We start from the raw sequence: 57,671 nt of genomic DNA on the forward strand, positions 1-57,671 counted from the left end.
CCATGCCGAGATAGTCGTTGGAGCACCAGACCGTGACTTCCTTTTGGCCATCGGCCGTATGGCGCGTCGCGCGCGGGAAATTGCCGCGGTGACGTTCGAGATCGGCAAAAACGCGGTAACGGCCCTCAGCATGAAGCCCGTCCAGCTCGTTTTTGAAAAACGCTTCGAAATCCATCATATGCTCCAGTATCACGCGGACGTTCTTGATGACCGGACGTCCGCGCGTCAATGCTTACCCTTTGCTTTAACATCAACTGCGGCAAAAGGCCCAGATTTTTGAATGATTCCAGATAAAAAATATGCGAGCCGAGATCAATGGAATTGATGCGGCAGAATGCAGCGAAGTTTGCCAACCATGCGAAAGGTGACGACGGCCGCATCGCAAAAAAATCAGCACATCGGATGGACAACCCTTTCTTCCGACATAGTTTTCGGTCTAGCGTGACGAAAAAATAGAAGGGACGGCCTTTGCCCGTTGGGCAACAACCTCGGAGAGAAAAGATGAAGAAAGCTGTCATACTCGCATTGATCGGCCTGTCGATCGCAAGCTGCACACCGACACAGCAGGGCGCCGGCATCGGCGCTGCATCCGGTGCCGTGATCGGCGGCGTCGTCACCGGCGATGTCCGTGGTGCGGCAGTCGGCGCCGCCATCGGCGGCGTGTCCGGCGCCCTGATCGGCAGTGTCGCCGAACAGCCCGGCCAGTGCTACTATCGCGACCGTTACGGCCGCCGCTACATCGATAGCTGCCCGCGCTGAGAGCGCTTGGAAAGCGTCAAATTCGGAAAATCCCGGACACATGTCCGGGATTTTTTGTGCTAAATTAGCGCGTTGGCAATTTAAAATGGTACACGCCGCGCGATTTTGCCGCTAAGCTGTTCACGGCTGGGCAACGAAGCTTCATTGTAGGCATAACCAAAAGCGGCGGATGCGGATCAGAGGGACAGGCCCGAAAACAGGTACTGCGTATCGGCGAACAGGCACCATGATGGTGGTCGCAGCGGCAGCTGCGTTCTCACCGGTCCTGATCGGCGACGCTTATGCCTTCAAGCTTTTCGGCATCACCATTTTCGGCAAGGAAGAAGACGAAGGTGAACAGGTGCCCGATCCGGTGCGCTACCACGTCGACCTCAGAGCCGATACCGTCGATCCCGACCTGAAAGAAGCGCTGGAAAACAGTTCCCGCCTCCTCAGTGACCAGAAACTGCCGGTGTCCGGCGATCTCGGCATCGTCGTCAAGGCGCGCGACGACCGTGAGCGGCTGATCGCCACCTTGTATGAAAAGGCCCGCTATGGCGGCCTGGTAACGATCACCATCGACGGCAGAAACATCGACGACCTGCCGCCCAATCCGACATTCGACCGGTCCGGGCCGATCCCCGTCACCGTCGACATTGCTCCCGGCCCGGTTTTCAAGGTCAGGGAGGTCCAGTTCGGCGGCGATGCCGCAAACCATAATCCCGCCGATTACGATCTCGCCCCGGGCGCCGAGGCCGGCTCGCTCGCCATCATCAGAGCCGGCGACAAGATCGTCGAACAGTTGAAGAGCGAAGGCCGTCCCTTCGCCAAACTGACCGAACGCAAGGTGGTCGCCGACCACAAAAGCGATACCGTCGATATCGTCCTTGCCGCCGAAGGTGGTCCGGTCGCCCCGATCGGCGATGTCGGCGTCACCGGCGAGAAGACCGTCAAGCCAGCTTTCATCCAGCGTTATTCCCGGCTGAACAAGGGCGAAGCCTATTCCCCGGAAGCGTTGAAGAAAGCCGGCGAGCGCCTTCGCGCCCTCGGCGTCTTTTCGAGCGTCACCATCCACGAAGGAGATGCGCTGGCGCCGGATGGCACCCTGCCGATGACGATCGAGGTTTCCGAAGGCAAGAGGCGCTATTTCGGCGTCGGCGCGCAATATTCCACCACCGACGGCTTCGGCATTCAAGGCTATTGGGGCCACCGCAACCTGTTCGGCGAAGCCGAAACGCTGAGGATCGAGGGAGCGGTCTCTCGGCTTGGCGAAACGACGGATGTGGGCAGCCTCGACTATTCCGCCGGCATCCTCTTCACCAAACCCGGCGCCTTCTTCCCCGCCGCCACCCTGAAGGCCGGCATCGTCGCCAAGACCGAAAATCCGGATGCCTATAATGCGACGCTCGTCACCGCCTCGCTCGGCCTGTCCTACGAGTTGACCGACCAGGACAGTGTCTCGGCGAGCGGCGAGCTCAGCTGGGAGCGCGACGACGACGCATTCGGCGAGAACGACTATCTGACCTTCACCCTGCCGATCCAATATGATCGCGACGCACGCGACGACAAGTTCAACCCGACGGAGGGCTATCGCGCGACCTTCTCGGCAAAGCCCGGCTACGAAATCTTCAACGCCACGCCCTATGCGGCATTCCAAGGCTCGATCTCCGGTTATCTGCCGTTCGGCCAGGACGACGGCTTGGTGCTGGCCGGCAAGGTAGCCGCCGGCGTCCTGATCGGCGGCGACAGCATCGGCGACATTCCCGCCACGCAGCGCTTCTTTGCCGGCGGCGGCGGCTCGGTCCGTGGATACAGCTATCAGGAAATCTCGCCCTATAACGACAATGGCGATGCCACCGGCGGCCGCTCCTATGTGACCGGTTCGCTGGAGGCCCGCATCAAGATCACCGATACGATCGGCATCGTGCCCTTCATCGATGTCGGTACTGTATCGGACAGCACCTTTCCGGGTTTTTCCGATATCCGCGCCGGCGCCGGCGCCGGAATACGATATGCAACGCCTTTCGGCCCGCTGCGGCTTGATTTTGCCATGCCGCTGAACAAGTACGAAGATGGCACAGATTACGGAATCTACGCCGGCATCGGCCAATCCTTCTAGAATTGCCGATCCGCTCGTGTTTTCCGATCTGCGAGCCGTCATGAAAACGGGGTAGTGTCCGCGCCGATGCAAACGCTGGCAAAAATCGTCAACTGGATCCTGCGGCTCACCGGCTATGCGCTGGGCGCCACTTTGATTCTCGCTGTCGCAGCCCTTGCGATCTTCGGCTTCACCAGTTTTGGCGCCCGCATCGTCACCGAAAGGATAGCCTCGACGCTTTCCAACCGCGACATGACGATCGAAGTGCGTGAACCGCAAGGTCTTCTGACCGGCGGGCTTCGCGCTGCCGAGATCTCCCTCTCCGACACCCGGGGCGTCTTTGCGGAAATTCATGGCATCGCAATCGACTGGAATCCGCTGGCGCTGCTGACCGGAACCTTCCACGCCAAACGCTTCGAGATCGAAGCGATCGACGTGCTGCGCAAGCCGGTGCGCACCCTGCCCTCGCGGCCCCGAACTGAAGCCTCCGGCGGATTCAGCCTGCCGATCAAGATCGATATCGACCGCGTCGCACTGCCCAATATCAAACTCGCCGCACCCATTGCCGGGCGTGCCTTTGCGCTCGCCGCCGAAGGCAGCCTTTCGGCGAACGGCGATGGCGGCGAGGCTATCGTCAATGTCAGCCGTCACGCGGTCCCCGATGCGCGGCTTGCCGCCGACATCGCCTATGCGCCGGCCGAAAACCGGCTGCGGCTAAAGGCACAGCTTTCCGAACCGAAGGGCGGGCTGCTGGCGGGCTTTCTCGGCCTGCCGGACAGCCCGGCGGTCAACATCGATCTCGACGGCCAGGGGCCGATATCCGATTGGAAAGGCAAAGTGCAGGCCGCCCTCGACGGGCAGCAACGCGCCGCAATCGAGGCCCGGCATCAGATCTCGGCAGACGGACTGCATCACCTCGACCTCAAGGGCGGCGGCGACCTGAGCTCGCTGCTGCCATCGGCATTCCGGCCGCTTTTTGCCGGCCAGACCAATATTGATCTTGCCACCACCTTCGACAACCACGGCAAGATCGATATCCAGACCGGCAATATCGCCACCGGCAGCGTCGTCATCGCTGCCTCGGGCACCCTCGATCCGGCCGGCAACAACAGCCTGAACGCCAATCTGCTCGGCACCTCGGGGCCTGTCGATTTCCGCTGGCCGCTCGCCGAAGGCGAAGCGCGCTTCCTGATATCAGGTCTCAACCTGGCGCTGACAGGCGATGCGCAGGCGGCCCGGCTCAACGTCAGCGGCTCGCTCGACACCGCAACCCTGCCCCAGGCCGATATCGGCAACGTCAAACTGACAGCCAAGAGCGACGCCTTCAATCTCGCCGCGCGTTCTGGCAGCATCCAGCTGCGCCTCGTTGCCGGTGACATGAGCTTTGCCGAGCCGAACCTCAATCGCGCTGTCCAAGGACCGGTCACGATCGCCTCGCCGCTGCAGATCACGCCCTCCGGCATCGGCTTCAACGGCACCACCGTCGAAAGCGCCAATATCAACGGCAGCCTCAACGGCTCCTATCGGCTGGCAGACCAGGCGCTGACCGGCAACCTCAAGCTCACCGTCGAACCGGCGGCCCTGCCGGCTGCGGCAACAGCCAGGTTCGACGGACCGATCTCGCTCGAAAGCCAGGTGGTCGGCACCATCCCGTCGAAATTCGCGCTGTCCAATCTCGTTCTCAAGTCCGGAACGCTGGAAGCGGCCGGCAACGTCGCGCTTGATGGCCAGATGTTGAATGCCGATCTCTCCGGCCGGCTGCCTGACGTCGGCAAGCTCATCCCCGGCGCCAGCGGCGGGGTGGGTTATGCGTTGAGAATAGGAGGTGAGCTCCCGGCAGTCTCGGTGACGGCCAATCTCAAGGCCACCAGCCTTGACATGGCCGACCGCAAGCTCGGCAACCTCAATATCGACCTGTCGGGCCTCGCCGATCCCAAGGCGCCGCAAGGCAAGATCGCCGCCACCGGCACGATCGACGGCCAGCCGATCGGCATCAACGGCGACATCAGTTCGAAGGACGGCAAGACGAGTATTCCGGCACTGACCGCCGATATCGGCGGCAACCGGTTGACCGGCAATGTGGAATTCTCGCCCGCGCTGGAGCCGACAGGCGCCCTGACCTTCGATTTCCCCAATCTCGGCCTGCTCGCCGCACTCGGCGGGCAAAGGGCCGAAGGCGACCTTAAAGGCTCGCTCGGCGTCAGCAGCGATGGCGGCAGGATCGCGCTCAAGCTGCTCGCAACAGGCGGCTCGATCCGCCGTGATACGCTTGCGATCGTCAAGCCGGATATCGATGTCACGGTCAGCGATCTCAGCGCCCTGGCCGCAAGCGGTACGGTCAAGGCCGAGGAGGTGAGTGCCGGAACGAATAAGCTTGCCGGCCTTTCGCTTGGGTTCACCAAGCAACAAGACCATACAGATTTCGATCTCAATACCGCCTATGACGGCAATCCCGTACTGGCGACCGGCAATATCGAGGCGGCGGGCGGCACGATGCACCTGAACCTCGATCGGTTCTCGGCAAGCCCCCGCAATATCCCGATCGAGCTTGCCGCACCAACGCAGGTTACAATCGCCAGCGGGGCCGCCAGCCTGAACGGACTGACGTTGAAGACCGGAACCGGCTCGGTCACCGTCACCGGCTCCGCCGGCGAAACGCTGAAGCTCGATGCCGACATCCACCAACTGCCGGCAGCGCTCGCCAACGGTTTCGTGCCCAATCTCTCAGCCGGCGGCACGATCTCCGGAAGGATTGCCGTGACGGGAACGCCGGCAGCACCCGTCGCCGACTTCAAGCTCGACTGGAAGGATGCGACGACGGGCCAGACCAAGGGCGCTGGCCTGGCGCCGCTCGGTATTGCCGCCGGCGGCAAATTCGCCGACAACAAGCTCGATTTCGACACGACGGTCGGCAGTGGTGACGGCCTCTCGTTCAAGGCCGCCGGCAATGTCTCGCTCGCCGACCCGAAGGCACCGGTGCTTGAGGTCGACGCCGATATCCTCAACCTGCCTGCCCGCATCGCCAATGGTTTCGTTCCCGATCTCGCCGCCGAAGGCACGATCACAGGAAAATTGACGGCGTCGGGCTCCCTCGCTGCTCCAACCGCCAATGTCGATCTCGATTGGAAAAGTGCTGCGACGAGCCAGACGAAGCGCGCCGGCCTTGCGGATCTGACCGTCAAGGCATCCGGAAAATACGCCGACAGCAAGCTCGATTTCGACACGGCGATATCAGGCGCCAACAGCCTCTCGCTGAAAACATCAGGCAATGTCGCCATCGCCGGCACGACGATCGGCAACGTCAAAGTCGACGCCACGCTGACGAATGTCCCGGCGAATATCGCAAACGGTTTCGTCCCCGATCTCGCCGCCGAAGGGGCGATCTCGGGAAAGGTCTCGGCCAGCGGCCCGCTTTCCGCCCCGAGTGCCGATTTCGATCTCAACTGGAAAGACGCGGCGACGAGCCACACGAAACGTGCCGGCCTTGCAGCGCTCGGCGTGACCGCGTCGGGAAAATTTGCCGAAAACAAGCTGGATTTCAACGCGGCAGCCCGCGGCGATCAAGGCCTCTCACTGACGGCCATGGGTAATGTCGCACTCGCCGGTACGGCGATCGACAGCATCAAGGTCGATGCCGAGGTCGCCAAGCTTCCGGCCAGTCTCGCAAATGCCTTCGTTCCCGATCTGGCCGCCGGCGGAACGATCTCCGGCACTGTGTCCGCCGCCGGGACACCCGCCGCACCGAAGGCCGACTTCAAGCTCGACTGGACGGATGCTGCGACCAGTCAGACCCGAAGCGCTCATCTCTCTGGCCTCGCGCTGTCCACATCCGGACGCTTCGCCGACGATCGCCTCGATTTCGATGCCAATCTCGCCGGCAAGGACGGCCTCTCGCTCAAGGCCGCCGGCAATATCGCGATATCGGGCACATCAGTTCGTAACATCGACGTCAAGGCCGATCTTGCCAACCTGCCTGCAGGTCTCGCCAACGGCTTCGTCCCCGGTCTAGCCGCCGAAGGCACGGTCTCGGGAACGGCATCCGCCTCCGGAGCACTGCCGAAACCGGCCGTCGATTTCAAGCTCGACTGGAAGAATGCCGCCACCGCCCAAACCAGGAGCAGCGGCCTGTCGGGACTGAGTGCTGCGGCATCCGGCAAATTCGCCAATGACCGGGTCGATTTCGACGCCAACCTCGCCGGCAAGGACGGCGTGCTGGCCAAGGCAAAGGGCGGCGTCACCATCGCGGGAACGGCCATCAGGGACCTTTCGATCAATGCCGATATCCCGGCGCTGCCGGCAAGTATCGCAAATGCCTTCGTTCCCGATCTTGGTGCCGAAGGCACGCTCTCGGCAAATGCCGTGACGTCGGGAACGCCGACAAATCCGATCGTCGATTTCAAGCTCGAGTGGAAAGATGCCGCGACCAGCCACACCAAGGCTGCCGGCATTTCCCGCCTTGCGCTGGCGGCGACGGGAAAATACGCCGGTGACAGGCTGGATTTCAATGCCGCCCTCACCGGCAGCGGCGGCATTGCGCTGAAAGCCACCGGCAATCTCGCCATCGAAGGCACATCGATCCGCTCGCTCGACGTCACGGCAAACACCAGCAATCTGCCGGCTGGCATCGCCAACGGCTTTGTTCCCGGCCTTGCAGCCGAGGGCGCGGTCTCGGCGACCGTCAAGGCCACCGGTGCGTTGTCTTCGCCCTCCGTCGACTTCAAGGTCGACTGGAAGAACGCAGCGACGAGCCAGACAAAGGGCGCCGGCCTTTCGCCCTTCAACATCGACGCATCCGGCAAACTTGCCGGAAACAAGCTGACGGTCGAGACCAGCCTTGCAGGTGACGCCGGCATGTCGCTGAAGGGCGGCGGCAGTGTTGCGATCACAGGCAATCGCCCCATCGACATGCGCTTCAACGGCAATCTTCCTTTCGCCGTGCTCGGCGCCCCGCTTGCGCAGCAGGGTCTCGTCGCTGACGGCGTCGCCACCGTCAATCTCCAGATCGGCGGAACGGCCGCAGCACCCGTCATCAACGGCACTGTCTCGACCAATGGCGCAAAGCTCGTCGACGTCCGGCGCAATCTGGCCGTCAACAACCTTGCGGCAACGGTGACCTTCAATGGCAGCCAGGCCGTGATATCGCGCCTCAACGGCAGCCTTGGCAGCGGCGGCACGATTTCGGCCAGCGGCACGATCGGCATCCAGCCGGCCGGCGGCTTTCCCGCCGACATTTCGATTAAGCTCGATAAGGCGGTCTATGTCGATGGAACCCTTGTCGTCTCGACCGTCAATGGCACGCTCGGCCTACGCGGGCCGATTGCAAACGCGACGCTGAGCGGCAAGCTTCGGCTGGACAAGACCTCGATCACCGTCCCGGAAAAATTGCCGACCTCGCTCAGAGAAATCGACATCCGGCATAAGAACGCGCCGCGGGCGGTGCTGGCGCAGCTGCGTGATGACGGCGAGCGCAAACCCGGCGAGAAATCCTCCGTGATGACACTGGATCTCGAAATCGACGCGCCATCGCATATCTTCGTGCGCGGCCGCGGCATCGATGCCGAGCTCGGCGGCCGCGTGACCATTCGCGGGACGGCGGCGGCACCGGTCGTCACCGGCGGTTTCACCATGCGCCGCGGCCGCCTGACCATTCTCAACCGCCGCCTGGATTTCTCCGACAAGAGCCGGATCACCTTTGCCGGCGACCTGACGCCGGCGCTCGAGATGGAAGCGACCTCGACCTCCGGTACCACGACGCTGACCGTCGACGTCGCCGGCCTCGCCACCGACCCCGCCATCACCTTTTCTTCCTCGCCCCAGCTGCCGCAGGACGAGGTCCTCGCGCAGCTGATTTTCGGCCAGTCGATGTCGAAGCTCTCACCCGTGCAGATCGCCCAGCTCGCCGACGCCGTCAGCCAGTTGGCCGGCAACCGCTCCACCTCGCTTTTCGAAGGCCTGCGCAACCAACTCGGCGTTGACGACTTTGACGTCAGCACCGATTCCAAGGGCCAGACGAGCGTCAGCGTCGGCCGCTATCTCAACGACCGCACCTATTTCGAATTGCAGCAGGGTGGTTCGGCCGGCGCCAAGGCGGTGATCAACCTCGATGTCGGCCGCGGCGTCAAGCTGCGCGGCGGAGCAGGCGGCAATGGTGAAGGCGAAGCTGGCATCGTCTATGAACGGGAATACTGATGCATCGCATCTCGCCTGAAGCTGCTGCGCGGCAGTTTTGGAATGACGGCATGCACGAGCTCTAAGCCACCTTAGAAACCGGTCTTGCTCGTCTTGAGAAGAATGTTGGTCTCGGTCGAATTGATGCCGTTGATCAGTCGGATGCGGCGCAGCGTCTCGTCGAAGGAGGGAAGATCCCGATCCTCGAGTTCGGCGACGAAATCCCATTTGCCGTTGGTGCTGTGAAGTGCGCGCACCTGTGGCAGGCCCCGCAGCTGATCGGCCACCCTGTCGGCGAGCTTGCCGAGCACCTCGATCATGACGATGGCGCGCACGCCGGCGGACCGCGTCTCGTGACCGGTGCGGATGGTGAAGCCGACGATGGTGCCGCTGGCGACCAGCCGGTCGATCCGGGCAGCGACCGTTGCCCGCGATGCACCCGTCATCGCTGCAAGCGAGGAGACGGAAATCCGGGCATTGTGGCGAAGGGCACTGAGAAGTTCGGTGTCGAGATCATCCACGCTGATCACTTTGTCAAAATAGGTTTATCATTCTGCGCAATCATAATCCATTTCTGACAATTTTCCATCTTTTTGCCGTCAGCCCTTTATCTCACTATCGGTCGAAACAGGCCTGAACACGGAGCCCCAGACATGAATGCCCAATCGCGATCCGTCACCCTCATCGGCGCGCCGCTGGAAGAAGGCTCCGGCCGCAGAGGCGCTGCCATGGGGCCTGCCGCCTTGCGCATTGCCGGCGTCGATCAGACGTTGATCGAGCTTGGCCATGACGTCGCCGATATCGGCGATCTCAGGATCGTGCCGGCGATGGATCTGCCGAACCATCCGAAAGCCCACAATCTGAGGATCGTCGGCGCCTTCACCCGCGCGCTCGAAAGCAGCGTCCATGACGTCGCCGCCGCCGGCCGTTTCCCGCTCATTCTCGGCGGCGACCACAGCCTTTCCATGGGCAGCGTCTCCGGCATGGCCCGTTATGCCGCCAGCAAGGGCCGCCCGCTCTTCGTCCTCTGGCTCGATGCCCATGCCGACTTCAATTCTCCGGCCACCTCGCCCTCCGGCAATATTCACGGCATGCCCGTCGCCTTCTTCTGCGGCGAGGCCGAATTCGCCGAGATCCTGCCGAAGGACCGTCCGTTCGTCGATCCGAAGAATGTCTTCCAGGTCGGCATTCGTTCGGTCGATGCGCGTGAGCGCGAAGAAATCCACGAACATGGCGTCAACGTCTTCGACATGCGCGCGATCGACGAGCAGGGCATCGGCGCCATCATGCGTGAGATCCTGGACGTCGTGACCAAGGCGAACGGCCTGCTGCATGTCAGCCTCGACCTCGATTTCCTCGATCCCGAGATTGCCCCTGGCGTCGGCACGACGGTCCCGGGCGGCGCGACCTTTCGCGAGGCGCATCTGGTGATGGAAATGCTTTCGGATAGCGGCCTCGTCTCGTCGCTCGATCTCGTCGAACTCAATCCGTTTCTCGACGATCGCGGCAAGAGCGCCCGCATCCTGGTGGAGCTGACGGCAAGCCTCTTCGGCCGCCGCATCTTCGATCGTCCGACACGTGCGGCATAGAGCATGTCGCGCAAAACTGTGCAGCAGTTTTGCGATCACGACATGCGGAAACCAAAGACTAAGGGAGAACGGCCATGACCACTTCGGAAAAACTGATCGCCACCGAACAGCGGCTCGGCGCCAACAATTACAAGCCGCTCGACGTGGTATTGACGCGTGGCGAAGGCGTTTATGTCTGGGATACCGACGGCAACCGTTATCTCGATTGCCTCTCGGCCTATTCCGCCGTCAACCAGGGCCATTGTCATCCGAAGATCCTTGCCGCCATGGTCGAGCAGGCGGGCAGACTGACGCTCACCTCCCGCGCCTTCCGCAACGACCAGCTCGCCTATCTCTACGAAGAACTCGCCGCTCTCACCGGCTCACACAAGATCCTGCCGATGAATTCCGGCGCCGAAGCCGTGGAGACCGCCATCAAGGCGGTGCGCAAATGGGGATACGAGGTCAAGGGCGTGCCGGAGGGCAAGGCGGAGATCATCGTCTGCGCCGATAATTTCCACGGCCGGACGCTGAGCATCATCAGCTTCTCCACAGATCCCGATGCCCGCATCGGCTTCGGCCCCTACACGCCGGGCTTCCGCACCATTCCCTTCGGCGATGCCGAGGCTTTTGCCGCGGCAATCAATGCCAATACGGTGGCCGCCCTGATCGAGCCGATCCAGGGGGAAGCCGGCGTCATCATCCCGCCGGCGGGTTATTTCACCCGCATTCGTGAACTCTGCACTGATAACAACGTCACCCTCATTCTCGACGAGATCCAGACCGGCCTCGGCCGCACCGGCAAGCTGCTGGCTGAGGAACACGAAGGCATCGAGGCCGACGTGACGCTGATCGGCAAGGCGCTCTCCGGCGGCTTCTACCCCGTGTCAGCAGTGCTTTCGAATTCCGAAGTCCTCGGCGTGCTGAAGCCCGGCCAGCACGGCTCGACCTTCGGCGGCAATCCGCTCGCCTGCGCGGTGGCACGCACCGCACTGAAGGTGCTGACGGAAGAGGGCATGATCGAGAACGCTGCGGTCATGGGCGATTATTTCCTCGATGGCCTCAGGTCGATCCGCTCGAACATCGTCAGGGACGTGCGCGGCCGCGGTCTGATGATGGCCATCGAACTGGAACCCGAAGCCGGCGGCGCGAGGCAATATTGCCATGCGCTGAAGGAGCGCGGCCTGCTCGCCAAGGATACCCACGACCATACGATTCGTCTCGCTCCGCCATTGGTCATAACAAGGGAGCAGGTGGATTGGGCAGTCTCGCAGATCGAAAAGACCATAGGCTGAGGTAAATCGGGGCTGAAAACCTTCGCAACCCCCCTCCCGATTTAGATTTGGGCAACACTCTTTCGCTAATGTCGTCGTAACCGTAACGATGCTTCGCCGAGCGCAAAGCCATCGCGTGGTGTGAAGGCAAGGCTCGTCAGCGCCAATGGTGGCGCACCCGCTTCTGCTTTGGCTTACGACAGTTGGGAAGAATTCTAATGGCCACGATCAATTCCACTAGCTTCAGCGGCGATACGCTCGAGATCATTGCCTTCCGCCTGCATGATCAGGAATTCTGCGTCAAGACCACGACCATCCGCGAAATCCGCGGCTGGGCGCCGTCGACGCCGATCCCGCACGCCCCGGCCGATGTCATCGGCGTCATGAACCTGCGCGGCTCGGTGATCCCGATCATCGATCTTGCCTACAAGCTCGGCATGAAGAGCACCGTCGCCAACGAGCGCAGCGCCATTGTCGTCGCCGAAGTTCACAGCATGGTCATCGGCATGCTCGTCGACCGCGTCTCGGACATTCTCACCATCTCGTCCAGCCAGGTCCAGCCGGTGCCTGAGGTGACCGCCTCCTTCGACCGCGCCTATTGCGAAGGCATCATCGCTTCAGAAAATGGCATGATCTGCTTCCTGAACCTCTCCAAGATGTTCAAGGAAAACGAGACCGATGATCTGGCGGCCTGATCGGCCTAGGCATTCGTTCTAGACAATTCGCATTTGAAAAACCGCCTATCCGGGCGGTTTTTTTATTATGTACCGCAAGGCTCTTCCGCACGGCTCAATATTAGTTATTTCTTTTATACGAGATATTAACCACGTCCTATCATCATACGACACACAAGGATGATACGTTTTCCGCAAATCTCGGAGGAATGACAGACGATACGGCTGTCATTCCATCACCGGCATTCTTCGTCCGACACGCTTCGTCTTATCAGCCGAAGCAGCAGAACGCGCATTTCAGAGGGGCAAGGATGTTTGGTCTATCTTCCGACTCGAAATATATTCTCAATGCCATTTCCAAATCGCAGGCGATCATCGAATTCGATCTCAATGGAAATATCCTCACGGCGAACGAGAATTTCTGCAATGCGCTTGGTTATCGCCTGAGCGAGATCGTCGGCAAGCATCACAGCATGTTCTGCGAGCCGGCCTATACGGCAACTCCTGACTATCGCGCCTTCTGGGCGCGGCTCGGGCGCGGCGAATATGATGCCGGCGCCTACAAGCGTCTTGCCAAGGGCAACCGCGAGATATGGATCCAGGCTTCCTACAATCCTGTTTTCAAGGGCGGAAAGCCATTCAAGGTGGTGAAATTTGCAGCCGACATCACTGCCGCCAAGAAGCAGGCGGTCGAGGATTCCGGCAAGCTGCAGGCGATCTCGCGTTCGCAGGCGGTGATCGAATTCAGCCCGATGGGCGAGATCCTGACCGCGAACGAGAATTTCTGCAACGCCATGGGCTATTCCCTGGCCGAGATCAGCGGCAAGCATCACAGCATATTCTGCGATCCGGCCTATGTCGGCACAGAGGATTACAAAAGCTTCTGGCGGCGTCTGGCCAATGGCGAATTCATCGCCAACGAATTCGTCCGTTTCGGCAAGGGCGGTCGCGAAATCTGGATCCAGGCAGCTTATAACCCGATCGTCGATGCCGACGGCAAGGTCTACAAGGTGGTGAAGTTCGCCACCGACGTCACCCAACGCATGAGCGCGATTTCTTCGCTCGGCGGCGCGCTGCGTCACCTATCCGAAGGTGATCTGACAAGGACGGTCGACACGCCCTTCGTCCCCTCGATGGAGCAATTGCGCCACGATTTCAACACGACGATCAAAGTCCTTGCCGAGACGATGAAGACAATCGGCGAGAATGCCGGTGCGATCGCCATCGGCTCACGCGAGATCGGCGCATCGGCCGATTCCTTCTCCAAACGGACGGAACAGCAAGCCGCATCGATCGAAGAAACCGCCGCCGCGCTGGAGGAAATCACCACCACGGTCAACGATTCCAGCCGCCGCGCCGATGAGGCCGGCCGCCTCGTCGCCATGACCAAACAGGGCGCCGAGCAATCCGGCACCGTGGTCCGCAATGCCGTTGCCGCCATGGGCCAGATCGAACAGTCCTCGCACGAGATCACCAACATCATCGGCGTCATCGACGAGATAGCCTTCCAGACCAACCTCCTGGCATTGAATGCCGGCGTCGAGGCGGCCCGCGCCGGCGAAGCCGGCAAGGGCTTCGCCGTGGTGGCCCAGGAAGTCCGGGAGCTCGCTCAGCGCTCCGCCAAAGCCGCCAAGGAGATCAAGGCGCTGATCAACACGTCGGGCGAGCATGTCAGGAACGGCGTCGGCCTCGTCGGCCAGACAGGCAAGGCGCTGGAGGAGATCGTCGCACAGGTCGGCGATATCGACGGCAACGTCGTCGCCATCGTCGAGGCCTCCAGGGAGCAGGCAACCGGCCTCAAGGAAATCAACCACGCGGTCAATACGCTCGATCAGGCAACGCAGCAGAATGCCGCCATGGTCGAAGAGAGCACCGCCGCCAGCCATAGCCTTGCCAAGGAAGCCGAAACGCTGCGCGTCCTGCTGACACGATTCCGTCTGCCGGGCCAGACCCAGGCCGCCGGCCGGCCGGAGGTGAGACATGAGGCGAGGCAAGCGGGTTCACCGGCGCTGCACCTTATTTCACGCGTCGCAAAGGCGCACGGCGCCGCTGCGACCGCCCAGAGCTGGGAAGAATTCTGATCCCAGCCGCCGCAGCCATCCTATCGTGCCGCCACCAGGCGGCACTCTGATCAGACTGAGGCGGTAGACGAAGATGAAGCGCGTCGCATGAAGCCCGTGCGACGCGCCGTGACGGCTCATCCGAACAGCGCGAACGTCGCCCTCAGTGTCACCCAGACACCCCAGAGCAGCGGAATGCCGACGACGGCCCAGGCAAGCATCGCCTTGGCGTCCAACCCGCCTGTGCCGATGCCAAAGGAACCGGTCGGGCCGGCATTGACCGCCGCAGACTTCGCCTGCAGCGCAGCAACCTCGTCGTCCGACATGAACCATTTGTCCGAAAGCGGCCTGATCAGCGAATTGGCGATGAGGCCGAGCGCCAGCATGCCGGCGAGGATATACATGGTGCCGGTATAGAGGGTTGGACCGGGTGCCACGCCGGCGGCGATCTGCGCTTCGCGGATATAGTTGACGACGACGGGACCGACGATGCCGGCCGTTGCCCAGGCCGTCAGCAGCCGGCCGTGGATGGCGCCGACGAACTGCGTACCGAAAATATCGGCGAGATAGGCAGGGATCGTCGCGAAGCCGCCGCCATACATCGACAAGATGATGCCGAAGGCGAGAACGAACAGCGCCTTGTTGCCCATGCCCGCAAAGGTCGGCGCCAGTGCATAGAGCACAATGCCGAGGATGAAGAAGCAATAATAGGTATTCTTGCGGCCGATCTTGTCGGACAGCGACGCCCAGAAGAACCGTCCGCCGATATTGAAGAGCGACAGCAGGCCGGCAAAACCGGCGGCGATCGTGGCGATCGATGCCTTCTGGCCGGCGTCCAGCTGGGCGAAACCGACATCCGGCAGGCCGATCAGCGAGCCGGCGAAGATTTCCTGCAGCATCGGCGAAGCCATGCCGAGAACACCGATACCGGCCGAAACGTTGAGGCAGAGCACGGCCCAGATCAGCCAGAACTGTTTGGTCTTGTGGGCATCGCGCAGGTGCACATGTTTGGTGGTGATCATCGTGCTCTTGGCCGCAGGCGGCGTCCAGCCGTCAGGACGCCACCCGGCCGGCGGGATGCGATAGCCGAAGGCGCCGCCCATCATGAAGACGAAATAAATCGCCGCCATGACGATGAAGGTTTGCCAGACACCGACCGAACTGTCGGTCTTGAAGGCATTCATCAGCAGGTTGGCAAGCGGCGCGCCGATCATCGCGCCACCGCCGAAGCCCATGATCGCCATGCCGGTCGCCATGCCGCGCCGGTCGGGAAACCATTTGATCAGCGTCGAGACCGGCGAGATGTAGCCGAGACCGAGACCGATGCCGCCGATGACGCCGGCGCCAAGCCACATCATCCAGAGCTGATGGGTGATGACGCCGATAGCGGCAAGAATGATACCGCCGCACCAGCAGCAGGCGGAAACGACGCCCGCCTTGCGCGGGCCGGCGCGCTCGAGCCAGCCGCCCCAGATGGCGGCGGACGAGCCAAGGAGGACGAAGAATAGCGTATAGATCCAGCCGAGGTCGGCAACACGCCAGTCGCAGGTGGTGGTGAACAGCGCCGAGGCGAGTGTCAGATCCGGGCAGGCCGTCGAGGCGGTGATCCCGAGCGACTTGGAAAGTGGCAGCCAGAACACGCTGAAACCATAGGCCATGCCGATGCAGAGGTGGATGGCGAGTGCTGCCGGCGGCACCAGCCACCGATTGAACCCAGGCCGTGCAACGATCCTTTCACGATCGAGCAGGCCCGAGCCCGCCACCCCGTCTGTACGTGTTTCGGCTGCAGTCATGAACAACTCCTCCTTGATTCAGACCTGGCTTGATTCAGACTTGTTATCACCGGCACATGCGCAGGCAGGTTGCTCCTGCCTTCCCTCCCGCATGGACCGATCCTGGCTAATCGGACCGAGAGCAATTCCAGGAAAAGTGGGAAACGGTTTTCCGTCCGAAATTGCGTAAAAACAAAAGGTTTGAAATAAAGACCTAAAGCGCGAGGAACGCGCTTTAGTGTGTCGCAGGCTCCGGCTTTCGGATCAGAGGCGCGGCCTGCAGCACCAGCGCATCCAGGCCGTTCTCCTCATTCTCCAGAATTTCGAACAATTGCCGCCGCATGCGCGGATCCCAGAATTTATTGATATGGGTGGCGACCCCCTGCGCGGCTTCGCTTTCCGGCTGGCTCTTGAAGAAGGTAGCGATTTGATTTGCCATATAGACGAGCTTGGTCTTGGTATCATGCGACATCGGCAATGCTTCCAGGCGAGATACGGTGCGGGTGGGTGAAAATCTCGAAATCCTCGCCGCGCACCAGCGCGACGAGCGTCATGCCGGCCGCTTCGGCCGTGCGGATGGCCAGAGCCGTCGGCGCCGAAATGGCGATGAGCACCGGGCTGCCGAGGATCGCCGCCTTCTGCACCATTTCGACAGAAAGCCGGCTGGTGACGACGACCGCGCCGTCCCCGCCTTTTTCGCCGGCGCGGATGACGGCGCCGCAGAGCTTGTCCAGTGCATTGTGCCGGCCGACATCTTCGCGCACGGCAATCAGTCCCCCGCCTTGACGATAAAAGCCGGCGCCATGCACCGCCCGCGTCTCACGATGCAGCGGCTGTGCCTCGTTCAGAAGCGAAACGGCGCGGACGATATCCGCATGCGACAGCGCCAGCAGTGATGGCGAGACATCAGGCACCGGCCGCACTGCCTGTTCGATCGATTCGATGCCGCAGAGCCCGCAACCGACCGGCCCCGCCATGCTGCGGCGGCGTGCCCGCAGCAGATCGGCGACGTCATCGACAAGGCTTACCTGCACATCGATGCCCTGCTCACCCTCGACGACTTCGATGGCCGATATCTCCGCCGGCCCGGCAATGATCCCCTCGGTCAGGCTGAACCCGACGGCGAAATCCTCGAGATCCGCCGGCGTTGCCATCATCACCGCATGCGAACTGCCGCCATAGGAAAAGGCGATCGGCACTTCTTCCGGGACGATGCGCGAACCGGTCTGCACGATGCCGTTGCGGCGGGCGGTTTCGAGAGCACGGGCAGTGACGGTGAAGGTCATGACGCGCGTTCCTCCTGACAGGGCCACCCCCGCATCGTCACTCCGCTGCCTCGAGATTGCCGGCGATGCGGCGCGATTGCCGCGCCTGCTCGTCATATTCGAGCTGCCATTCACTTGGCCCGTTGGAAGGCGAGACCTGCACCGCCGTCACCTTGTATTCCGGGCAGTTGGTCGCCCAGTCGGAGAAATCGGTGGTGATGACGTTCACCTGCGTATTGGGATGATGGAAGGTCGTATAGACCACACCGGGCGCGACGCGATCGGTGATCAACGCCCGGAGCGTCGTGTCGCCGGAGCGGCTGCCGAGCTTCACCCAGTCGCCGTCGCGAACGCCGCGCTGCTCGGCATCGTGCGGATGGATTTCCAGCCGGTCTTCCGCATGCCAGACGACATTCTCGGTCCGCCGCGTCTGCGCCCCGACATTGTACTGGCTTAGGATGCGGCCGGTCGTCAGGAGCAGCGGGAAGCGCGGGCCGGTGCGCTCGTCGGTCGCCACATATTCGGTGCGGATGAACTTGCCCTTGCCGCGCACGAAGCCGTTGACATGCATGATCGGCGAGCCGAGCGGATTCTTTTCGTTGCAGGGCCACTGCACCGAGCCCATTTTATCGAGATAGTCGTAGGAGACCATTGCGAAACTCGGCGTCGTCGCGGCGATCTCGTCCATGATTTCCGATGGATGGGTGTAATTCCAGTCGAGCCCCATCGCCTGGGCAAGCTTCTGAGTCACTTCCCAGTCGCCATAGCCGTTGCGCGGCGACATGACCTTGCGCACGCGGTTGATACGCCGCTCCGCATTGGTGAAGGTGCCGTCCTTTTCGAGGAAGGTCGAGCCCGGCAGGAAGACATGGGCGTAATTGGCGGTCTCGTTGAGGAACAGATCCTGGACGACGACGCATTCCATCGCCGCAAGCCCGGCGGCGACGTGTTTGGTATCGGGATCGGACTGGAGAATGTCCTCGCCCTGGATATAGATGCCCTTGAAGGAACCGTCGACTGCCGCATCCAGCATGTTCGGAATGCGCAGGCCGGGCTCGTTGTTGAGCTTCACGCCCCAGAGTTTTTCGAAGATATCGCGCGTCGCATCGTCGGAAATGTGCCGGTAGCCCGGCAATTCGTGCGGGAAGGAGCCCATGTCGCAGGAGCCCTGCACGTTGTTCTGGCCGCGCAACGGGTTCACGCCGACACCAGGGCGGCCGATATTGCCGGTCGCCATCGCCAGGTTGGCGATCGCAATGACCGTGGTCGAACCCTGGCTGTGTTCGGTGACGCCGAGGCCATAATAGATCGCGCCGTTGCCGCCCTTGGCATAGAGCCTTGCCGCACCACGCAGATCCGCCGCCGGCACTCCGGTGAAGATCTCGGTCTCTTCGGGACTGTGGTGCGGTTCGGCAACGAAGGCAGCCCAGTCCTCAAACTCCGACCAGTCGCAGCGCTCGCGGATGAAGCTCTCGTCATAGAGTCCTTCGGTGACGATCACATGAGCCAGCGCCGTCATGACTGCGACATTGGTGCCGGGCTTCAGCGGCAGGTGATAGGAGGCCTCGACATGCGGCGACCGGACGATATCGGTGCGGCGCGGATCGATGACAATGAGTTTGGCGCCCTTGCGCAGCCGCTTCTTCAACCGTGAGCCGAACACAGGATGCCCGTCCGTCGGATTGGCGCCGATGACGACGACGACATCCGAATGCTCGACACTGTCGAAATTCTGCGTGCCTGCCGACGTGCCGAATGTCTGGCCGAGACCGTAGCCGGTCGGCGAATGGCAGACGCGGGCGCAGGTATCGACATTGTTGTTGCCGAAACCGGCGCGGATCAGCTTCTGCACCAGATAGGTTTCCTCATTGGTGCAGCGTGAGGAGGTGATGCCGCCGATCGCCTCGCGGCCGTATTGATACTGGATGCGGCGGAACTCCAGCGCCACATGCGCGAAGGCCTCGTCCCAGCTCACCTCCCGCCAGGGATCGCTGACCTTTTCGCGGATCATCGGGTTGAGGATGCGGTCCTTATGGGTGGAATAGCCGTAAGCGAAACGTCCCTTGACGCAGGAATGGCCGCGATTGGCCTGGCCGTCTTTCCACGGCACCATGCGCACCAGTTCCTCACCGCGCATCTCCGCCTTGAAGGAACAGCCGACGCCGCAATAGGCGCAGGTGGTGACCGCCGAATGTTCCGGCTGGCCGATCTCTATCACCGACTTCTCCGTCAGCGTCGCCGTCGGGCAGGCCTGGACGCAGGCGCCGCAGGAGACGCATTCGGATTCGATGAAATGCTCGTGCATGCCGGGGGAAACGCGCGAACCGAAACCGCGTCCTTCGATCGTCAGCGCGAAGGTGCCCTGCACTTCCTCGCAGGCGCGCACACAGCGCGAACAGACGATGCATTTGGAGGGGTCATAGGTGAAATAGGGATTGGACTCGTCTTTCGGCATCCATTTCAGATTGATGCCGCCGTTGTTGCGCGCCTTGACGTGATTATCGCCCTCGTAGCCGTAGCGCACGTCGCGCAGGCCGACGGCGCCCGCCATGTCCTGCAATTCGCAATCGCCGTTGGCCGCGCAGGTGAGACAGTCGAGCGGATGGTCGGAAATATAGAGTTCCATCACGCCGCGGCGAATATCCTTCAGCCGCCCCGTCTGCGTGTGCACCACCATGTTTGCCGCCACCGGCGTCGTGCATGAGGAGGGCGTGCCGTTGCGGCCCTCGATCTCGACGAGGCAGAGCCGGCAGGAGCCGAAAGCATCGACCATATCGGTGGCGCAGAGCTTCGGCACCTTGATGCCGGCCTCCATCGAGGCGCGCATGATGGAGGTGCCCTCCGGCACGCTGATCCGCTGTCCATCAATGGTGAGCGTCACCATGGTCTCTGATGTCGAAGCCGGAGTGCCGTAGTCGATTTCATGGATGAGAGACATGGTCGGTCTCCTTGCTTGAGATGGTGAGGTCAGCGCAGGCGTTCCATGAACAATTCGTCATTCCGCCGCCTCCACCAGAGGTGCCGGCGAAAAATCCTTCGGGAAATGCGTCATGGCGCTCATCACCGGATAAGGCGTGAAACCGCCCAGCGCGCAGAGCGAGCCGAACTTCATCGTGTTGCAGAGATCGGCAAGCAGCACCCGGTTCTTCTCCGGCTCGATGCCCTGAGCGATCTTGTCGGCCGTCTCCACGCCGCGTGTCGAGCCGATGCGGCAGGGCGTGCACTTACCGCAGCTTTCGACGGCGCAGAATTCCATGGCGAAACGCGCCTGCTTCAGCATGTCGGCCGTGTCGTCGAAGACGACGATGCCGGCATGGCCGATGAGCCCGTCCCTGGCGGCGAAGGCTTCGTAATCGAAAGGCGTGTCGAACAGCGCCCGCGGGAAATAGGCACCGAGCGGCCCGCCGACCTGCACGGCCTTGACCGGCCGTCCCGTCGCCGTCCCGCCGCCGATCCTGTCGACGATATCTCCGAGCGAAAGGCCGAAGGCCGTCTCAAAGAGACCACCATATCTGACATTGCCGGCAACCTGCAGCGGGATGGTGCCGCGTGAACGGCCCATGCCGAAATCGCGGTAGAAGGCGGCACCCTTTTCCAGGATGACCGGCACCGAAGCCAGAGAGATCACGTTGTTGATGACGGTCGGACAGTTAAACAGCCCCTTATGCGCCGGCAGCGGCGGCTTGGCACGCACGATGCCGCGCTTGCCTTCGAGACTGTTGAGCAGGGCCGTCTCCTCGCCGCAGACATAGGCGCCGGCGCCGGTGCGCACCTCGATATCGAAGGCACGGCCGGAGCCGAGCACCGATGATCCGAGAATGCCGGCCTGCCGGGCGATGCCGACGGCTTCGGTCATTACCGCGATCGCGTGCGGATATTCCGAACGCGTATAGACGAAGCCCTTGGTCGCGCCGGTGGCGAGCCCTGATATCGCCATGCCCTCGATCAGCACGAAGGGATCGCCCTCCATGATCATCCGGTCGGCAAAGGTGCCGCTGTCGCCCTCATCGGCATTGCAGACGATATATTTGCGGTCGCCGGCAGCATCGAGAACGGTCTTCCACTTGATGCCGGTGGGAAAACCGGCACCGCCGCGTCCACGCAGGCCGGAATCGGTGACTTCCTTGACGATATCGGCTGATGTCATCGAAACGGCGCGTCGAAGACCGGCAAGGCCGCCATGCGCCTCGTAATCCGCAAGCGAAAGCGGATCGGTAATGCCGCAGCGGGCAAAGGTCAGGCGGGTTTGTTCCTTGAGGAACGGGAGGTCTTCAACCTCCCCGAGACAGAGCCGATGCTCGCCGCCGTTCATCATCCCGGCATCGAACAGAACAGCCACATCCCCGGCCTTTACCGGGCCGTAGCCGATGCGCTTGCCGTCAAGCTCGACCTCAACTAGCGGCTCCAGCCAGAACATTCCGCGCGAGCCGTTGCGCACGATCTCGGCATCGAGGCCGCGGGCGGCGATCTCCTGGGCAATCGCCTTTGCCACCTTTTCGGCCCCGAGCGCCAGCGCTGCGGCATCGCGCGGAACATATATCCTGACCGTCATCGGCGTGCCTCCGCAACGAGTTCCGCCGCCATCTGATCGTCGATCCGGCCATAGACCTCGCCGTCGAGCATCGCCGCCGGCGCGCAGGCGCAGAGCCCGAGACAGTAGACCGGCTCCAGCGTCACGCCGCCATCGAGCGTCGTCTGATGAAAATCGATACCGAGCAGCGTCTTGACGCGCTCAGCCAAGCCATCGCCGCCCATCGACTGACAGGCTTCGGCGCGACAGAGCTTCAGCACATGCCGGCCGGCGGGATGGTCGCGATAATCGTGATAGAAGGTCACCACGCCATGCACCTCGGCGCGGGAGAGGTTCAGTTCCTCCGCGATGACGGGCATGGCCTCCTGCGGCACATAGCCGAATTCTTGCTGGACCTCGTGCAGAATGGGAAGCAGCGGCCCTTCGAGAAAGCGAAGATCGGCGACGATGGCACGTGTGCGCGCTGCAATATCGCCTTCGGCGATATGAATGGTCATAAGGCAGCCCTCCCGGCGGCTCGCTCGTTGCGGAATGGCAGGCTCCCCCGGCCGAGTGCCATTCCGCAAGCAGCATCTCAGGGAAGCAGCCGGCGATCAATAAAGCTATCACGTTGCACGATAGTTTTTTTCTATCAGAGTTCCTCGTCTTGTACGAGCACTCTCGCCTCGTGCAGCAGGGCCGAGACAAGCGGCGTGAAAGGCTCGCGATAAGGGGCAACGAGGCCGACCAGATGATGCGCCTCCGGCTCGACGATCGGGATCATGCGGATTTCCACTGGAAATCCAAAGGATTTGGCGACGTTGCGCGGCATGATGCTGGCCCAGCGTCCGGTCCTGACATGCGAGAACAGCACGATCATCGAGTTGGATTCGAGTGTCGGATGCACGGTGGCGCCGGCTTCCGTCAAGTGCCGGTTGATGATGCGGCGGTTCTGCATGTCGGCGGTCAATAGACAAAGCCGAAGATCGCCGACCTCTCGCCAGGTCACGTTGTCGCGATCCGACAGTGGGCTGCCGGCTGCCGTGATCAGATGATAACGCTCGGCATAGAGGGGAACGGTCGTGACGCGGCCGAGCGGCTCGTTTTCGAGATAGGTGATGCCGGCATCGATTTCGAGATTCTCGAGCATGCTCAGCACCTGCAGCGAATTGCGCGAGACGATCGAGAAGGTCACGCCGGGATGCCGTTCCTGGAAGGGCGTGGTGATGCGCGAAAGCATGGCGAGCGCGGTCGGAATGGCGGCAAGACGAATATGGCCGGAAAGGCCGCGGCGTGCGGCACGCATCTCCTCGCGCATGGTGCGGGCGTCGCCGACGATGCGCCGGGCCCATTCGAGCACGCGCTGCCCCTCCGGCGTTAGCCCCTGGAACCTTGAACCGCGCTGTACCAGCATGACGCCGAGTTGATCCTCGAGCTGCCGGATGGCCGCCGAAAGCGTTGGCTGCGAGATGCCGCACTCCTCCGCGGCGCGGCCGAAATGCTTTTCATTGGCAAGCGCGATGAAAAATTCCAGCTTGTCGATCATCCGGCCTCCCGCGCCATTTCGCGTCCGGACCTATCTTCGACATAGCAGCCGTGCTCCGCAAGGGCGGTCGCTAACAGTTTTCTGCAATCGGAAAAAGCTCGAACAGCGATTCGAGGAAGGCGAGCACGCTGACATTGCCGATGCTGTAATAGACCAGCCTGCCCTGACGGCGCGTATTGACCAGGCCTTCGAGCCTCAAGCGCGCCAGCTGCTGCGAGACCATTGCCTGCTGTATGCCCAGAATATGTTCGATTTCACTGACCGTCCGCTCCTCATTCGCCAATATGCAGAGGATGAGAAGTCGGGTCTGGTGCGCCAGCGCTTTCAGCAGGTCGCTCGCTTCATGGGCTTTTGCAGCGAGTGTGTGCAATTCCTGGCCGGTCATCCCCGGCTTGGGTTTGGGCAACGGCATGCGGTATCTCGGAAGGGAGGCGATGAGGTAGATCAGTACAATAGCATATTCGCACAAGCGAATTGGCCAAAATGACGAAATGCCAAAAAAGGTCCAAGCAAATCAGCAGATAAGCTGACCGCCATTGATCTCGATCACCTGGCCGGTGATGTAGCCCGAGAGGGAGGGAGCCGCCAGGAACAGATAGGCGGGAGCGCAATCCTCCGCCGTGCCGAGCCTTTGCAGGGGGATGGATTTTCTTGTCTGCTCCAGCTTTTCGCGGGAGGAATAGCGCTCATGGAAATCCGTCTCGATCGTTCCCGGTGACACGCAATTGACCCGGATTCCATCCGGTGCGAGCTCACGGGCAAGCGCCTTGGAATAGGTCGCAACGAAGGCTTTCGAGGCCGAATAGATCGAGGAACCGGGGCTGCCGCCGGTCAGCGCCGAAATCGAAACCGTGTTGACGACAGCGGCGCCTTCAGCCGCCTTTAATGCCGGCAACAGTGCACGTGTCAGCGCCACCACCGATGTCTGGTTGAGCCGCACGATCGCCTCATATTCTGCGTCGGTGAGCGTGGCCGCGGGAAACCGGCCAAGCATGGTGCCGGCATTGTTCACCAGCACATGCACCCTGTCGAAGAAGGCGAGAACGTCTTCGGCAAATTGCGCCGCCCCACCGGCCGCCGAGAAATCGGCGTGCAGCAGCAGCGCCCGTCTTTCGGATTCAGCCGTCAGCAGGAAATCCGGCAGCTCGCGTCCCGGCTTGCGCCCGGTATGGACGATCACTTTTGCGCCGCAGTCCAGGAACTGCCGGGCCACTTCGAGGCCGATGCCGCGGCCGGCGCCGGTCACGACGACATTGCGATTTTCGAACAGTCTGGGATGAAACACGAAGCCGTCCTCCTCGCGGACAGTGCCGCCGGTTGCGTCACTCGCCCTTAACATATGAGCGCGCCGACCGAAAGAAAGGCAGGTACCGATCTTTCCCGGGAGACGCAGCCAAGTCTCCCTCTGGGGAAGGGCTCTAGCTTTCGGTCTCCAGAAGCCGCGCACCCGACCCCTCTTTGCCGAGCCGATCGCAGGGATTGCGCAACGGACAGCTTTCGATCGACAGGCAGCCGCAGCCGATGCAGCCGGTCAGACGGTCGCGCAGCAGGCTCAGCCGCCTGATTCGCGCGTCGAGATCATCCTTCCAGCGCGCCGACAGCACCTGCCAGTCGGCGACGGTGGGCGTGCGTCCTTGCGGCAGCGACTCGAACGCCGCCTGGATTTCCGAAAGCGGAATGCCGACACGCTGCGCCACCTTGATGATGCCAAGCCGGCGCAGCACGTCACGGCCGTATCGCCGCTGGTTGCCGCGGGACCGGATGCTCGAGATCAGCCCCTTGGTCTCGTAGAAATGCAGCGCCGAGACGGCAAGGCCGCTGCGCTCCGCCACTTCGCCAACCGTCAGAAGTCTGCCGAGCGGCGTTGCAGGAATCGTATCCATCGGCTCTTGACCTCAATATTAGTTGAGGTTTTATAACCCGTGCTTCGATAATCGTAAAGTCCAATCGCGACAAGGAGCAACGCATGAAAACACCCACCAGGCTGGCGGTCATCTATGGCAGCACGAGAGAGGGCCGCATCTGCGACCGGGTGGTCAAATGGCTGACGCAGGAGCTCGTCCGCTTCCCGCAATTTGATATCGACATCATCGACCCGCTCGATTTCGCGCTGCCGGTAAGCCGTGACGTGGCACACCCCGAAATCGACAGGCTCGCCGGGCGGCTTGGCATGGCCGACGCCTTCATCATCGTCACCCCGGAATACAATCACAGCTTCACGGCCTCGCTGAAGTCGATCATCGATTTCTTCTTCGAGCCCTGGCAGGGCAAACCTGTCGCCTTCGTTTCCTATGGCGGCATATCGGGCGGCCTGCGCGCCGTCGAACAGCTGCGCCTCGTCTTTGCCGAACTCCACGCCGTCACGATCCGCGATTCGGTGAGCTTTACAGCACCTTGGAACCGCTTCGACACCGAGGGACGGCTCGACAATCCCACCGACGCGATGCGTCTGCTCGACCGGATGATGGCGAGGCTGGAATGGTGGACACGGGCGCTCGTCACTGCCCGCAGCGATTGCCCCTATGCCGACATCGCCGCCTGAGGCAGCAAGCTCCGGTTCCGTTCCCGGCAGGTACGGAACCTCGAGGGACACCCGGGCAGGACCTCCGTCCGGGTGTTCTCAACAGTAAGGCATATCAGGCGATACCGGGCATGGCAGGCTCATCCCGACCGCATGGACGGGTTCGCAACTTTGCAGTTGCGGGGAGAAAACCCCGGTGATAGTTTCCGCGCCATTAACGGGGGAGCTCCGTATTGCCGGGGCTGAGATGTGAGGTGCAAGCCTCTGGACCCTTCAAAGCTGATCTGGGTAATGCCAGCGGAGCGAGGTTCAGATGTTTTCAGGCGCACAAGTGTCACTCTATCCGATGTCCGGCGATTTCGTCGGCATCATTCTCGATGCCGTCAAGGCGCTCGATCCCTATCGCGACCGGCTGCGCATCGAGACCGATGACATCTCTACGCTGCTGGTCGGCCCGCCTGACATTCTTTTCGCCGCCATGCACGATCTTTTCGTCACCGCCGCAAAGACCGGCGAACATTGCGTGCTGTCCGCCGCCGTCTCACGCGGCTGCCCCGGTGAGCCCGACGAGGCCATCTGCGGCGTCAACCCCTCCTCCGGCCAGGCAGAGCCGCTTGCTGACCGTATAGCGGCCGCCCTTGCCGCCGTTGAAATCACCGCCGAGACCGGACAGCCGACCGCTGCCCAATTCTCGCTCTACGTCATGGGAACCGGCACCCATATGGACGAGATCTATGGCTGCATCGACTTTCTCAAACGCTCCGGCACTTTCGACCGCGCCAAGAATTTCTGCACCAGGCTTTCTGGCGATGCCGGCGCCGTCTTCGCAACCATTCGTGAGGCCTTCTATCGCTTCGGTGACCCCGAGGGGCATGTGACCCTCGATATCACGGTGTCAGCCAATACAGCGCCGCGCGTCTTTTCAGACGCGCAAAGGACGCTGTAACACTTTAAATTGCTGCATAATTTTATCCTTAAATCGATTCCGATTTAAGGAATTATGCAGTGCCCGACGAAAGCCTGAAATCGAACGCCGATGACACCGCTACCACCACTGGGTTCGCGCCTTGCCGCGCTCCGCGCCGCTCTCTACCGGGGCATACCTGCCCTGCTCGCCGGCTGCGCCTTTTTGGCGGCATGGGAACTCTATGTCGATCTTTCCGGGATCAAGCCCTCCATCCTGCCGGCGCCGTCGCGCATCGTCATCCAGGGCTGGCTGAACCGCGAGGCGCTGATATCAAACACCTGGCCGACGCTCGGCGCGACGCTTGGAGGTTTCGCGCTGTCGCTGGCTTTCGCCTTCGTAGCCTCGATCCTCATGGATTTCGTGCCCTTCATGCGCCGGGCATTGCTGCCGATCTTCATCGCCAGCCAGACCCTGCCGCTGGTGGCGATCGCGCCCCTCGTCGTCCTCTGGTTCGGCTTCGGCCTGCTGCCGAAAGTGTTGCTGGTGGCGCTCGTCACCTTCTTTCCGCTGCTCGTCGCCCTGCTGCAGGGCTATGAATCGACCGACCGCGACATCGCCGAATTGCTGAATTCGATGAAGGCGAGTCGCTGGCGGATTTTCTGCCTGGCCCGGCTTCCCTCCTCGCTGCCCTATTTCTTCGCCGGCCTCAGAATCTCGATCACCTATGCCGTCGTTGGCGCGATTTTTGCCGAATATGCCGGCGCCGCCCGCGGCCTCGGCATCTATATCCTCAACGCCAAGAACAATTTCCGTCCCGATCTCGTGCTCGCCGCCGTCGTCGTCAGCGCCGTGCTCACGCTCGGCCTCTTCGGGCTGACGCTGTTGATCCAGCGCCTCGTCATGCCCTGGCAGCCAACCGGGGAGCGGCGCCGATGAGCGATACAATGGTTGAACTCGGTAGTATCTCGAAGTCCTTCGACGGCATGAAGGTGCTGGGCGACATTTCGCTCGCCGTCGCAGACGGCGAGTTCGTTTCGATCGTCGGACCGTCCGGCTCCGGAAAATCGACGGTGCTGCGGCTGCTGACACAGGCGCTTCGACCCGATTCCGGCACCATGCTTTTCAACGGCGTGCCGCTGGAACAGGCACCGCATTCCTTCGCCTTCATGCCGCAGCGCGATGCGCTGATGCCCTGGCGCCGGATCATCGACAATGCGGCACTCGGCCTCGAGGTGAAAGGCATGAGCCGCCGCGCGGCCCGCGCCGCCGTCGCGCCTTTGTTCGAGAGCTTCGGCCTTTCCGGCTTCGAACACCACTATCCTTCCGAACTATCCGGCGGCATGCGCCAGCGCGCCGCACTGCTGCGCACCGTCGTCCAGACGCAGGACATGCTGCTGCTCGACGAGCCCTTCGGCGCGCTCGACGCGCTGACGCGCACGCAGATCCAGGAATGGCTGCAGGGCATGTGGACCGAGCACCGCTGGACGGCGCTGCTGATCACCCATGACGTTCGCGAGGCCGTGTTCCTCTCCGACCGGATCTACGTGCTTTCGGCCCGTCCGGCGCGTATCATCCGCGAATTCCGCGTTCCCCTGCCCCGTCCGAGAAGCATCGCCGACCTCGGCTCGCCGGCGGCCCAGGCGATCGAAACCGAAATCCTGCAAACCCTGCTTCATCCGCAAGAACAGGATGATTTTAGGCCGGTCGGCCCAAAATCTGAATCGCTGTTCTAATTTATAGAGTTAGAGCATGATGTCGTCCGAAACCGCCGACACTTTTCGGCATCATGCTCTAGAGACCTGAGGAGGTCACCATGCTGCTTCTCACCCGCCGCCAGACGATTTTCGCCGCCATCGCGGCAAGCCTTGCCGGCCGCACCGCCTTCGCCCAATCGGCGCCCGCAAAGGTTCGCATCGCGCTCGACTGGACGCCCAACACCAACCATATCGGCATCTATGTCGCCAAGGCGAAGGGCTTCTACGCCGATGCCGGACTCGATGTCGAGATCCTTCCCTTCACCGATACCAGCGCCGGAACACTGGTGTCGAACGGCGTTGCCGATTTCGGCATCAGCAGTGAGATCGAGACCCTCACGCAGCGCGCCGGCGGCGGTGACGTGAAGATGGTCTACGGCGTCGTCCAGACAGAAACCGCACGCCTGATCTTCAAGGGCGGACGCGACGACATCAAGAGCCCGAAAGACCTCGACGGCAAGACCTATGGCGGCTTTGGCGGCACCTGGGAGAGCGCGCTGATCTCCGCAATGATCCGCAATGACGGCGGCAAGGGCGACGTCAAGACCGTCACCCTCGGCACCTCCGCTTACGAGGCGCTGGACAATGGCTCGATCGATTTCACGCTGGAGATCTACACCTGGGAAGGCATAGCCGCCGAACTGGAGAACCGGAAGATCGGCCGCTTCCACTATTCCGATTATGGCATTCCGGACGAGCAGACGACGGTCATCGTCTCCAGCGACGCCTATCTCTCGGCAAACCGGGAACACGCCCGCGCCTTCATCCAGGCCACGCGCCAGGGTTATGCCTATTCCGTCGACCATCCCGACGAAGCCTGCGATCTGCTGATCTCTGGAAGCAATGGCGCACTGATGAATACGGAACTGGTAAAGGCGTCTCAGAAGGCATTGATCGAGGGGCACTTCCTGAAATCCGAGGCCGGCGTGATCGGTAAGCTCGATCCGGCAAAGGCCGAAGCCCTCGGCGGCTTCCTGCTCGAGAATGGGATTCTGGTCGACGCCAATGGCGCCGCACTCAAGGAGAAGCCGGACTTTTCCACCTATTATACCAACGAACTTCTCGACTGAGCCCAACGCCTGCCTTGCCCGTCGCGGCTTTCCGCTGCAAAGTCCGAGACCCGGAGCATGATGTCGTGCGAAAACCGCTCACACTTTTCGGCATCATGCTTTAGAGCGCCGCGCGTCCTTTCGGATGCGCAAAGGACGCTCTAACACTTAGAATTTAGGCATCGTGCTTTCCGAAAATCGATTCCGATTTTCGGGCCGATGCGCTAGGCAAGGCGGGGGATAGGATGCGACAACAGGAGAGACTGGCCGGAGCGGACTTTCTGCGCGCGACGGCCTGTCTGCTGGTGCTTGCCCACCACTTCGCGCTGCGGCTGGATATGCGCAGAATCCCCGACGAACTCGGACCGACCGCACATGTCCTCCGCTTCGGCAATTTCGGCGTTGCCGTGTTCTTTGTGCTCAGCGGCTTTCTTCTTGCCCATCCCTTCTGGCGCGCGCTCGACGCGGGCAGCAACCTGCCGAGCCTGCGGCATTACACGATCCGCAGGGCAGCGCGCATCGCTCCGGGCTTCTGGGTTGCCGCCACCATCAGCTTCGCCCTCAGCCTGACGCTGCTTGCCCTGCCGCTGACACCGGAGCTTGCACTCCGCTATGTCTCCGGGCTGCTGTTCATGAGCCAGTGGCACTGGCGCACCTTCTTTCCTGTCGAAGCCGACGGGCCGCTCTGGTCCATTCCCTTCGAGGTCACCAGCTATGTGCTCCTGCCGGTCTGCTTTCTCCTGCTGTTTCGTTTGCCCATCCTGAGACAACGCCCGCTGCTTGCGCGCTTCGCCTGGCTATGCGTCATCACAGGCGTACTCCTGGCCCATCTGCTGATCCTCACCCTGTTTCCGCTCGGCGACATCGGACGCGGTTGGCAGTACGGCCTGCAGGGTGGGGCGAAGGAATGGATGCCGAGATATAATCCGATCGGCTTCTTCGCCGTCTTCGCGCTCGGTGCGCTCGCCGCCGGCCTCGAGACCATGCTCCCACGAAGACGCTCTTCCTGGTTCGATGCCGCAGCGCTTCTCGCCCTCGCCATTGCCGGCTACCGCCTCGTGATATCGCCCGGCGGCTCCGCCGAGGGTTACGGCTGGCTCGAGATCCCCTATGGCTTTCCGGTCTTCCCGCTGGCGGTCGGGGCGGCCCTCGTTTCGCTCAGCCATTCGCAACGGTTGGGCAGGCTGCTCGACAACGCGCCTGTCCGCTACGTCGCGAAGATCTCCTTCGGCATCTATATCTGGCAGGAGATTATCCTGCTATTGATCCAGAAGCTCGACCCGGGCTCGTTCGGCGCTTCCTCGGAAAATGTTGTGACCGGCTGGCTGCAGTCTTGCGGACTGGCGGCAGCGCTTATCCTTCTGGTAGCAAGCCTCAGCTACCATCTGCTGGAGAAACCGGCGATCGATTTCGGAAACCGGCTGACAGCTCGCCAATCCAATCGGGCTACTCCTTTCAAAGTATAAGTTTCCGGATAGCGCAACTACAGGCATTAAGGTTAACGCGAAATACTCCCATTTTTGGTGTCTTTAGGGTTACGGAATTCTTATTTATACCGATGACAAACGATACGTGACCATGTATCTGTCTCCTTGCTGTTCAGTATCGCATCTAAACTTGTGGACCTTGCGTAATGAATGCTTTTACTTCGAAGACGAATTCACGCTTCGATCCGTCTCAGCGTCAGGACAAAACCAAGACCCTGGTTATCGCGAACTCCAATATTCGCCAGCCGGATAGCTTTTCCCCTGTCGAAAGAAAAATGGCTGTGCGACTGAGCGTGAAGCGGTTGATCGACATCGTCGCCTCACTCAGCGCCCTCGTCGTGCTGGCGCCGATTTTTCTGGCAATCGCTCTTTTCATCAAACTCGATGATGGCGGTCCGGTGTTTTTCCGCCAAATCCGCTGGGGGCTGAACGGCCGGAAGATCACGATCTTCAAATTCCGATCGATGCGCGCGGAAGCTTGTGATCCCAGCGGCGTTCAACAGACCGTCAAGGGTGACAGCCGAGTGACCGGCATCGGCGCGGTGCTCCGCAAGACCAATATCGACGAGCTGCCGCAGCTCTTCAATGTCATCAGGGGCGACATGTCGCTGGTCGGCCCGCGCTGCCATGCCATCAACATGCGGGCAGCCGGCCGGCTCTACGAAGAACTGGTGCCGGACTATCATCACCGCCACATCATGCGTCCCGGCATCACCGGTCTTGCGCAGACGCGCGGCTGGCGCGGCCCGACGGCGCGACGGCTGGAAGCCCGCGCCCGCATTGCCTGCGATATCTATTATGTCAGGAATTTCAGCCTGCTGCTCGACTTGAAGATATTGTTCAAGACGATTGCCATCGAGCTACGCGGCGGCACCGGCTTCTGAGCCGAAGCCGGCCACTCGGTACACATCGGCAAAGCGGCCCCATCGGGCCGCTTCTTCATTTCAAGCCGCCCGCGCTATCGCGACAGCTGAACAGGCACAAAAAAGGGCGGCTGTTGCAGCCGCCCTTGATCGTCGCAGTCGATGGCGATCAATCCTGTTGGACGATGCCGCTCAGATGCGTCAGTTCCATGATGAAATGCTCGAGCTTCGACTTGTGCTCGTGCAGCTCGGCATGCTCGAGCTCCTGGCGGGCAGCCTCGATGCGGCGGGTCAGCTCGTCCTTGTGGAGTTCCTCGACCGGAACCGCGGATTCGGCAAGCAATGTGCAACCGGTCGGCAGGATATCGGCAAAACCGCCGAACACCACATAGTCCTGCTTCTTGCCGGAGGCCGAACGCACGCTCACGACACCCGGCTTGATCGTCGTCATCGTCGGCGCATGATTCGCCATGACCGTCATCTCGCCTTCAGTCGCGGGAATGACCACCTCGGTCACCATCTCCGACAACAGCAGACGCTCCGGCGAAACGAGCTCAAAGTTGAAATTGTCAGCCATCAGTGACTTACCTTCTCGGCTATGGCTTTCGCATCTTGCAATTTGGTCCCGCAGAACGGGCAGTGCATTATCGCTTGGTCGAGATAACCGAGGCCTTCCTCGCTCTGGACCAGACCCACCACCATCATCAGCACGCCGTTATCGGCGCGATAGATAGTCGGCGCGGCTGGTTCCGGAAGATCCGCCACGACCCCTTTCAGGGAGTCGCAGCAGAATATCTCGTCCAGCGCGTCGCTCATTAAGCAGCTGTGAGCTTCTTGGCCTTTTCGACCGCTTCTTCCATCGATCCGACCATATAGAAGGCAGATTCCGGCAGGTGATCATATTCGCCGTTAACGAGGCCCTTGAAGCCCTTGATCGTATCTTCGAGAGCAACGAGCTTGCCCGGCGAGCCGGTGAAGACTTCGGCGACGAAGAACGGCTGCGACAGGAAACGCTCGATCTTGCGGGCCCGGGCAACCGCGATCTTGTCCTCTTCGGACAGTTCATCCATGCCAAGGATCGCGATGATGTCCTGCAAGGCCTTGTAACGCTGCAGCGTCGACTGGACCTTGCGGGCGACTTCGTAATGCTCTTCGCCGACGACCAGAGGGTCGAGCATGCGCGAGGTGGAGTCGAGCGGATCGACGGCCGGATAGATGCCCTTTTCGGCGATCGAGCGCGACAGAACCGTCGTTGCGTCAAGGTGCGCGAACGAGGTTGCCGGAGCCGGGTCGGTCAAGTCGTCGGCCGGGACGTAAATGGCCTGGACCGAGGTAATCGAGCCGGTCGTCGTCGTGGTGATGCGCTCCTGCATCTGGCCCATGTCGGTTGCGAGCGTCGGCTGATAGCCGACGGCCGACGGAATGCGGCCGAGCAGAGCCGACACTTCGGAACCTGCCTGCGTGAAGCGGAAGATGTTGTCGACGAAGAACAGAACGTCCTGGCCCTGGTCGCGGAAATGTTCAGCGACCGTCAGGCCGGTCAGGGCGACACGGGCGCGGGCGCCCGGCGGTTCGTTCATCTGGCCGTAAACCAGCGCAGCCTTCGAACCTTCGCCGCCGCCATGCTTGTTGACGTTCGATTCGATCATTTCGTGATAGAGGTCGTTGCCTTCGCGGGTACGTTCACCGACGCCCGCAAAAACCGAATAACCACCATGCGCCTTGGCGACGTTGTTGATCAGTTCCATGATCAAAACGGTCTTGCCGACGCCAGCGCCGCCGAACAGGCCGATCTTGCCGCCGCGTGCATAGGGAGCGAGAAGGTCAACGACCTTGATGCCGGTGACGAGAATCTGCGATTCCGTCGACTGCTCGACATAGGACGGCGCATCCTGGTGGATGGCGCGCTTGTGAGCGGTGACCAGCGGACCGGCTTCGTCGACCGGCTCGCCGATGACGTTCATGATGCGGCCGAGCGTCTCGTTGCCAACCGGAACCATGATCGGAGCGCCGGTATCGGCGACTTCCTGGCCGCGCACGAGACCGTCGCTCGAATCCATCGCGATGGTACGGACGACGTTTTCGCCAAGGTGTTGCGCAACTTCGAGAACCAGGCGGTTGCCATTGTTGCTGGTTTCCAGCGCATTCAGGATCTTCGGCAGTTCGCCTTCGAAAGCAACGTCGACGACGGCGCCGATAACCTGGGTGACTCTGCCGACAGAGCCGATCTTGGGGGTAGCTGCCTCAGCCATTTTCTGACCCTCTTTTCCTAGCCTCAGAGCGCTTCCGCGCCCGAAATGATTTCAATGAGTTCCTTGGTGATCTGCGCCTGACGCTGGCGGTTGTAGCTCAGCGTCAGCTTATTGATCATCTCACCGGCATTACGCGTCGCATTGTCCATCGCGCTCATCTTGGCGCCCATTTCACCCGCGACGTTCTCAAGAAGCGCGCGGAAGACCTGGACGGAGATGTTGCGCGGGATCAGATCTTCAAGGATCGATGCCGGATCCGGCTCGTATTCGTAGACAGCGCCTGCATGGGCGGCATCTTCGGCCTGCACAGCTCCCGTTGAAGCCGGGATGAGCTGCTGCGCCGTCGGAATCTGGCTGATCACCGATTTGAACTCGGAATAAAACAGCGTGCAGACGTCGAATTCGCCGGCAGCATACATCTCGATAAGGCGTTTACCGATCTGATCCGCATTCTCGAAGCCGACCCGCTTGACGTCCCGCAATTCCTTGCGCTCGATGATCAGCGAAGCGAATTCGCGGCGAAGGATGTCGTAACCCTTCTTGCCGACGGTGAAGATTTTCACCGTCTTGCCCTCGGAAACCAGCTTGCGCACATGTTCGCGCGCGAAGCGCGCAATCTGCGAGTTGAAACCGCCGCAAAGACCGCGTTCGGCCGTGCACACCACCAGCAGATGAACCTGGTCCTTGCCGGTGCCGGTCATCAGCGCCGGCGCGCCATCGGCGTCGGTGACAGCCTTGGCGATATTCGCCAGAACTGCACCCATGCGCTCCGAATATGGCCGAGCGGCCTCGGCCGCCTCCTGCGCGCGCCGAAGCTTCGCCGCGGCGACCATTTTCATCGCCTTGGTGATCTTCTGCGTCGCCTTGACGGAGGCGATCCGGTTTTTCAGATCCTTAAGTGAAGGCATCCGTTATCCGTCCTAACTTAGGGCCCGATTACGAGAAAGACTTTGCGAAGCTATCGAGAGCAGCGGTAAGCTTGCCCCTGGTATCGTCGCTGATTGCCTTTTCCGTGCGGATCGCGTCGAGGATGGCGGAGCCTTCCGAACGCAGATATGAGAGGAAGCCCTGCTCGAACTTGCCGACCGAAGCGACCGGCAGCTTGTCGAGATAGCCGTTGACGCCTGCAAAGATCACGGCGACCTGCTCTTCCGTCTTCAGCGGCGAGAACTGCGGCTGCTTCAGGAGTTCGGTCAGGCGTGCGCCGCGGTTCAGCAGGCGCTGCGTCGCAGCGTCGAGGTCCGAACCGAACTGGGCGAAGGCGGCCATTTCGCGATACTGGGCGAGTTCGCCCTTGATCGAGCCGGCAACCTGCTTCATCGCCTTGATCTGTGCCGCAGAGCCGACGCGGGAAACCGACAGACCGACGTTCACGGCCGGGCGGATACCCTGGTAGAACAGGTCGGTTTCAAGGAAGATCTGACCGTCGGTGATCGAGATCACGTTGGTCGGAATGAAGGCCGATACGTCGTTGCCCTGCGTTTCGATAACCGGCAGAGCGGTCAGCGAACCGGCGCCCTTGTCGTCGTTCATCTTCGCAGCGCGCTCGAGCAGGCGCGAGTGCAGGTAGAAAACGTCGCCCGGATATGCTTCGCGGCCCGGCGGGCGGCGCAGCAGCAGCGACATCTGGCGGTAGGATACGGCCTGCTTGGACAGGTCGTCGTAACCGATCAGCGCATGCATGCCGTTGTCACGGAAGTATTCGCCCATGGCGCAACCGGCAAACGGAGCCAGGAACTGCATCGGCGCCGGATCGGACGCGGTGGCGGCGACGATGATCGAGTACTTGAGCGCGCCGCGCTCTTCGAGCACCTTGACGAACTGCGCGACGGTCGAACGCTTCTGGCCGACAGCGACGTAGACGCAATAAAGCTTCTCGCCTTCCGGACCGTTGTCGTGAATAGCCTTCTGGTTGAGGAAGGCATCGAGAAGGATCGCGGTCTTGCCGGTCTGGCGGTCGCCGATAACAAGCTCGCGCTGGCCGCGGCCGACCGGGATCAGCGCGTCGATGGCCTTGAGGCCGGTCGACATCGGCTCGTGAACCGACTTGCGCGGAATGATGCCGGGAGCCTTGATGTCGACGCGCGAACGGCGCGTCGCGTTGATCGGGCCCTTGCCATCGATCGGATTACCGAGCGCGTCGACCACGCGGCCGAGCAGCTCAGGGCCGATCGGAACGTCGACGATGGCGCCAGTCCGCTTGACGGTGTCACCTTCCTTGATGTCGCGGTCGGCGCCGAAGATGACGACACCGACATTGTCGGCTTCAAGGTTCAGCGCCATGCCGCGGATGCCGCCCGGGAACTCGACCATTTCACCGGCCTGGACATTGTCCAGACCATAGACACGAGCGATACCGTCACCGACGGAGAGAACCTGGCCGACTTCCGAGACTTCTGCCTCTTTGCCGAAATTTTTAATCTGGTCTTTGAGAATTGCGGAAATTTCCGCGGCGCGGATATCCATCAGCCAACCTCTTTCAATGCGAGCTTAAGGGTAGAGAGTTTGGTACGAAGAGACGTATCAATCTGACGGGACCCGACCTTCACGATCAGACCACCAAGAATTGACGGATCAACCGTGACGGCAATCGTCACGTCTTTGCCGGTAACGCTCTTGAGTGCCACCTTCAATTCGGTTTCCTGCGCTTGTGAAAGCGCATGCGCCGAGGTGACCTCGGCGGAGATTTCACCGCGATGGTTCGCGGCGATGATGCGGAAGGCCTTGATCATGCCCGGCAGGGCGAACAGGCGGCGATTGCGCGCCACGACCTTCAGGAAATTGGCGAAGAAACCGCTGATGCCAGCCTTCTCGCTGATGGCGACGATCGCCTTCAGCTGGTCGTCGGCGGAGAAAACCGGGCTTACGACGAAGCGCTTAAGATCGGCGCTCTCATCCAGCATCGCCTGGAAACGGTCAAGATCTGCGGTTACGCTGTCCACGGCGCCCTGCTCGAGCGCCAGTTCGAAAAGCGACGAGGCATAGCGCTCGGCAACGCCAGAAGTAAGCTGGGACGTGTCTGCCACTGGCACAAATTTCCCTGATTTCAACCCAAAATCCGGCTCTCGGCGGGCGCCGAACCTATGATCTTGAATTCGTTTTGATTTCCCCCAGAAATCACAAGAGAAGCCTCTTGCTTCTTCCGAAATTCGGGGTCCGTCTAACATAGGATGTTCGGACTCGCAACACGCGTAATGCCCGAATACGCCTTTCACATGAATTTCTGTCCGCAAAATTGCGCAATGGCCTGAAAGCAGGCCACGGAAGCCGTCTGCCGGCAGCAAGAGTTACGTCTGGGTGAAGCCGAAAACGTAGAGCAGTGGTAACGCGGCCAAAGCGATCTGCACAACCAGGAGTAAATAGTTGACGATATTACTCCCCTTATCGGACAGGATCGAGATGATCCGGGCAAAGGCAGCCATGGCGAAGGAGGCACCGAGCGCCATGTAGATCCAGTCCTGGGCGAGCATGATCGCCGACAGGCCGAAGCCGAGATAAAAGCCGCCCATCGAGCGTCCCTCGCCGAAGCCTTCCGGCCGCCCCTCCTGTGCCTGCAGACCGAGGAGACGGAAAGTTTGGCCCGGGGCGAACATCATGATGAAGCCGGCGAGCGCCGTGAAAGCGGCGGAGCAAAAGGCAAGCTGCTCGCCAAGCTCGGTCGGAAAATAAAACTCCATGCGTCAGCCCCAAATCACCCGGATGAATCAGTGTTTTATGGCATGCGCCGAAAAAGGAGGAAATGGCGACGTTCTGTTTTAGAGAAAACTCTGCGGATCGATATCCAGCTGCACCTGCACCGATCCGCGCTCCTTGGGCGATTGCGACAGCATCACCCGCAAGAACCCCTGCATGTCGGAGTTCCGCCGCCCGTGCACCAGCAGGCGGAAACGGTGGCGGCCGCGCACCAGCGCGAGCGGCGCTTCGGCCGGGCCGAGGACCGAGATGCCCGACACCTGAGGTGCGGCGTTGCGCATGCCGCGCGCATGGTTTTCGGCGTCGTGGCGGGTTTCGGCCGAAACGATAATCGAGGCGAGCCGGCCGAAGGGCGGCAATACGGCGCGTTCGCGTTCGGTGATCTCGCGCTCATAGAAGGCGTCGGAATCGCCTGACACGATCGCCTGCATGACCGGATGCTGCGGCTGGTAGGTCTGCAGCAGCCCATGGCTCTTGAGGCCGGTGCGCCCGGCACGGCCGGTCACCTGCGACAAAAGCTGGAAGGTGCGCTCGGCCGCGCGCGGGTCGCCATTGGCAAGGCCGAGATCGGCATCGACGATGCCGACCAGTGTCATCAGTGGAAAATTATGCCCCTTGGCGACGAGCTGGGTGCCGATGACGATATCGGCCTCGCCCTTGGCGATCGCGTCCAGCTCCAGCCGCAGCCGCTTCACCCCGCCCATGATATCCGAGGAAAGAACGATCGTTCGCGCCTCCGGGAAATGCCGCTCCACCTCCTCGGCGATGCGCTCGACTCCCGGCCCGCAGGCGACGAGATGGTCGAGCGTACCGCATTCCGGGCACGCTTCCGGCGTGCGCTCGGCATGGCCGCATTGATGGCATTGCAGCTGCTTGCGGAAGCGATGCTCCACCAGCCAGCTCGAACATTGCGGGCACTGGAATCGGTGACCGCAGACCCGGCAGAGCGTCAGCGGCGCATAACCGCGCCGGTTGAGAAAGAGCAGTGCCTGTTCGCGCTTCTCCACCGTCTTGCCGATCGCCCGGATCAGCACCGGCGACAGGAAGCCGCCTCGCTCCGGCGCATGCCGGCGCATATCGATGAGATGCAGGTCCGGCAGCGCCGCATCGCCGAAACGCGTCGGCAGGTGAACGGTGCTGTAGCGGCCGCTCTGCCCGTTGACCTGGCTTTCGACCGACGGCGTCGCCGACACCAGAATGACGGGAAAATCGCCGATGCGGCCGCGCACGACGGCCATGTCGCGGGCATTGTAGAAGACGCGATCCTCCTGCTTGTAGGCGGGATCGTGTTCCTCGTCGACGATGATCAGACCGAGATCCTCGAAGGGCAGGAAGAGCGCCGAACGGGCGCCCGCCACCACGCGCACTTCGCCGGTCACCGCCTGGCGCCAGACCTTTTCGCGCATGCGCGGCGCCAGATCGGAATGCCATTCGGCCGGCTTTGCCCCGAAACGATCCTGGAAGCGCTCCATGAAACTTGCCGTCAGCGCGATCTCCGGCAGCAGGATCAGCACCTGCTTGCCGCGCTTCAGCGTCTCGGCAATCGCCTCGAAATAGACCTCCGTCTTGCCGGAGCCGGTCACCCCGTCGATCAGCGACACCGAAAACTCGCCCTTGCGGACGTCGGAAACGATCTCCTCGGCCGCCTGCTTCTGGGGTCCTTCGAGACGGGCTGCGGCAAAATCCGGATCCGGCATCGCCACCACCGGCGGCGGCGGCAAAAATATCGTCTCGAAGATGCCGAGCGTGATCAGCCCATCGACGACGCTCGTCGAAACGCCCGCCGCATGCGCCAGGCCGCTGCGCGTCCAGGAAAAGCCGTCGGAGGCCGTGTCGAGCACCCGGGCGCGCGCCGGCGTCATCCGCTCCGGGTCGCCGCCGACGAACTTCAACCCCTCCACCATCGGTTCCGGCTCGAAGGCGTTCGGCGCCCGCAGCGCCATGCGCGCGACGAGGCCGGGCGGCGAGAGCGTATAGGTGGCCACCCAATCGATGAAATCCCGCATCTCTTTGGAAAGCGGCGGGCAATCGAAGACATGGCTGATCGGCCGGAGCTTCTTCGGATCGACGCCGTCCTCGCCGCCGTCCCAGACGACGCCGATCACCTGCCGCGGGCCGAGCGGCACCTGCACGACCGAGCCGGGCTCGACCGCCATGCCATCCGGCACCGAATAGGAATAGGGCTTTGGCGCCGGCATCGGCACCAGCACCGGAACCGTTCGGTTCGCGGGCGGTGCCTCGAAAAGCGCGCCAAAGAGATCGGACGAATCTGTGCTCATCGGGCGAGACCATGCCCGCAAATCGATGGAATTGGAACCGCAAAGACAGAGCGATGGGTTCCGGGGCGTCGCGACGATTTGACGACCGAAGCTCAGAGCGCCAGCTTCATCTGGCCAAGCGGTCGCCATCGCCGGAATAGGCTTCATTTGTCTCGCCGTTGCGCTGCCGCAGGCGGATGATCGCCGACGCGTCGCGAGGATTGGGCGGTAGCACCGCGTTCTTCAAGGCGATCGAATAGGCGTGTTTCGGATGTTCCAGCACGTCCCTGGCATCTCCGCTCTCCACCACCACACCCTTGCGCATGATCACCACGCGATCGGAAATGTAATAGGCGGTCGCAAGATCATGGGTGATGTAGACGATCGAGACGTTGAGAGAGTCGCGCAGATCGCGGAAGAGATTGACGATCGACATGCGAAGCGATGCGTCCACCATCGAGACGGGCTCATCGGCGACGATCAGCTTCGGCTCCGGTATCAGGGCGCGGGCGACGGCAATGCGCTGCAACTGACCGCCTGAAAGCTCATGCGAGAAACGACCTTTTATCTCCGCCATCGAAAGGCCGACGCGCTGAAGGGCAACGTCGGCAAGCGCCTCTTTCTCGGCGCGGCTCTTCGCGCCCTTGAAGCGATGGGCGGTGGCCAGCAGATACTCGTCGATCCGGGTCAGCGGATTGAAGGCCTCGAACGGATTTTGGAAGACCGGCTGGACCTTTGCCATGAAAGCCTCGCGGTCCCTGCGGGAATGCACCGACTTCACATCAGCGCCGTCGAAGCGGATGCTGCCCCGATCGGCCTTTTCATTACCGAGGATCATCTTTGCCAGCGTCGATTTGCCGGAACCGGATTCACCGACGATCGTGAATATCTCGGGCTTGTCGGCGGCAAGGGCGAAGCTGACATCGTTCACCGCCTTCATCTTTTCGCGCGAGAAGAAACCGCCGATCGGAAAGAGCTTGGTCACATGGTCGAGTTCGAGGAGGAAATGGCTGCTCATTGGATCTGGTACTCCCCGGCGCGGAAGCATGCGACCCGCCCGCCTGTGGCGCTCGGCAGCATGGCCGGCACTTCACGGGCGCATTTGTCGATCGCAATCGGACAGCGTGGATGGAACCGGCATCCTGAAGGCGGATCCGAAAGCGCCGGCGGCTTGCCTTTAAGGCTCTTTCGCGTCGAGACGTCGCCGATGCGCGGCAGGCTGCCGATCAGATGGACGGTATAGGGATGCTGGGGATTGTCGAAGATCGCCTGCGTCGGCCCCTCCTCCGCCAGCCGGCCCGCATACATGATGGCCAACCGGTCGGTGATGGCGGCATGCACGGACATATCGTGCGTCACGAAGATGACCGAGGACTGCATGCGCATCTGCACTTCCTTGATCAGCGCCAGCACGTCCTGCTGGACGAGCACGTCGAGCGCCGTCGTCGGCTCGTCGGCGATGATGAATTCCGGCTCGCAGACAGTTGCAAGGGCGATCGTCAGACGCTGGCGCATGCCGCCCGAAAGCTGGTGCGGAAAGGCATCGAGCACATGGGGATCGAGATGCAGCCGGGCAAGATGTGCTTCGACACGGGCGTGGAAGGCAGCGGGATCGAGGTTCATATGGCGGGAGGCGAAATCGGTGAAGGCGTGTTTGACCCTTCTGACCGGGTTCAGCACGTTCATCGAGCCCTGCATGATGTAGGAAAGGTGGCGCCAGCGTGCCGCCTTCATCTTGTCCGGTTCGGCATAGACATCGATGGGCCCGTCGGCAAAATTGAATTTCACCGTTCCGCCGACGACGCGCATCGGCGGGCGGATGGCGCCGGCCAAAGTCTTGATCAGCGATGTCTTGCCGCTCGAGGATTCGCCGGCAATGCCGTAGATCTCGTTTTTGCGGATGGTCAGGCTGATATCGTCGACGGCGCGGATCTCCCGCCGCACGCCGAAATAATCATTGACGTAGTAGCATTTCAGCCCATCGATCGTCAGGGCGTCCATGGCGTTTTCGGCAAGGGTCAACGGCCGCCTTCTCATCAGATTCTGCATCTCCTTAAGCTCCCATCCGGGCCAGGCGCGAACGCGGGTCGATATATTCGTTCACCGACATGGCGAGCATGAACAGGCCGAGGAACAGGATGACGACGAAGAGCATCGGGAAGGCGACCCACCACCATATGCCCGATACCATTGCGGAATGCGCATTGGCCCAGTAGATCATGCCGCCGATCGTCGGCCGGTTGATGTCGGAAAACCCAAGCACCGAGAGCGTCACCTCGAGGCCGATCGCCCAGATCAGGTTGTTCATCGTCGTGAAGAAGACGATCGGCATCACATAGGGCAGATGCTCGCGGATGAGGATCTGCCGTGTGCGCATGCCCGAGAAGACCGCGTGCCGGGTGAATTCCCGGTGGCGGAGAGACAGGGCGACGGAGCGGATCAGACGACTGTCATGCGTCCATCCAAGCAGCGCTGCGGTGATCGCCAGCATGAACCACGTCATCTGGTCGCGAAGCACGAAAACCAGAAGCAGCAGGATCGGAATATTCGGCAGGGCGCCGAGCGTATCGTTGACCGCCATGATGATCTGGTCTGTCCGGCCGCCGATATAGCCCGAGATCAGCCCCACGGCGATGGCGATGATGCGGCTGACGAAAGCGACGATGATGCCGAAGAACAGCGTGTTGCGCATCGAGGCGGCGATCTGCCAGAAAACCTCCTGGCCGCGCGAGGTGGTGCCGAGCCAGAATTCGGCCGAAGGCGGCATGTCGGGCGCGACGACATAGATGGCGTTCTCGTCATAGGGCGAGAAGAACGATGCCACGATCAACGCCAGGATGAGGCAGATCAGGACGGTTCCGAGCAGGAACTCCTTGTTGTAGCGCAGCAGGTCTCTGAGGACTTTGAACATCACGGATTATCCCAGTTTCACGCGCGGATCGATCAGCGGATAGATGATGTCGATCACGAAAACCGCGGCGGCGACGGCGATGATGGCGATGGTGGTGACGCCGAGCACGAGGCTATAATCGCCGGAATAAATGCCGGAGATCAAAAGCTTGCCGATCCCGGGATAATTGAAGACGAACTCGACGATGACGGCGCCGCCGAAGACGTTGCCGAGACTGAGCGCCAGGCCGGTGACCTGCGGCAGCATGGCGTTGCGCGCGACATATTGTGAAAAGATGCTGCGCGAGCGCACGCCGCCGAGTTCAGCGTAAACGACATGATCGTCGGTGACGATGTTGGATACGAGCGAGCGCATCGAGATGAACCAGCCGCCGACGCCGACGAGCACGAGGGTCAGGGCCGGCAAGATGCCATGCTCGATCACCGAGCTGATGAAGGCCCAGTTGAAGCCGGGCGGGAGATTGACCTGTGCGCCATCGCTGATCGGCAGGATAGGCCAGATGAAACCGAAGAGGATCACCAGGCTGAGGCCGATGATGTAGGTCGGGATCGGCTGTAGCGCCATGATGACGACACCGGCGACCTTCAGCAACTTACTGCTGTGGAAATAACCGGCAAGCGCGCCGAGGAAATTGCCGATGATCCAGGAAATGATCGTTGCGAGCGTCAGAAGCCCGACCGTCCAGGGAAGAGCCCGGCCGATCACGGTCATGACGGGGGTCGGGAAGGAAGAGAGCGATGGACCGAAATCGCCGGTCAGGACGCGGCCCCAGAAGGTGACGTACTGGTCCAGCAACGGCCCGCCGGTGCCGTAGAGTTCACGCAGCGATTCGCGAAGGATCTCGACGGCCTGCGGATCGGTGGAGCCGAAGCTCGTCAGCAGCGACACGGTCTGCTCGATCGGATCGACCGGCGAAAAATGCGCGATCAGGAAGGCCAGCGTGATGCCGGTGAAGACCACGAAGAGAAATTGCAGAAAACGTTTTGCCGCATAGATCAGAAAGCCATTCATGACATCGACCCTTCAATAGCAGAACGGAAACAGCCGGCGGCCGGCTGTCTCCTTTATGGTGCCCCGATCAAGGCTTCGGCGTATCCGGGTTGGCCTTCAGCCCGACCACCATGTAGCGGATGTTCGACCAGTTCGGACCCGAGGCCGAATAGGGATTGTCCGCGCTTGGATAATTGGTCCAATAGGTCGTATCGAGCGGCGCGAACTTGTTGTAGGCCATCAGCGGGATCATCGGCATTTCCTCGACGGCGAGCTTCAGGAAGTCCTGACCGAGCTTGGCGACATCCGGCGAATCGAAGGCGATCGATCGGTTCTTCTCGATGAGCAGGTCGAGACGCGGATCCTGCCAGCGCTGCAGATTGCGCGGCGGCTGGATCTGCCCGAGCGGCTTGATGAACTCCGAATGATAGCTGTCGAGGAAGAAGGAGAGATCGGGATGACCGCCCCAGGTCTCGATGCTCCAGTAGATCGCCGTCTCGAAATCGCCTGTGCTGAGGCGTTGACCGTTGGTTGGGCCGGCGACATCGACCTTGGTCGCGATGCCCGCCTGCGTCCATTGCTGGGCAATCACCGTGCCGGCGCGGGCCAGTGTCGGAATGGCATCGCCTTCCACCTGCAGACGGATCGTAAAGGGCGTTCCGTCAGGCTTTACCCACTGGCGACCGCTCTTCTTGAAGCCTGCCTTCTGCAGCAGTTCGGTGGCGGCCTGAACGTCCTTCTTCCACCAGCCGAAGCCGAATGTACGCTGTAGTTTGGCCGGATCCGTCGGGATCTGATCGGCCCATTGGCTGCGCACCATATTGGCGATCTGCGCCGAGATGTTCGGATCGTAAGGCTTGATCTTGCGGGAACCGGTGTCGAGCTCGAAATTCGTCAGCCAGTCTTGCATCGGTGCGTAATAGTCGTCAGGGGCAGAACCCGTCGGTGGCGTGGCTAGGGCTGCGATATTGGCCGCACCGCGATAGGAGCCAAGCGCCACTTCGCGGATATCGATCAGCAGCGCGAGAGCCCAGCGAACATCCTTATTGTCGAAGGGCGCCTTCTTCGTATTGAAGAGAACGGAAGGCAGCGTCGGATCCGGATGCGCGAAAGGGAAACCCTTCAGCCACGAGGCCGTACTCTTGCTGTCACGCATGATCGAGAACATGCCCTCGGGCGCCATGTCGTTGATGACGTCGAGATTGTGGTTGCGCTGTTCGATAACGCGGGCTTCCGGATTGCCGGCGGCGCGATAGACGACGTATTTGACCTCGGGCGGCTGTTTCGCAGCCAGGCCGATCGACGTGCGCTGCCAGTCGTCGCGCAGCCTCCAGATCGTCCAGTTGCCGCCCTTGTCATAGCTTTGCAGCTGATAGGGCCCGAGCGAGACCGGCGGGTTGTTGTTGAACGACAGCGGATCTGCAGCCTTCTCGAAGACATGCTTCGGCATGATCCAGGCGGCATTCCAGCGAACGGTGAAAAGCGTGTGGAAGCGCGAGTTCGGTTTCTTCAGATGGAAGACGACCGTTTGCGGATCCGGATTTTCCATGCTCGCGACATTGACGGTGAAGGGCGCGCTCCAGGCCATGCCGGGATGATCGATCTGCGTCTGCACGGTATAGACCACATCGTCACTGGTGAATTCGACACCGTCGCTCCAGAAGATGCCCTTGCGCAGCTTCACCGTCATCTCGGTGAAATCGGCGTTGTAGCTCGGGGGCTCGCTGGCAAGGGCGTTCTGCCAGGCGTCCTTGCCGCCTTCGGGATTGATGAACCATAGCGTATCGGTGGTCAGCTGCTGCAGGCCGTTGAGGTTTGCCGCCGCCCCGCCCCCAGGAGCCCAGAGGTTGAACCAGTCGGCATTCTGCTGCGGCGTGCCTTGGATAATCAGCGTTTCGTTGCGCGGTATGCCGGCAATGAAATCCTGCGCAAATGCCGGAAGGGCCATAAGAGACATTAGCGCGATGGCTGCATATCTACGGAACTTCATCGGATGTTCCTCCTCCTCAACTCGCCACGGCGAGCGCTTCCCGTAATCAATTGACGATGCGTCCAGCAAACCCCTGCCTGCGCGTGCCGCAGGGACACATGCACTCCTCGACGGCGGGCGAGCTCACGCCACAGTTATCGACAATTTTTCAAGAAACGGCAACCGATAATTTTGGTGACTATAAAAAATAGCGCATTTTCAAGCATTTTTGACGCTCAATGATAAAGCATATTTTTATATTATTGACAAAGTGAGCATTTGGCTTAGCTTTTGCGGCGAGCGCGGCACCCTCCCAAGAGGCCGTACTTCATCACCAGACAGGTCGGCCGCTTTCGGGAGGGGCTTTGGCATGATCGTTCAAGAGGACACCACGATGAGCAGCCCTTATGACGTGACGATCTCCGTTCACGCCAACCGGCCGACCGGCAAATACGAACCCTTGTGGAACTGGTTCGGCTACGACGAGCCGAATTACACTTACTCCCCACACGGCAGGAAGCTGCTCAAGGAACTCACAGAACTCAGCCCCGAGCCGCCCCGCATCCGCGCGCACAATCTTCTGACCAGCGGCGACGGCCTGCCTGCCCTCAAATGGGGTTCGACCAATGCCTATACCGAGGATGCTGACGGCAATCCGGTCTACGACTGGACGATCATCGACAAGATCTTCGACACCTATGTCGAAGCCGGCAACATTCCGCTGATCCAGATCGGCTTCACACCGGAAGCTCTCTCCGATTTCAACGGTCCTTACCGTCACCAATGGGAGCCGGCCGATAAATACGCGACGATCACCACCGGCTGGACGGCTCCGCCGAAGGACCTGAAGAAATGGAGCGACCTGATCGAAGCATGGGCGCGCCATCTCGCCGAAAGATATGGCGAGGCCGTCGTTTCAAGCTGGCCGTGGGAAGTCTGGAACGAGCCGGACGGTCACTACTGGACCGGCACCATCCCGCAATTCTGCGAAATGTATGATGTCAGCGCCAAGGCTCTGAAGCGTGCCTTGCCGAATGCCCGTGTCGGCGGACCGCATACCTGTGGCGCCTTTGCCAACGAAAAGGCCCAGACCTTCCTGCGTGCCTTCCTCAAGCATGTCGTCGAGAACAAGTCGCCAATCGATTTCCTCGCTTTCCACGCCAAGGGCAATCCGGTGATCTATGAGGGTCACGTTCGGATGGGCCTGCACAAACAGCTCCGTGACATCGAGACAAACCTTGCCATCATCAATGAATTTCCGGAACTCCGGCACCTGCCCGTGGTAATCGGCGAATCCGATCCGGAAGGCTGCGCGGCCTGTTCCGCACGCGTCCATCCCCAGAACGGCTATCGCAATGGTCCGCTCTACGGCGTCTATGTCGTCGAGAGTATGATCCGCACCTATGAGCTTGCAAGACGCGCCAACATCCATATCGAAGGGGCGGTCACCTGGGCCTTCCTCTTCGACGACCAGCCCTATTTCGACGGTTTCCGCGATCTTGCGACCAACGGCGTCGACAAGGCCGTTCTCAATGGCTTCCGCATGCTCGGCAAACTCGGCGGCGAGTGGCTGGAATCGGAAAGCGATTATCGCCGCGACATCGAGGATATCATGAACCACGGCGTGCGCGGCAAGCCCGATGTCAATGTCGTGGCGACCCGCGACGATAAGGGCGTTTCCATTCTGCTCTGGCATTATCACGACGATGATGAAGCCGGGCCGTCCGCTGACATTTCGGTCAATCTCGACGGCTGGGGCGACAAGTCCGCGTCACTCAGGCATTTCAGAATGGACGAGGAACATTCCAACGCCTTCGGCGTCTGGACGGCGATGGGCAAGCCGCAGAATCCGACCGGCGAAGGTTATGCCAGGCTGGAAGCGTCGGGAAAGCTCGCCGAGATCGACGAGGCATCGGCCAAGGTTGATGGCGGCAAGATCGTCCTCAAGGTCTCCCTACCGCGTCAAGGCGTGTCTCTGTTGCGCCTCGATTGGTGAGCCGGCAGGCGAAGGGAGCGCAATCGAACGATGCGCTCCCCTTCAAACGGCTAGCCGCGTCAATGATCGCTGACATAGGCGAGATAACGTTTCTTGCTGGGCTGCAGATGGTCGACACAGAGCTGGGCGAGAACCCAATTGTCAGTGCCGCGCAGCATCTCGATCATCAGCCGGTGATGCTCATGCGAGATGCGTAGCGACTCCTTGCTCGACATCGAATTGGCGCGCACCGGCAGGCTGAGACGCATATAAAGCTCGATCGATTGCACGAGATGCGCATTGCCGCAGGCGCCGAAAAGCGTCAGGTGGAATTTGTCGTTGGCCTCGTGCACGCCTCTGAGATAACCGGATTCGACGTGACGGCCATGCTCCTCGTGCAGCGCCAGCAGTTCCTCGATCAACGCTTCAGGTGCCGGCAGCTTTATCCACAGCGCAGCCTGCCGTTGCAGCAACTCACGGACATCGTAGATTTCCTGAACCTGGCGAGCGGTCAGCGAGCGGACGGTCGCCCCTTTGTTGCGCTCCCGAACCACGATACCCATCGTCTCGAGCTGCACGATCGCCTGGCGGGCGAAATGGCGCGTGACGTGAAAGCGGGCTAGAAGCGCGTCTTCGGTCAGACGGGTCCCGGGCGCAAGCCGGCCGAAAATAATGTCCTCCTCCAGCGCGCGGGCAATGCTTAGATCATCATGCTCGATGCCGTCTTCGCGGCTTTCGTTGAGCGTCTGCAATGTCATCTCCTCTGACGGGCGCGCGCCATGTTACCGTGGATTGCGTTCCGGGTCGAACCGGCTCAAGCGATAGATATCCTCGACAAGAGCAAGCGTCTTCATGTTATCGCCCGGCGATGTTTCCATCGCGACCTTTCCATCGAGACTGTCGAGGAAATGCGCAATGGTCGCGTCATAAGCGCCTTGGTAGGTCTCGTCGAGATCGAAGCTCTCCCGGCGCTGCTCCGCACCCTGCGCTAAGAGCAGATTGCCTTGGAGTTCGAGCGTGCCGCGCGTTCCGAAGATGCGTAAGTGATCACGCGGCACCGGCGGAGCGCCATGCGCGGCGAGATTGGCGTTGACGGTGACAAGAATGCCGTCGCCCAGCCGGCGCAGGACGACGCATGCCACATCCTCCGCGACGATATCGCGATTGCTCCTCTCAAGCCGCGCACCGACCACCTCCATCTCGCCCAGAAGATATCTCAGCGTATCGAGATGATGAATCATGACCTCCATGACCAGCAGCCGCTCCTGCGTCCGGAAGAAGGGTTGGCGCACCAGCGCCGGCCTTCGCCCCTCTGCATCCGCTAGCATGCCGCTGGACAGGAATTCGAACTGCGCCTGACGGACATCGCCTGCAAGTCCTTCGTCGAGCCATGCCTTCAGCCGCCGATAATAGGCGCGGAACCGCCAGTTCTCGTGGATCATCAGCCTGCCCTTGCCGGAAAGCTCTGCCAGCAGGTGAACAGCCTCGTCGTAGGAAGAGGCGAGCGGCTTCTGGCAGATAATATCGAGCCCCCTTGCCGCCGCCAGCCGGACCAGTTCGGCGTGAAACTCCCGCGGCGCGCAGATATCGACGGCATCGAGCTGCTCGGCTTCCAGCATCGCCTCAGCGCCCGCATAGTTGCGCGCGACCTCGAAGGCGGCCAGCCGGGCCTCGATCGTGCTCCGCGACGGGTCGGCGATCGCCACGACCTCGGCGCGATGCAATTGCCGCCTCCATGCCGATAGATGGTAGGCGCTGACCCAGCCGGCGCCGACCATTCCGATACGCCGTCGTCTCGTCCCCGTCATGGCGCTTCCCTCTGCTTCAAGTTCATTTTATCAATAATCTATCCGGCTTCTTCATGAAAGCCAATCATCGACTCATCAAAATAAGGCGACGATCGATCGATATTTCCTTGGAAACTTATGGGTATCGCTGAAGATATCCAAAAATACGATATGGTGACGCCATCTTATTTATTGACAATCCTCCATATCCCACTACGCTGACAGCACATTGGCCATGGTCAAGTTGGCGAGGGAGGAACAGGTTTGTCGAACGGTCTTCGTCGCAAGCTGACGAGTTATGGCGATCAGGGATTCTCCCTTTTCCTGCGCAAGGCATTCATCAAGGCCATGGGCTATTCTGACGATGCACTCGACCGTCCCATCGTCGGCATCGCTAATACTTACAGCGATTTCAATCCCTGTCACGGCAATGTGCCGCAACTCATCGAGGCCACCAAACGCGGCGTTATGCTGGCGGGCGCGATGCCCATGGTGTTTCCGACCATCTCGATCCACGAGAGCTTTGCCTCGCCGACCTCGATGTATCTGCGCAATCTGATGGCGATGGAAACGGAAGAGATGATCCGCGCCCAGCCGATGGATGCCGTCGTGCTGATTGGTGGCTGCGACAAGACCTTGCCGGCCCAGATCATGGCGGCTGCCAGCAGCGAGATACCGGCGATCTTCCTGCCGACCGGTCCGATGGCCGTCGGCCACCACGGGGGCGAACGGCTTGGTGCCTGCACGGATTGCCGCCGTTTCTGGGGGCGCTTCCGCGCCGGAGAGATCGACGAGGCCGAGATCACCGAGGTCAATAACAAGCTGGCCAGCTCGATCGGCACCTGCACGGTGATGGGCACGGCGAGCACCATGGCGAACCTGACCGAAGTCATGGGTCTCTGCCTTCCCCGCGCCGGTTCGGCACCCGCCGTCGAATCCGAACGCGTCCGCCTTGCCGAGGAGACCGGCCGTGTCGCCGCACGGCTCGCCGTGGATGAGGCCGCCCCGACGGTGCGCGAGATCCTGACGCCACAGGCGATCCGCAACGGCCTCGTGGCGTTGCAGGCGATGGGCGGCTCGACCAATGCCGTCGTGCATCTTGCCGCAATCACCGGCCGCCTCGGCCGTCGCCTCGACATGGCCGAACTCGACCGGCTGGGCCGGAGCATACCCCTGCTCGTCGACTTGCAGCCGTCCGGCCAGCATTATATGGAGCAGTTTCACGAGGCGGGCGGCGTCCCGGCGCTGTTGAAGGCGGTGCGTCATGAAATCGATGGCAGCGCCCCGACGGTCTACGGCAGGACGATCGGCGAGATTATCGACAACGTCGTCGACGAGCCGGGCCAGACGATCATCCGCACCGTCGAGAAACCGTTAAAGCCGATCGGCACGATCGCCGTCCTGCACGGCAATCTTGCGCCGCGCGGCGCCGTCATCAAACAATCCGCCGCCTCCAAGGATCTTCTCCAACATATTGGCCGCGCCGTCGTTTTTGATTCCGTCGAGGATATGACGCTGCGCATCGACAGCGACGATCTCGACGTCAAGGCCGACGATGTTCTGGTCCTGCGCAATGCCGGGCCGAAAGGCGCGCCCGGCATGCCGGAAGCCGGCTATCTACCCATTCCCCGCAAACTCGCCCGGCAGGGCGTGAAGGACATGGTGCGGATTTCCGATGCCCGGATGAGCGGCACGGCTTTCGGTACGATCATCCTCCACATCGCGCCTGAAGCCGCCGATGGCGGCCCGCTGGCGATCGTCCGTACCGGCGATCGCATTCGCCTCGATGTCGAGGGCCGGCGCATCGACATCGATATCGACGAGGCGGAATTCGATCGCCGCATGCTGGAGATCATCGACCGACCCTCCCCTGCCCCGTTGCGCGGCTATGCAAAACTTTATCAGGAACGCGTGCTCCAGGCTGACGAAGGCGCCGATTTCGATTTCCTGCAAAGCGACGAGCTCGACGCATGATGAGTACCGCTGATATAGAGGCCCCGCTTTGCCTGCCCCGCCGGCAACTGGCGCGCTTGCCGCGGCCGGCACTGCCGCAAGGCACGGTCGATACGCATTTCCACGTCTTTCGCGCCGACGCTCCGCTCAACACCCCGCGCAGCTATACGCCTGACATCGCGACGATTGCCGACTGGATCGAATTCTCAGAAAGCCTTGGCATCGCCAAGGGCGTATTGGTACAGCCAAGCGTCTATGGCCTCGACAATAGCGTGCTGCTGGAAGCGCTCGCCGCCTTTCCGGGCCGTTTGCGCGGCATCGTCGTCATTGATCCCGAAACTGGAGAGACCGAGATCGAGCGGCTCCACCGGCACGGCGTGCGCGGAGTGCGGATCAACACACGCAACAAGGGCGGCCTTCCCTTGGCTACCGCCAGGACACTGGCGGAAAGGATTGCGCCTTTCGGCTGGTCGCTGCAACTGCAGATCAATCCCGAACAGCTTCCCGATCTTCCGGCAACATTATCCGGCATCCGCCTGCCCATCGTTGTCGATCATCTCGGCTTCATTCCGCTTGCCACAGAGACGAGACCACGGCATGTCGATGCGCTGAAAAGGCTGATGGACGCGGCTGATGCCTATGTCAAAGTGACCGCGCCCTATCGGTTGACGAAGGAGACGAACGACCAAGGCTTCGCCGAGGTCACCCGCACGCTTGCCGCGAGCCATGGGGAGAGGCTGCTCTGGGGCAGCGATTGGCCGCACACCGAATTATGGGATGGCATGCCCGATGACGCCGAGTTGATCGAGGCCATGCAGGCCGCCATCGACGATCCCACGGCTGCCGAAAAGATTTTTGTTCGAAATGCCGAAGTGCTGTTCTTCGGCCGCTGAATGGGAGACCACGAATGGCCAGACTGACCGAAGATGCCAAGGGCGTCTATGTGATCGCCGTAACCCCCTTCACCGATGATGGCTCTCTCGATCTCGCCAGCATCGACAGCATGGTCGATTTCTACGAAGGCGCCGGCGTCACCGGGCTGACGGTGCTTGGTCAGCTCGGCGAGGCCCCGAAATTGACCGCCGAGGAATCGAGGGCCGTGGTCGAACGGGTGCTGAAGCGCCTTGACGGGCGCCTTCCCGTCGTTGTCGGCGTCTCGGCGCCGGGACTTGCGCCGATGCGCGAACTCGCCGAAGCCGTCATGGGGGCGGGTGCTGCCGGCGTCATGGTCGCGCCGCCCTGGACCGTCAAGACTGACGATCAGGCTTTCGCCTTCTACCAGTCGGTCGGCGAAACCCTTGGCGATACGCCCTTCGTGCTGCAGGATTATCCGCTCACCACCAATGTGACGATCGCGCCCAAGGTCATCGAGCGCATCGTCAACGAGGTGCCGAATTGCGTCATGGTCAAGCACGAGGATTGGCCGGGTCTTTCGAAAATATCAGCGCTTCGCGCTGCCAGCGACAGGGGCGCCATGCGGCGCATATCCATCCTTTGCGGCAATGGCGGGCTTTTCCTGCCCGAAGAGATGGGCCGCGGCGCCGATGGCGCCATGACCGGCTTTTGTTATCCGGAGATGATGGTCGGCGTCGTCGAGGCCTATGCGGCCGGAAATCCCGATCGCGCCCATGCGATCTTCGATGCCTATCTGCCGCTCGCCCGCTATGAACAGCAGCAGGGCATCGGCCTTGCCTCGCGCAAATACGTGCTCGCCAAGCGCGGCGTGATCAGGTCCGCCGCCCTGCGCAAGCCGGGCGCCGGGCTGTCGGCGCTCGATATTGCCGATGTCGAGCGGCTGCTGGCGCGCCAGGCCATCCGCCTCAACGAGATCGGGGCGTGAAGCTCGACCCATGCAGATCGAAACGATGTGTGTGTCCGCACTGCCCGTTGGCCTGAAATCCGAGCGACTCCCAGAATTTCGCCGCGCCATCGTTTCCCGCATGAACGGTGACGATGCAGCAGCACGACCGCGCATGGTCGAGCAGTGCCAGGGCAAGCATCCGGCCGATGCCGCGCCCGCGCATTGCGGGACTGATATAGAAACGCCGCATCCGCAACGCCCCTGACATGGCCGCTTCGACGGTCATGCCCCCGACGCCGGCAAGCACCGCATCGACATAAGCGCCGAGCAGCCTTTCGCCGTTACCCTCGAACCTGACATCGCCGGCCGACCATTCGTCGATAAGGCGGGTGATATGGCGATAACCTTCCTGCCGGGCCTCGCTTTCGAGATCTGCGATCTGCTGCGGCAATCGATCGCGGATCATGCGGATATCGATTGTCATGGTGGTGCGCGAATCTAGGCTGCAGGGACCGGAATCTCGCGGCGCACTGCCGCATCCGGCAGGCCGACCGGAGCGAAGGTCGCATCACCATCGACCGCCATGTCACGCACCGTATGTTTCTCCAGCGCTTTCGTCACCTCGGTGAGGTCGCCGTCCAGATGTTCGGCCGGGATGAGATTGCCGATCACGAAATCGAAGCGATCGCCGCGTTTGTTCAGCAGCTCGTGAAACACCGTCATGTCGCGAAGCTCGGTCGACCATTTCGCCAGCCAGTAGAACAGGCCGGAATTGCGCGCCGTCATATGGACGGGAAGGATCGGCAGATTGTATTTGCGCGCCAGTCCGACGGCCGAGGTCTTCCATGGGCGTTCGTTCAGCCGGCCGTTCGCCCAATAGGCGATGCGGCCTGAGGGAAAGAGCACGGTCGCCTTGCCCTCCTTCACCGCATGGTTCGTCAGTTGCAGCGTCTCGCGCGCCTTCAGCTTGCTCTTGTGCTCCTCCCGCCATTCGACGGGAATGATCATCTCGGCAAAGCGCGGATTGACGCGGATGGCATCGCGATTGGCAAAGAACATCATATCAGGCCGGCGTGCTTTCAGGAGATCGAACACGGCAACACCATCGGCGATGCCGGTCGGATGGTTGCTGACGAGGATGAAGCCGCCGGTTTCCGGAATGCGTTCGCCATTGACGATGCCGATGTCGAGTTTCAGCACGTCACTCAGATATTCGAACGACTGGAAGCCCGGCATTTTCGCAACCGCATTGGCGAATTCGAGCGCCTTGTTGTAGCGCAGCAGCGTGTAGAGGAACGGTCGCATGACCGGCCAGAGCGGATTTTTGACGATCCTCTGGCCGCGTTCGGCAATCAGCGTATCGACGATATGACCGGGCTTTCCCTGTGAAACGAGAGCGATCGCTTCCGCGAGCTGTCCGAAAGCCGTCATGGAATCGCGCCGTGCCATGAAAGATCCTGTCTATGGGGTATAAGCTATCGCAGTACAATATGATCGAAGGATGACAAAGGCTTGGCCGGCATTAGCAATTCCATAACCGTTCCTGCTTCAAATTGGCGGACTTGAAGGCAAATTCAAGGCTCGCGACGTGAACGAACTGCTTGTTATCGCCGATCCGCGCCTGATGGCGGAGCGGGCCGCATGGCTCGAAAATCTCGCCCGCGAGCGCCGTCTTTCCGAGCACACGCTCGACGCTTACGAACGCGACACCCGCCAGTTTCTGACCTTTCTGACCGGCCACCTCGCCGGACCGGCCACACTTGGCGATATCAGGGAATTGCGCCCCGCCGATTTTCGCGCCTTCCTGGCCGCCCGGCGCAAGCAGGGTTCCGGCGCCCGATCGCTCGGCCGCAATCTTGCCGGTCTTCGTTCGCTGCTGCGCCATCTTGAAAAGAAGGGCCTGGTCAATGCCGCCGGTGCTGCCGCGATACGCTCGCCGAAACAGCCGAAATCATTGCCCAAACCGCTCTCGGATACCCAAGCGATTACCGTCGTCAGCGACGAAGCCCAGCTGCATGACGAACCCTGGATCGCCGCGCGCGATGCGGCCGTGATGACGCTGCTCTACGGCTGCGGCCTGCGCATCTCCGAAGCGCTGGATCTCGTTCCCGCCGACCTGCAGAAAGGTGCGACGACACTGCGCATCACCGGCAAGGGCAACAAGACACGGCTGGTGCCGCTGCTGTCCGTGGTCTTCGACGCGGTCGAGAAATATCGCGCGCTCTGCCCATATCACCTCGAAAGTAGCGAGCCGCTGTTTCGCGGCGCCCGCGGCGGCAGGCTGCAGCCGGCGATTATTCAGCGGACCATGCAGAAGATGCGCAGCGCCTTCGGCCTGCCGGAGACGGCGACACCGCATGCATTGCGCCACTCCTTTGCCACCCACCTGCTTGCCGGCGGTGGCGATCTGCGCACCATCCAGGAATTGCTCGGCCATGCCAGCCTTTCCACAACGCAGGTCTATACCGGCGTCGATGCATCGCGGCTGCTGGAGGTGTATGATCGGGCGCATCCGCGCGCGTAACTTTTCGTTCGTAACTTTTCGTTAACGCATCCTCTTAAAGGAATATGCGCAAGCCGGGCGTAGAGCATGAAGCCACCAGAGCATGTGACGGAACACCCATCATGACGACATCAATCGGCCGCCGGACGTCTTACCTCGCAGTGCCGGCTCATCTGTTGCTCTGGCTGATTGCAGCCTTTCACATGCTGCTTCTTGCCGCGCTGTTTGTCGCTTTCCTGGCTGCAAGGCCGGCGGCGGCCGAAGAGGCGGCCTGCGCCGGCCGCAACCTGATGGTCGAGCTGCAGCAGAACGATCCCGCCCGCTACGCCGAGGCGCTGAAGGAAGCCGACGCCACGCCGAATGGCAAGGGCATTTTCTGGAAGATCGAAAAGCCGGGACTGGCACCCTCGTGGCTGCTCGGCAGCATGCATGTCACCGATCCGCGCGTGCTGGCTCTACCGCCCCGCGCCCAGGCCGCCCATGACGCCGCCGGCACGATCATCATCGAATCCGACGAGATCCTCGACGAGCGGAAGGCAACCGCAGCCCTGCTCGCAAAGCCTGAATTGACGATGTTTACCGATGGCACGACGATCGACAAGCTGCTTTCTCCCGAAGATTACAAGCGCCTTGAAGCCGGGCTGAAGCAGCGCGGCATTCCGCTCGGTGCCGTTTCCCGCATGCGGCCCTGGATGATTTCGAGCGCCGTCGCCCTGCCGGCCTGCGAAATCGCCCGCAAGGCGAAAGGCGTGCAGTTCCTCGACCAGAAGATCGCCACCGACGCCGTTGCTCAGGGCAAACAGGTCAAGGGGCTGGAAACCCTTGCCGAGCAGATCCAGGCCATGGCCGATCTGCCGATCGAATTCCATCTGAAGTCGCTGATCGAGACGTTGGAACTCGGCGACAAGATGAGCGATGTCGTCGAGACGATGACCGACCTCTACCTCTCCGGCGACATCGGCCTGACGATGCCGATGTTGAAAACGGTAACACCGGAAGACAAAGGCGAAACCAACGATTATGCGGCCTTCGAGCAGCGCGTCATCCTCGACCGCAACAAGGTGATGGCCGAGCGCGCCGCTCCCATCCTCGACGGCGGCAACGTCTTCATGGCCGTCGGCGCCCTGCACCTGCCCGGCAAGGACGGCGTCATCGAACTGCTGCGCCAGCAAGGCTTTACCGTCACCGCGATAAACTGAACCCGCCGACGGTCAGCCGAGCGTCATGCGGCGCAGCACGTTGCTTTTCCAATAGAACTGATGGACGAGGGCGCCGGCGACATGCGCCACGATCAGCGCCCAGAGAATAACCTTCATGATATCCGC

The 57,671-nt window shown here is 61.5% G+C and carries 49 protein-coding genes, 1 pseudogene and 1 riboswitch (1 of these 51 running past the window's edge); of the genes and pseudogenes, 20 read left to right on the top strand and 30 right to left on the bottom strand.

Annotated elements, in window-relative coordinates:
• Positions 1-175, bottom strand: a pseudogene (locus tag EEQ99_RS25450) (5-aminolevulinate synthase); the annotation flags it as partial.
• Between the two features lie 326 nt (positions 176-501).
• Between EEQ99_RS25450 and EEQ99_RS25455 the strand changes: the two are divergent.
• The 3 genes from EEQ99_RS25455 to EEQ99_RS25465 all read left to right on the top strand — a co-directional run bounded on the left by EEQ99_RS25455 (position 502) and on the right by EEQ99_RS25465 (position 9,025).
• Positions 502-759, top strand: coding sequence for a YMGG-like glycine zipper-containing protein (locus tag EEQ99_RS25455; protein WP_028756469.1), 258 nt, complete (start codon positions 502-504; stop codon positions 757-759).
• Between the two features lie 169 nt (positions 760-928).
• Positions 929-2,857 carry an autotransporter assembly complex protein TamA gene (locus EEQ99_RS25460; protein WP_174824497.1) on the top strand — a complete coding sequence of 643 codons (1,929 nt, stop codon included), beginning with the start codon at positions 929-931 and terminating at the stop codon, positions 2,855-2,857.
• Between the two features lie 66 nt (positions 2,858-2,923).
• Entirely contained in the window at positions 2,924-9,025 is a 6,102-nt protein-coding gene (locus EEQ99_RS25465; protein WP_127431333.1) for a translocation/assembly module TamB domain-containing protein, read from the top strand.
• Between the two features lie 71 nt (positions 9,026-9,096).
• Here EEQ99_RS25465 and EEQ99_RS25470 read toward each other — a convergent pair whose 3' ends face one another.
• A complete protein-coding gene (locus tag EEQ99_RS25470) occupies positions 9,097-9,534 on the bottom strand; it encodes an Lrp/AsnC family transcriptional regulator (RefSeq protein ID WP_174824498.1) in 438 nt (145 codons plus the stop codon).
• 123 nt (positions 9,535-9,657) lie between these two features.
• Here EEQ99_RS25470 and rocF point away from each other — a divergent pair, with 123 nt between their 5' ends.
• From rocF to EEQ99_RS25490, 4 genes are all read left to right on the top strand, one after another.
• Entirely contained in the window at positions 9,658-10,593 is a 936-nt protein-coding gene (gene rocF, locus EEQ99_RS25475) for an arginase (protein ID WP_028756020.1), read from the top strand.
• Positions 10,594-10,667: 74 nt separating this feature from the next.
• Positions 10,668-11,867, top strand: a complete 1,200-nt coding sequence (gene rocD / locus EEQ99_RS25480) for an ornithine--oxo-acid transaminase (protein ID WP_028756021.1) — start codon at positions 10,668-10,670, stop codon at positions 11,865-11,867.
• 197 nt (positions 11,868-12,064) lie between these two features.
• Positions 12,065-12,541 carry a chemotaxis protein CheW gene (locus EEQ99_RS25485; RefSeq protein ID WP_011427049.1) on the top strand — a complete coding sequence of 159 codons (477 nt, stop codon included), beginning with the start codon at positions 12,065-12,067 and terminating at the stop codon, positions 12,539-12,541.
• Between the two features lie 290 nt (positions 12,542-12,831).
• Positions 12,832-14,601: a methyl-accepting chemotaxis protein gene (locus EEQ99_RS25490; protein ID WP_028756022.1), complete on the top strand. Its 1,770-nt coding sequence runs from the start codon at positions 12,832-12,834 to the stop codon at positions 14,599-14,601.
• Positions 14,602-14,717: 116 nt separating this feature from the next.
• On the opposite strand, the gene EEQ99_RS25495 is transcribed toward EEQ99_RS25490, so the two are convergent.
• The 10 genes from EEQ99_RS25495 to soxR form a co-directional block, all read right to left on the bottom strand.
• A complete protein-coding gene (locus EEQ99_RS25495) occupies positions 14,718-16,373 on the bottom strand; it encodes an OFA family MFS transporter (protein ID WP_028756023.1) in 1,656 nt (551 codons plus the stop codon).
• Positions 16,374-16,587: 214 nt separating this feature from the next.
• Positions 16,588-16,824, bottom strand: coding sequence for a formate dehydrogenase subunit delta (locus EEQ99_RS25500; RefSeq protein WP_028756024.1), 237 nt, complete (start codon positions 16,822-16,824; stop codon positions 16,588-16,590).
• The gene (gene fdhD / locus EEQ99_RS25505; RefSeq protein ID WP_028756025.1) at positions 16,814-17,638 is read right to left on the bottom strand and encodes a formate dehydrogenase accessory sulfurtransferase FdhD; all 825 of its coding nucleotides are present in this window, start codon (positions 17,636-17,638) and stop codon (positions 16,814-16,816) included. The genes EEQ99_RS25500 and fdhD overlap by 11 nt, the downstream gene beginning before the upstream one ends.
• 37 nt (positions 17,639-17,675) lie before the next feature.
• Positions 17,676-20,555, bottom strand: a complete 2,880-nt coding sequence (gene fdhF, locus EEQ99_RS25510) for a formate dehydrogenase subunit alpha (RefSeq protein ID WP_028756026.1) — start codon at positions 20,553-20,555, stop codon at positions 17,676-17,678.
• Positions 20,556-20,612: 57 nt separating this feature from the next.
• Entirely contained in the window at positions 20,613-22,169 is a 1,557-nt protein-coding gene (locus tag EEQ99_RS25515; RefSeq protein WP_028756027.1) for a formate dehydrogenase beta subunit, read from the bottom strand.
• Positions 22,166-22,645: a formate dehydrogenase subunit gamma gene (locus EEQ99_RS25520; RefSeq protein WP_028756028.1), complete on the bottom strand. Its 480-nt coding sequence runs from the start codon at positions 22,643-22,645 to the stop codon at positions 22,166-22,168. The genes EEQ99_RS25515 and EEQ99_RS25520 overlap by 4 nt, the downstream gene beginning before the upstream one ends.
• Before the next feature lie 134 nt (positions 22,646-22,779).
• Positions 22,780-23,673 carry a LysR family transcriptional regulator gene (locus tag EEQ99_RS25525; protein WP_028756029.1) on the bottom strand — a complete coding sequence of 298 codons (894 nt, stop codon included), beginning with the start codon at positions 23,671-23,673 and terminating at the stop codon, positions 22,780-22,782.
• Positions 23,674-23,743: 70 nt separating this feature from the next.
• Entirely contained in the window at positions 23,744-24,085 is a 342-nt protein-coding gene (locus EEQ99_RS25530; protein WP_028756030.1) for an ArsR/SmtB family transcription factor, read from the bottom strand.
• A gap of 102 nt (positions 24,086-24,187) precedes the next feature.
• Positions 24,188-25,012 carry an SDR family NAD(P)-dependent oxidoreductase gene (locus tag EEQ99_RS25535; RefSeq protein WP_174824499.1) on the bottom strand — a complete coding sequence of 275 codons (825 nt, stop codon included), beginning with the start codon at positions 25,010-25,012 and terminating at the stop codon, positions 24,188-24,190.
• 79 nt (positions 25,013-25,091) lie between these two features.
• A complete protein-coding gene (soxR, locus tag EEQ99_RS25540) occupies positions 25,092-25,556 on the bottom strand; it encodes a redox-sensitive transcriptional activator SoxR (RefSeq protein WP_028755831.1) in 465 nt (154 codons plus the stop codon).
• Positions 25,557-25,639: 83 nt separating this feature from the next.
• On the opposite strand from soxR, the gene EEQ99_RS25545 reads away from it, so the two are divergent.
• The 7 genes from EEQ99_RS25545 (at position 25,640) to EEQ99_RS25575 (ending at position 32,275) form a co-directional block, all read left to right on the top strand.
• Positions 25,640-26,215: an NADPH-dependent FMN reductase gene (locus EEQ99_RS25545; RefSeq protein WP_063473458.1), complete on the top strand. Its 576-nt coding sequence runs from the start codon at positions 25,640-25,642 to the stop codon at positions 26,213-26,215.
• Between the two features lie 188 nt (positions 26,216-26,403).
• Positions 26,404-26,517, top strand: a riboswitch (TPP riboswitch).
• Positions 26,508-27,140, top strand: coding sequence for a YkoF family thiamine/hydroxymethylpyrimidine-binding protein (locus tag EEQ99_RS25550; RefSeq protein WP_028755833.1), 633 nt, complete (start codon positions 26,508-26,510; stop codon positions 27,138-27,140). It overlaps the preceding riboswitch by 10 nt.
• 90 nt (positions 27,141-27,230) lie before the next feature.
• Positions 27,231-28,037, top strand: a complete 807-nt coding sequence (locus tag EEQ99_RS25555) for an ABC transporter permease (protein ID WP_063473457.1) — start codon at positions 27,231-27,233, stop codon at positions 28,035-28,037.
• Positions 28,034-28,834, top strand: a complete 801-nt coding sequence (locus EEQ99_RS25560; protein ID WP_063473456.1) for an ABC transporter ATP-binding protein — start codon at positions 28,034-28,036, stop codon at positions 28,832-28,834. Before EEQ99_RS25555 ends, EEQ99_RS25560 begins: the two co-directional genes overlap by 4 nt.
• Positions 28,835-28,914: 80 nt before the next feature.
• The gene (locus EEQ99_RS25565) at positions 28,915-29,925 is read left to right on the top strand and encodes an ABC transporter substrate-binding protein (RefSeq protein ID WP_047615541.1); all 1,011 of its coding nucleotides are present in this window, start codon (positions 28,915-28,917) and stop codon (positions 29,923-29,925) included.
• Positions 29,926-30,149: 224 nt separating this feature from the next.
• A complete protein-coding gene (locus tag EEQ99_RS25570) occupies positions 30,150-31,370 on the top strand; it encodes an acyltransferase family protein (protein ID WP_028755837.1) in 1,221 nt (406 codons plus the stop codon).
• A 167-nt stretch (positions 31,371-31,537) separates the two neighbouring features.
• Entirely contained in the window at positions 31,538-32,275 is a 738-nt protein-coding gene (locus EEQ99_RS25575) for a sugar transferase (RefSeq protein WP_028755838.1), read from the top strand.
• A 148-nt stretch (positions 32,276-32,423) separates the two neighbouring features.
• Here the strand turns inward: EEQ99_RS25575 and EEQ99_RS25580 are convergent, their stop codons facing one another.
• The 13 genes from EEQ99_RS25580 to EEQ99_RS25640 all read right to left on the bottom strand — a co-directional run bounded on the left by EEQ99_RS25580 (position 32,424) and on the right by EEQ99_RS25640 (position 46,348).
• On the bottom strand, positions 32,424-32,831 hold the full coding sequence (locus EEQ99_RS25580; protein WP_028755839.1) for a F0F1 ATP synthase subunit epsilon: 408 nt from the start codon (positions 32,829-32,831) through the stop codon (positions 32,424-32,426).
• Positions 32,831-33,070 carry a hypothetical protein gene (locus EEQ99_RS25585; RefSeq protein ID WP_027682592.1) on the bottom strand — a complete coding sequence of 80 codons (240 nt, stop codon included), beginning with the start codon at positions 33,068-33,070 and terminating at the stop codon, positions 32,831-32,833. Before EEQ99_RS25585 ends, EEQ99_RS25580 begins: the two co-directional genes overlap by 1 nt.
• Positions 33,070-34,506, bottom strand: a complete 1,437-nt coding sequence (atpD, locus tag EEQ99_RS25590; protein ID WP_028755841.1) for a F0F1 ATP synthase subunit beta — start codon at positions 34,504-34,506, stop codon at positions 33,070-33,072. Before atpD ends, EEQ99_RS25585 begins: the two co-directional genes overlap by 1 nt.
• A gap of 23 nt (positions 34,507-34,529) precedes the next feature.
• Entirely contained in the window at positions 34,530-35,414 is an 885-nt protein-coding gene (locus EEQ99_RS25595; RefSeq protein WP_063473455.1) for a F0F1 ATP synthase subunit gamma, read from the bottom strand.
• Positions 35,415-35,442: 28 nt separating this feature from the next.
• Positions 35,443-36,972 carry a F0F1 ATP synthase subunit alpha gene (gene atpA / locus EEQ99_RS25600; RefSeq protein ID WP_028755843.1) on the bottom strand — a complete coding sequence of 510 codons (1,530 nt, stop codon included), beginning with the start codon at positions 36,970-36,972 and terminating at the stop codon, positions 35,443-35,445.
• The gene (locus EEQ99_RS25605; RefSeq protein WP_028755844.1) at positions 36,972-37,538 is read right to left on the bottom strand and encodes a F0F1 ATP synthase subunit delta; all 567 of its coding nucleotides are present in this window, start codon (positions 37,536-37,538) and stop codon (positions 36,972-36,974) included. The genes atpA and EEQ99_RS25605 overlap by 1 nt, the downstream gene beginning before the upstream one ends.
• A 255-nt stretch (positions 37,539-37,793) precedes the next feature.
• Entirely contained in the window at positions 37,794-38,183 is a 390-nt protein-coding gene (locus EEQ99_RS25610) for an AGROH133_08824 family phage infection protein (protein WP_028755845.1), read from the bottom strand.
• Positions 38,184-38,261: 78 nt separating this feature from the next.
• The gene (locus EEQ99_RS25615; RefSeq protein WP_028755846.1) at positions 38,262-40,478 is read right to left on the bottom strand and encodes a primosomal protein N'; all 2,217 of its coding nucleotides are present in this window, start codon (positions 40,476-40,478) and stop codon (positions 38,262-38,264) included.
• A 106-nt stretch (positions 40,479-40,584) separates the two neighbouring features.
• Entirely contained in the window at positions 40,585-41,475 is an 891-nt protein-coding gene (locus tag EEQ99_RS25620) for an ABC transporter ATP-binding protein (protein ID WP_047615555.1), read from the bottom strand.
• Positions 41,472-42,506, bottom strand: a complete 1,035-nt coding sequence (locus EEQ99_RS25625) for an ABC transporter ATP-binding protein (protein WP_028755848.1) — start codon at positions 42,504-42,506, stop codon at positions 41,472-41,474. Before EEQ99_RS25625 ends, EEQ99_RS25620 begins: the two co-directional genes overlap by 4 nt.
• A gap of 4 nt (positions 42,507-42,510) precedes the next feature.
• Positions 42,511-43,368 carry an ABC transporter permease gene (locus EEQ99_RS25630; RefSeq protein WP_028755849.1) on the bottom strand — a complete coding sequence of 286 codons (858 nt, stop codon included), beginning with the start codon at positions 43,366-43,368 and terminating at the stop codon, positions 42,511-42,513.
• 6 nt (positions 43,369-43,374) lie between these two features.
• A complete protein-coding gene (locus EEQ99_RS25635; protein WP_097543616.1) occupies positions 43,375-44,379 on the bottom strand; it encodes an ABC transporter permease in 1,005 nt (334 codons plus the stop codon).
• Between the two features lie 67 nt (positions 44,380-44,446).
• A complete protein-coding gene (locus EEQ99_RS25640) occupies positions 44,447-46,348 on the bottom strand; it encodes an ABC transporter substrate-binding protein (RefSeq protein WP_127431279.1) in 1,902 nt (633 codons plus the stop codon).
• 349 nt (positions 46,349-46,697) lie between these two features.
• Here EEQ99_RS25640 and EEQ99_RS25645 point away from each other — a divergent pair, with 349 nt between their 5' ends.
• Entirely contained in the window at positions 46,698-48,323 is a 1,626-nt protein-coding gene (locus tag EEQ99_RS25645; protein WP_127431280.1) for a GH39 family glycosyl hydrolase, read from the top strand.
• A 59-nt stretch (positions 48,324-48,382) separates the two neighbouring features.
• Here the strand turns inward: EEQ99_RS25645 and EEQ99_RS25650 are convergent, their stop codons facing one another.
• Together EEQ99_RS25650 and EEQ99_RS25655 are read right to left on the bottom strand one after the other, a co-directional pair.
• On the bottom strand, positions 48,383-49,054 hold the full coding sequence (locus EEQ99_RS25650; protein WP_028755853.1) for a GntR family transcriptional regulator: 672 nt from the start codon (positions 49,052-49,054) through the stop codon (positions 48,383-48,385).
• A gap of 30 nt (positions 49,055-49,084) precedes the next feature.
• Entirely contained in the window at positions 49,085-50,110 is a 1,026-nt protein-coding gene (locus EEQ99_RS25655) for a Gfo/Idh/MocA family protein (RefSeq protein WP_028755854.1), read from the bottom strand.
• Positions 50,111-50,353: 243 nt separating this feature from the next.
• Here EEQ99_RS25655 and EEQ99_RS25660 point away from each other — a divergent pair, with 243 nt between their 5' ends.
• From EEQ99_RS25660 to EEQ99_RS25670, 3 genes are read left to right on the top strand one after another with little or no spacing between them, the layout of a single operon-like run.
• The gene (locus EEQ99_RS25660) at positions 50,354-52,063 is read left to right on the top strand and encodes an IlvD/Edd family dehydratase (RefSeq protein ID WP_127431281.1); all 1,710 of its coding nucleotides are present in this window, start codon (positions 50,354-50,356) and stop codon (positions 52,061-52,063) included.
• The gene (locus EEQ99_RS25665; protein WP_028755856.1) at positions 52,063-52,935 is read left to right on the top strand and encodes an amidohydrolase family protein; all 873 of its coding nucleotides are present in this window, start codon (positions 52,063-52,065) and stop codon (positions 52,933-52,935) included. The genes EEQ99_RS25660 and EEQ99_RS25665 overlap by 1 nt, the downstream gene beginning before the upstream one ends.
• A 14-nt stretch (positions 52,936-52,949) precedes the next feature.
• Positions 52,950-53,882 (top strand): dihydrodipicolinate synthase family protein, encoded by a 933-nt coding sequence (locus EEQ99_RS25670; RefSeq protein WP_127431282.1) that lies wholly within the window; start codon positions 52,950-52,952, stop codon positions 53,880-53,882.
• Here EEQ99_RS25670 and EEQ99_RS25675 read toward each other — a convergent pair.
• Both EEQ99_RS25675 and EEQ99_RS25680 read right to left on the bottom strand, forming a co-directional pair.
• On the bottom strand, positions 53,863-54,327 hold the full coding sequence (locus EEQ99_RS25675) for a GNAT family N-acetyltransferase (protein WP_097543611.1): 465 nt from the start codon (positions 54,325-54,327) through the stop codon (positions 53,863-53,865). The genes EEQ99_RS25670 and EEQ99_RS25675 overlap by 20 nt on opposite strands.
• Positions 54,328-54,341: 14 nt before the next feature.
• Positions 54,342-55,292: a GNAT family N-acetyltransferase gene (locus tag EEQ99_RS25680; RefSeq protein WP_063473448.1), complete on the bottom strand. Its 951-nt coding sequence runs from the start codon at positions 55,290-55,292 to the stop codon at positions 54,342-54,344.
• Between the two features lie 139 nt (positions 55,293-55,431).
• Between EEQ99_RS25680 and EEQ99_RS25685 the strand changes: the two genes are divergently transcribed.
• Together EEQ99_RS25685 and EEQ99_RS25690 are read left to right on the top strand one after the other, a co-directional pair.
• Positions 55,432-56,367: a tyrosine recombinase XerC gene (locus EEQ99_RS25685; protein WP_097543609.1), complete on the top strand. Its 936-nt coding sequence runs from the start codon at positions 55,432-55,434 to the stop codon at positions 56,365-56,367.
• A 101-nt stretch (positions 56,368-56,468) separates the two neighbouring features.
• Positions 56,469-57,545 (top strand): TraB/GumN family protein, encoded by a 1,077-nt coding sequence (locus EEQ99_RS25690; protein ID WP_063473447.1) that lies wholly within the window; start codon positions 56,469-56,471, stop codon positions 57,543-57,545.
• A gap of 12 nt (positions 57,546-57,557) precedes the next feature.
• On the opposite strand, the gene EEQ99_RS25695 is transcribed toward EEQ99_RS25690, so the two are convergent.
• Positions 57,558-57,671, bottom strand: the final stretch of a protein-coding gene (locus EEQ99_RS25695; RefSeq protein ID WP_047615571.1) for a cytochrome b. 387 nt of this gene lie beyond the right edge of the window; 114 of the gene's 501 nt are visible here — the last part of the coding sequence; its start codon lies beyond the right edge, outside the window — the gene reads right to left on this strand; its stop codon occupies positions 57,558-57,560.

It is taken from the genome of Rhizobium anhuiense, assembly GCF_003985145.1.
Lineage (GTDB): Bacteria > Pseudomonadota > Alphaproteobacteria > Rhizobiales > Rhizobiaceae > Rhizobium > Rhizobium anhuiense.

Excerpts from the sequence above, each read along its gene's own strand:
- EEQ99_RS25665 (WP_028755856.1), top strand. The coding sequence starts at position 52,063 with ATGAGTACCGCTGATATAGAGGCCCCGCTTTGCCTGCCCCGCCGGCAA.
- fdhF (WP_028756026.1), bottom strand. The coding sequence starts at position 20,555 with ATGTCTCTCATCCATGAAATCGACTACGGCACTCCGGCTTCGACATCA.
- EEQ99_RS25560 (WP_063473456.1), top strand. The coding sequence starts at position 28,034 with ATGAGCGATACAATGGTTGAACTCGGTAGTATCTCGAAGTCCTTCGAC.
- EEQ99_RS25490 (WP_028756022.1), top strand. The coding sequence starts at position 12,832 with ATGTTTGGTCTATCTTCCGACTCGAAATATATTCTCAATGCCATTTCC.
- EEQ99_RS25595 (WP_063473455.1), bottom strand. The coding sequence starts at position 35,414 with ATGCCTTCACTTAAGGATCTGAAAAACCGGATCGCCTCCGTCAAGGCG.
- EEQ99_RS25640 (WP_127431279.1), bottom strand. The coding sequence starts at position 46,348 with ATGAAGTTCCGTAGATATGCAGCCATCGCGCTAATGTCTCTTATGGCC.
- EEQ99_RS25455 (WP_028756469.1), top strand. The coding sequence starts at position 502 with ATGAAGAAAGCTGTCATACTCGCATTGATCGGCCTGTCGATCGCAAGC.
- EEQ99_RS25680 (WP_063473448.1), bottom strand. The coding sequence starts at position 55,292 with ATGGCACGGCGCGATTCCATGACGGCTTTCGGACAGCTCGCGGAAGCG.
- EEQ99_RS25500 (WP_028756024.1), bottom strand. The coding sequence starts at position 16,824 with ATGTCGCATGATACCAAGACCAAGCTCGTCTATATGGCAAATCAAATC.
- fdhD (WP_028756025.1), bottom strand. The coding sequence starts at position 17,638 with ATGACCTTCACCGTCACTGCCCGTGCTCTCGAAACCGCCCGCCGCAAC.
- EEQ99_RS25675 (WP_097543611.1), bottom strand. The coding sequence starts at position 54,327 with ATGACAATCGATATCCGCATGATCCGCGATCGATTGCCGCAGCAGATC.
- EEQ99_RS25545 (WP_063473458.1), top strand. The coding sequence starts at position 25,640 with ATGAAAACACCCACCAGGCTGGCGGTCATCTATGGCAGCACGAGAGAG.
- EEQ99_RS25630 (WP_028755849.1), bottom strand. The coding sequence starts at position 43,368 with ATGTTCAAAGTCCTCAGAGACCTGCTGCGCTACAACAAGGAGTTCCTG.
- EEQ99_RS25585 (WP_027682592.1), bottom strand. The coding sequence starts at position 33,070 with ATGAGCGACGCGCTGGACGAGATATTCTGCTGCGACTCCCTGAAAGGG.
- atpD (WP_028755841.1), bottom strand. The coding sequence starts at position 34,506 with ATGGCTGAGGCAGCTACCCCCAAGATCGGCTCTGTCGGCAGAGTCACC.
- EEQ99_RS25485 (WP_011427049.1), top strand. The coding sequence starts at position 12,065 with ATGGCCACGATCAATTCCACTAGCTTCAGCGGCGATACGCTCGAGATC.
- EEQ99_RS25465 (WP_127431333.1), top strand. The coding sequence starts at position 2,924 with ATGCAAACGCTGGCAAAAATCGTCAACTGGATCCTGCGGCTCACCGGC.
- EEQ99_RS25565 (WP_047615541.1), top strand. The coding sequence starts at position 28,915 with ATGCTGCTTCTCACCCGCCGCCAGACGATTTTCGCCGCCATCGCGGCA.
- EEQ99_RS25610 (WP_028755845.1), bottom strand. The coding sequence starts at position 38,183 with ATGGAGTTTTATTTTCCGACCGAGCTTGGCGAGCAGCTTGCCTTTTGC.
- EEQ99_RS25535 (WP_174824499.1), bottom strand. The coding sequence starts at position 25,012 with ATGTTAAGGGCGAGTGACGCAACCGGCGGCACTGTCCGCGAGGAGGAC.
- EEQ99_RS25670 (WP_127431282.1), top strand. The coding sequence starts at position 52,950 with ATGGCCAGACTGACCGAAGATGCCAAGGGCGTCTATGTGATCGCCGTA.
- rocD (WP_028756021.1), top strand. The coding sequence starts at position 10,668 with ATGACCACTTCGGAAAAACTGATCGCCACCGAACAGCGGCTCGGCGCC.
- EEQ99_RS25570 (WP_028755837.1), top strand. The coding sequence starts at position 30,150 with ATGCGACAACAGGAGAGACTGGCCGGAGCGGACTTTCTGCGCGCGACG.
- EEQ99_RS25460 (WP_174824497.1), top strand. The coding sequence starts at position 929 with ATGCGGATCAGAGGGACAGGCCCGAAAACAGGTACTGCGTATCGGCGA.
- EEQ99_RS25645 (WP_127431280.1), top strand. The coding sequence starts at position 46,698 with ATGATCGTTCAAGAGGACACCACGATGAGCAGCCCTTATGACGTGACG.
- EEQ99_RS25655 (WP_028755854.1), bottom strand. The coding sequence starts at position 50,110 with ATGACGGGGACGAGACGACGGCGTATCGGAATGGTCGGCGCCGGCTGG.
- EEQ99_RS25555 (WP_063473457.1), top strand. The coding sequence starts at position 27,231 with ATGACACCGCTACCACCACTGGGTTCGCGCCTTGCCGCGCTCCGCGCC.
- EEQ99_RS25635 (WP_097543616.1), bottom strand. The coding sequence starts at position 44,379 with ATGAATGGCTTTCTGATCTATGCGGCAAAACGTTTTCTGCAATTTCTC.
- EEQ99_RS25580 (WP_028755839.1), bottom strand. The coding sequence starts at position 32,831 with ATGGCTGACAATTTCAACTTTGAGCTCGTTTCGCCGGAGCGTCTGCTG.
- EEQ99_RS25495 (WP_028756023.1), bottom strand. The coding sequence starts at position 16,373 with ATGACTGCAGCCGAAACACGTACAGACGGGGTGGCGGGCTCGGGCCTG.
- EEQ99_RS25575 (WP_028755838.1), top strand. The coding sequence starts at position 31,538 with ATGAATGCTTTTACTTCGAAGACGAATTCACGCTTCGATCCGTCTCAG.
- EEQ99_RS25515 (WP_028756027.1), bottom strand. The coding sequence starts at position 22,169 with ATGACGGTCAGGATATATGTTCCGCGCGATGCCGCAGCGCTGGCGCTC.
- EEQ99_RS25625 (WP_028755848.1), bottom strand. The coding sequence starts at position 42,506 with ATGCAGAATCTGATGAGAAGGCGGCCGTTGACCCTTGCCGAAAACGCC.
- EEQ99_RS25615 (WP_028755846.1), bottom strand. The coding sequence starts at position 40,478 with ATGAGCACAGATTCGTCCGATCTCTTTGGCGCGCTTTTCGAGGCACCG.
- EEQ99_RS25520 (WP_028756028.1), bottom strand. The coding sequence starts at position 22,645 with ATGACCATTCATATCGCCGAAGGCGATATTGCAGCGCGCACACGTGCC.
- atpA (WP_028755843.1), bottom strand. The coding sequence starts at position 36,972 with ATGGATATCCGCGCCGCGGAAATTTCCGCAATTCTCAAAGACCAGATT.
- rocF (WP_028756020.1), top strand. The coding sequence starts at position 9,658 with ATGAATGCCCAATCGCGATCCGTCACCCTCATCGGCGCGCCGCTGGAA.
- EEQ99_RS25690 (WP_063473447.1), top strand. The coding sequence starts at position 56,469 with ATGACGACATCAATCGGCCGCCGGACGTCTTACCTCGCAGTGCCGGCT.
- EEQ99_RS25525 (WP_028756029.1), bottom strand. The coding sequence starts at position 23,673 with ATGATCGACAAGCTGGAATTTTTCATCGCGCTTGCCAATGAAAAGCAT.
- EEQ99_RS25550 (WP_028755833.1), top strand. The coding sequence starts at position 26,508 with ATGTTTTCAGGCGCACAAGTGTCACTCTATCCGATGTCCGGCGATTTC.
- soxR (WP_028755831.1), bottom strand. The coding sequence starts at position 25,556 with ATGGATACGATTCCTGCAACGCCGCTCGGCAGACTTCTGACGGTTGGC.
- EEQ99_RS25530 (WP_028756030.1), bottom strand. The coding sequence starts at position 24,085 with ATGCCGTTGCCCAAACCCAAGCCGGGGATGACCGGCCAGGAATTGCAC.
- EEQ99_RS25620 (WP_047615555.1), bottom strand. The coding sequence starts at position 41,475 with ATGAGCAGCCATTTCCTCCTCGAACTCGACCATGTGACCAAGCTCTTT.